Source organism: Arthrobacter sp. E70 (assembly GCF_058266945.1).
This window is the reverse complement of record NZ_JBYQFR010000002.1, coordinates 340,852-396,742: the sequence shown is the minus strand read 5'-3', so window position 1 is coordinate 396,742 and position 55,891 is coordinate 340,852. Positions and strand designations below refer to the sequence as shown.

Here is a 55,891-nt window from a genome sequence, read left to right as displayed (position 1 = left end):
CCGCCGTCGGCCAGCGACCTTGAGGTGCTGGCCCGGATCCGGGACCTGCTTGCCGGCTCCCGTTTTGCCCTGCTGACCGGGGCCGGCCTCAGCACGGATTCCGGCATCCCGGATTACCGCGGCCCGGACTCGCCGCCCCGCTCGCCCATGACGTACCAGGAGTTTGTGCGGGAGGCCGGCAACCGGCAGCGCTATTGGGCGCGGAACCACATCGGCTGGTCCCACCTGCGCCACGCGGACCCCAACCAGGGCCACTATTCGGCCGCCGAGCTGGAACGGCGCGGGTATCTGACCGGCCTGATTACCCAGAACGTGGACCGGCTGCACCAGGATGCGGGCAGCTCCAACGTCGTGGATCTGCATGGCAGGTACGACCAGGTGGTGTGCCTGGACTGCGGGCGGACCTATTCGCGCCGCCTGGTGGCCGGCATGCTTGAGGAACTGAACCCCGGGTTCCTGGAGCGGGCAGCAGCAAGCGGCCTGGTGGAAATGGCACCGGATGCCGACGCGACGGTGGAGGACCAGGCCCTCATCGGCAGTTTCGTGGTTGCGGTGTGCCCCGCGTGCGGGGGGACGCTCAAACCCGATTTCGTCTACTTCGGCGAGAACGTTCCCAAGGACAGGGTGGAACGGTCCTACGCCATGGTGGATGAAGCGGCGGCCCTGGTGGTGGCAGGCTCATCGCTGACGGTGATGAGCGGGCTGAGGTTCGTCCGGCATGCCGCCAAGGAAGCCAAGCCCGTCGTCATCATCAACAGGGGAGCCACGCGCGGCGATGACAAAGCCACCATCAAGCTTGAAGCCGGGGTCAGCCAGGCCCTCGCTTACCTGGCGGGCGAACTTCCGCCCCGCTAGCCGATGACGGCGTTCGTCCGGATTCGCGTTTAGGGGCCGGCGTCGGGTAGAGTCTATGTTCGTTGGTTGCGGCGGGAATCGCCGGAAACCGCAGGTTTTGGGTCTTTAGCTCAGCTGGTAGAGCGCCACGTTTACACCGTGGATGTCATCGGTTCGATCCCGGTAGGACCCACAGGAAACACCCCGTTGTCCCGCTGCCCGCGGGTGCAGCGGGGTTTTTGCTTTGCAGCTTTCCCCCAGGCCCCGGAGTCATTGTCGGACCCCTGTCCTACATTGCAGGCATGGAACATGTCATAGTGCGCACGGACAACAAGGGGATGCCGACGGCGGTACTGGCCCAGGGCAGGGAGTGGACAGTAGGCGCCGAGCCGGTCAGGTGGTTTGAGCGGGTCAACTGGTGGGAGACCAACCGCAGGATGCCCAAAGGCAACAGCAGGGTGGACGTCGAAGTCCTTCAGCTGCAGGTGAGGCTGGGAAGCAACAGCAGGTCCGCCCTCACCACGATGTATCTGCAGCGGGACGGCCTCGGCGGCGGCTGGCGGCTCCGCGAATCGACGGTTAAGGCGGCCTGAAACCAACACTTTTGGGCATTGGAAAACCCTCCACCGCGGCTATTGGGGGATGCCGCGGTGAAGGGCCTGCGATGAATATACCGTGAACTGCCGGAAACAAAAAGTCACGCGCCGTTTCATGTCGCGCGCCCCCCCATGGGGCTTGTGAGGCCGCAGGGAGACGCGCCCCCAACCACTGATGGACCCGCTGGCTCGCGGCCGGTCAGTGTCGCACGGGAATAAAGACCCGCGGCTGCTCTGTCCAGGTGTCGGACATCTGGGACATGGTCCGGCGCATGATGCGGTCCGAGGCCTCCCGCGCCGCAGCGGCATCGCCCCGCGCAATCGCCTCCGCCACGTCCACGTGCCACTGCAGCGCCGCCTGGTGCGGGTGGTCCGGCATCAGGCCGTGGACGGTCCGGCCCGTCAGGGTTTCAGCCACCTGCCCCATAAGGTTGGCAAACATTTCGTTGCCTGAGCCGGAGAGCAGCAGCGAATGGAACCGGATGTCCAGTTCCAGGAAGCGCCCGGTCTCGCCGTTATTGCCGGCCTCGCGCATGGCGCGGGCAACGTCCACAAGCTCGAGCCGCAATGGCGCCGGTGCATTCTGCGCCGCGAGCTCAGCAGCGGCGGGCTCGACGGCGGCGCGCAGCTCCGCGAGGGACCGCAGCTGGGCGCCGCGGGCATCGCTGGCCAGGCGCCACCTGATGACCTGCGGATCAAAGGGGTTCCATCGGCTCGGCGGCAAAACCCGGATGCCCACGCGTTTGGTGGTCTCCACCAGCCCCAGAGACTGCAGGACGCGCACCGCCTCCCGCACCACCGACCGGGATACCTTCAGCTCGTCCTCCAGCTGTTCGGCGAGCATGATGTGGCCAGCGGGAAGGTCGCCCGAAATGATGCGGGTGCCAAGGTTGTCAATGGCACGGTGGTGCAGGCTGCTGGTCATGCAGATAAGCCTAGTGCGGGCGGCGACGCGCGATGGCAGCGGCCCTGGGCTGCCGGCGACACAAACACGTCCATTACGTGGCCGTTACTTTCCACGCACCGACGGAATATATATGCTTTATTCCGACCCCCTGATATGCCTCGGCGTCTTCCGCCCGCGGAAGGCAGCGTCCGTCGCACACAATGAATTGGAGTTATTGATGTCTGCACACATCGGTGTCACCGGCCTAGCAGTGATGGGCGCCAACCTGGCCCGCAACCTGGCCCGCAACGGGTTCACGGTTGCCCTGCACAACCGGTCGGTGGAAAAGACCGACACCCTGCTGGAGAAATATGGCTCCGAGGGCGACTTCATCCGGACCGAAAGCCTCCAGGAACTGGTTGACTCCCTGGAGAAGCCGCGCCGCGTCCTCATCATGGTCAAGGCCGGCAAGCCGGTTGATTCCGTCATCGAGCAGCTCGAGCCGCTCCTGGAGCCGGGTGACATCATCATCGACGCCGGCAACTCCCACTACGAGGACACCCGCCGCCGGGAAGCCGCGCTGGCCAAGAAAGACCTGCACTTCGTGGGCGTTGGCGTCTCCGGTGGCGAGGAGGGTGCGCTTAACGGCCCGTCCATCATGCCCGGCGGCTCCAAGGAGTCCTACAAGGCCCTCGGCCCGCTGCTGGAAAAGATCTCCGCCAAGGTCGACGGCGAACCCTGCTGTGCGTGGATCGGCACCGACGGCGCGGGACACTTCGTCAAGATGGTCCACAACGGCATCGAATACGCGGACATGCAGGTCATCGGCGAGGCCTTCGACCTGCTCCGTTCCGGTGCCGGCATCGAGCCGGCTGAACAGGCCAGGATCTTCACCGAGTGGAACAAGGGCGACCTCTCGTCCTTCCTGATCGAAATCTCCGCCGAGGTCCTGGGCCACGTCGACGCCAAGACCGGCAAGCCGTTCGTCGACATCGTGGTGGACGCCGCCGGCCAGAAGGGCACCGGCCGCTGGACCGTCATCTCCGCCCTTGAGCTGGGGTCCCCGGTCTCCGGCATCGCCGAATCGGTCTTTGCCCGTGCGCTGTCCTCGCAGGCTGCGCAGCGCAAGCTTGGCCAGGAACTGCTCGAAGGCGGGGAATCCGCCGTCGAAATCCCCGAAACCTTCGTGGAGGACGTACGCCAGGCGCTGTACGCGTCAAAGCTCGTCTCCTACGCCCAGGGCCTGGACATGCTGACCTCCGCAGCCAAGGAGTACGGCTGGGACCTGAAGCTGGACGAAATCGCCTCGCTGTGGCGCGCGGGCTGCATCATCCGCGCCGAACTGCTCAAGGACATCACCAAGGCTTACGCCGCGGACGAAAAGCCGGCCAACCTCCTGTTTGCCCCCGCCTTCACCAAGGCGATCGCCGAGGCCCTGCCGGCATGGCGCCGCGTGGTTGCCACGGCGGTGCAGCTCGGCATCCCGGTGCCGGTCTTCTCCTCTTCCCTGGCCTACTACGACGGCCTGCGCCGCAAGCGCGTGGCCGCCGCCCTGATCCAGGGCCAGCGCGACCTCTTCGGTGCCCACACCTATGGCCGCGTTGACGCCGAGGGCACGTTCCACACCCTCTGGGGCGAGGACAAGTCCGAAATCGCAGCGGTGGACACCCACTAGGACCCGCACCGCAAAAGGCGGGCAGTTCACGGAGAACCCGGAAACTGCCCGCCTTTTGCGTGGCCAGCGGCTGCAGCGGTGAAGCGGCCGCGGCGGCGTGTCAGATGCGGTATTCGATGTCGTATTCGGCGGGGTCGACGGCGGGTTTTGTCTCCCGCTGCGCATCCCGGTGGCGCCACTTGGCGGGAACGCCGGTAATGATCGATTCGGGCGGTGCGTCTTTGACCACCACCGCATTGGCACCCACTGCGCTGTCCCGGCCGATGGTGATGGGCCCCAGGATCTTGGCGCCGGCGCCGATGGTCACGCGGTCCTCGATGGTGGGGTGGCGCTTGATCCGGGCCAGCGACCGGCCGCCGAGCGTCACGCCGTGATAGATCATCACGTCCTCACCGATCTCAGCCGTTTCGCCGATGACCACGCCCATGCCGTGGTCGATGAAGAACCGCCTGCCGATGGTGGCGCCGGGGTGGATCTCGATGCCGGTCCAGGAGCGCCCCAGTTGCGACAGGAGCCGTGCCGGGAAGCGCAGGGCCGGGTGCTGCCACATCCGGTGCGTCAGCCGGTGGATCCAGATGGCGTGCAGCCCGGAGTAAGCGAAAAAGTTCTCAAAAGAACCTCGAGCCGCCGGGTCGTGGGACCGGGCGGCGTCGAGGTCTTCCTTCAGTCTTGCGAAAAAGCCCACAAAGTTCTTTCTACAGGAAACGGGCGGACGGCGGCCTGGAATCAGCCGCGGATGTCGTCATAGAGCACGGTGGAGATGTAACGCTCGCCGAAGTCGCAGACCACTGCAACGATCAGCTTGCCCGCGTTTTCCGGGCGCTTGGCCAGTTCCAGGGCGGCCCAGACGATGGCACCGGAGGAGATGCCGCCCAGGATGCCTTCCTTGACGCCGAGTTCACGGGCTACGCGGACAGACTCCTCGAGGGGCGCGTCGATGACCTCGTCGTAGACGTTGGTGTCCAGCAGTTCGGGAACGAAGTTGGCACCGAGGCCCTGGATCTTGTGGGGGCCCGGGGCGCCGCCGTTGAGGATGGGGGAGTCCTTGGGCTCCACGGCGACAATCTGGACGCCGGGCTTGCGCTCCTTCAGGACCTGTCCGACGCCCGTGATGGTACCGCCGGTGCCCACGCCCGCGACGAAGATGTCCACGGCGCCATCGGTGTCAGCCCAGACCTCCTCGGCGGTGGTCCTGCGGTGGATGTCCGGGTTGGCTTCATTGGCGAACTGCTTCGCCCAGACGGAGTTCTCCGTGTTGGCGACGATCTCCTGCGCCTTCTCCACGGCGCCGCGCATGCCCTCGGAGCCCGGAGTGAGCACGATTTCGGCACCGAAGGCGCGCAGCATGACCCGGCGCTCGGTGGACATGGTCTCCGGCATGGTGAGGATGACCTTGTAGCCGCGGGCAGCGCCCACCATGGCCAGCGCGATGCCGGTGTTGCCGGAGGTCCCTTCGACGATGGTTCCGCCGGGCTTCAGGGCCCCCGACTTTTCCGCGGCGTCGATGATGGCAACGCCGATGCGGTCCTTGACGCTGTTGGCCGGGTTGTAGAACTCAAGCTTGACGGCGACGGTGGCGTCCAGGCCCTCGCTGAGCCGGTTGAGCTTGACCAGCGGGGTCCCGCCTACCAGCTGCGTTACATCGTCATAGATCCGTGCCATGTACATACGCCTATCTCTGAAGGGTGAATACTGAGGTCAGCCTAACGAGGCCGCGTAACGGTGGCTAAGCGTTAAGCCATGCAGAGTAATATTTCCGGGCCTTGGCGAGCTTGGGGTTGATGATCACCTGGCAGTACCCCTGTTCCGGGTGCTTCGCGTAGTAGTTCTGGTGGAATTCCTCGGCCACGTGGAACCGGGGCAGCCGGCTGACTTCCGTGACGATCGGATGGGGCCACAGCGCCTGGTTCCGTTCGATGGCCTCTTCGAACAGGATCTTCTCCTCCGTGGTCTCGTAGAACATGGACGAGCGGTACTGCGTGCCGACGTCGTACCCCTGGCGGTTCAAGGTGGTGGGATCGTGCAGGGCGAAGAACATATCAAGGATGACCTCGGCCGGGATGACCTCCTCATCGAAGGTCACCGCCACCACCTCCGCATGCCCGGTGGTTCCGCTGCAGACCGAGTAGTAGTCAGGCTCGGGATCATGGCCGCCGGTGTAGCCGGACACCACTGAGCTGACGCCCCTGGTCTTTTGGTAGACGGCGTCAAGGCACCAGAAGCAGCCTCCGCCAAGAACAAAAGTTTTCATGACCTCTTCAATGGTTGACGGCGTCGGATGATTCCCGGGCGCCCGGGCCGGACCGGGCAACATAAGGCGACGCAAGGGCGATGGGGTAAAACTAAGACTATGGAACCTGTGGACACCGACGTTACCGGCCAGGCAGATCACGACGCCGGCGGCTCGTCCGGCGCGGCGCCCGCCGGCGTTGACGCGCCCACGCTGGGCGAGTTGCTCCTGGCTGTAGAGGAACTCTGGCCCGAGTCCCTGGCGGAGAACTGGGACGAGGTGGGCCTGGTGGCGGGCCATCCCGCTGCTCCGGTCACCAAGGTCATGTTCGCCGTGGACCCCACACTGGAGGTCATCGAGGAAGCCGTTGAGTGGGGAGCGGAGCTGCTCATCACCCACCACCCGCTCCTGCTGAAGGGCGTCACCTCCGTTGCCGCCACGACGGCGAAGGGCCGGGCGGTGCACCGGCTTATCGAGTCGGGAACAGCCCTGCTGACCGTGCACACCAACGGAGACTCCGCCGTCGGGGGCGTTTCCGATGTCCTGGCCGACGCCCTGGGCCTCCAGGACGTCGCACCGCTTACGGTGGCCGCCAATGGGCTGCCGGAAGAAGGCATCGGGCGCGTCGGGGACCTGGCGGACGCCATGAGCCTGGGGGACTTCGCGGCGCGCGTTTACGGGATTCTTCCGTCCGTTGCCGGCGGAGTGCGCGTGTCCGGAGACAAGGACGGACTGGTGCGGCGCATCGCGGTGTGCGGCGGCGCCGGGGACTCGTTGTTCACTGAAGTGCGGGCCAGCAACGCCGATGTCTATGTGACGGCGGACCTTCGGCACCACCCGGCCTCGGAGGCGCGCGAAGCCGCGCTCAACGGCCGCCCCTACCTGGTGGATGTTTCGCATTTCGCCAGCGAATGGCTGTGGCTGCCCGCCGCGGCAGCAGCTTTGGGCAACGTCCTGGCCGACCAGGGCCATGACGTGGAGATCCGTGTCAGCACCACCAACACTGATCCGTGGGACTTCATCCTGACCCCGGGCTAACCCCGCGGAACGCAAGGCGGGGGAGCCGGCCAGGCGTTAGAGTCTAGGGAGCGCCGGTTCGGTGCCCGGCCGCGGCCGGAAGGGATCTAGCGGAGGTAACAGTGGCCAAGGCAGCACCGGCGGAACAGTTGAAGTTGCTCGAACTGCAGGGGCTCGACGCCAGGCTGAAGGGCCTCGCCAACCGCCGCCGCACGCTGGAAAACGATCCCCGCATCAAGGACCTCGAAGCCGCCCTCTCCGTTGCCAACGGCGAACTGGGCGCGGCCAAGGTGGCCGTCCACGACGCCGAGGCCGAGCTGAAAAGGGCCGAGGCCGACGTCGAACAGGTTGTCTCCCGCATCGAGCGCGACGAGGCCCGGCTCAACAGCGGCACCGGGCTTTCCAAGGACCTGGTGGCCCTGCAAAAGGACATCGCTTCACTGAACAAGCGGCGCTCTGACCTCGAAGACGCGGAACTGGAAGTCATGGAGCGGCTGGAATCGCTGCGGGAACGCCAGGCCGCCCAGCAGCAGATCGTCGATGCCATCCAGGGCTCCTTTGGCACCATCCGCGCCGAGCTTGACGCGGCCCTCGCCGAGGTGGAAACCGAAGCGGCAGGACTGCGCTCCCAGCGCGCCGACTTCGCCGCCGGTTTGGACGCCCCCATGCTGGCGGTCTACGAAAAGACCCTCGCAAAGCGCGGAGTGGGCGCGGCGCGGCTCTTTCACGGCACCTCGGAAGCCTCGGGCATGAAGCTCAGCCCGGGAGACCTCGCCGAAATCAAGGCTGCGGCCGCGGACGAGATCGTCTTTTGCCCGGACTCCGGCGCCATCCTGGTCCGCTCCGACGAGTGGTCCTGAACTGCCTTCAGGTCAGCCCGGCAGGATGATGTTCAGGGCGTGCGGCTTTCGCGCGGTGCCGGGCACCAGCTCTGCGTCCCATTTCTCCCGGGCAGCCTTCAGCGCGTCCGACGGCGTTGCGGGCGCCTTGCCGCGGCGTGCCAGCAGGTGCCGTGCGAGTTCGCCGCGGGTGTGCTTGGCGAAATGGCTCACCACCTTGCGGACGCTGCCTGTCTCGGTAAAGACGTTCACGGAGACCGTTTGTTCCGGCGGCGGAGCCCACGCGGCGGCGTAGGTGCTGGACCGGCAGTCCACCAGCAGGTGTCCGGAGACCGCCTCTGTCAGCGCGTCGGTGAGTTGGGGCTTCCAGAACGTGGCAAGCCGGCCGACGTCGGGCAGCGAGGTTCCCATGGAGAGCCGGTATGCCGGCACGCTGTCCCCGAAACGGATGGCGCCCCACAGTGCCGAAACCACCAGCACGGACTCGTCGGCCTTGCGCCGCTGGGCCTGCGTCAGGGACTGGTAGCCAAGGGCGTCATAGAGGACGCCCGAGTAGATGCGGTGTGCCGGGGCGGCCGGTTCAGCGTGCAGGCGGGTGTTGCGTTCGACGTCGTCCTTCAGCGAAGCCCCCACCCCCAGCAGTGCGAGGGCATCCTCGTGGGCGCTCACCGTGCCCAGGGCGTCCAGGACTTTTGCCCGGTAGGCGTTCAGCTGGGGAAAACTCAGTGACGGCCAGTCGACGGCGGATCCCCGGGCTGCGGGTGTCTTGCCTTCGGAGGGGGGAAGCAGAATCAGCACCGTCCGATCCTACCGGCGGAGGGAATGCTGCGGCGCCGGTAGACTGGATGGCGGATGGGACAGCCAGACGGCCGCGCGCCACGCAGGTGGCTCGAGGAACGTCCGGGCTCCACAGGGCAGGGTGGTGGGTAACGCCCACTCGGGGTAACCCGCAGGCCAGTGCCACAGAAAACAGACCGCCCGCCCTCCACGTCTTTGGACAGGGGAGTGCGGGTAAGGGTGAAACGGTGGTGTAAGAGACCACCAGCTTCCCGGGTGACCGGGAAGGCTAGGTAAACCCCACCCGGAGCAAGGCCAGACAGGACACGTTTGAGGGCTGCCCGCCCGAGTGTCCGGGTAGGCCGCTGGAGGGTGCCGGCAACGGTACTCGTAGATGGATGGCCGTCGCTCCCGTTCCGGTAACGGGACGGGAGAACAGAACCCGGCGTACCGGCTGTCCCATCCGTACACGGGGTTCAAGCCGGTATTCCGGTTTGACCTGGGACGGTGGGATGGGGATGCTGGACCGTGGCCCTAAACACCCGACCCCTGACCGTGCGTGCAGAAGCCCCGCCCCAGCTCCCGGCGCCGCGCCTGCAGGCCGCCGCCTTGATCGGCTTCCTGGCCCTTTCCGCGGCAGCATGGGCGCTTGCTTCCATCCCCATTATCCTGAACTCCGGCGGCTGGTTCGCTGCTGCCGTCAACGCACCCTGGATGCCGCCGGGCTGGATGTTCAGGTCCACGTGGATGGCCCTGTATGCCGGTGTTGCCGTCGCTGCCTGGCTGGTCTGGCGGAGGGGAGCCCTGATGGGCGGCACCTTGGCCGGCTACGCAGCCCAGCTCCTGCTCAACGCAGCCTGGCCGGTGACGTTCTTCGGCCTCTTCCCGGTCTTCGGTACGGCCGCTTTATGGGCGGCGTTCGCCGTGATCTGCGCCCTGGCCGTTTCCCTGGCATTGATGACCCTGCGCTTCGGCCCCGCCAGTGTGCCCGCCGGACTCCTGGTACTGCCCTATCTCTCCTGGGTGGTCTTCTCCGCCAGCCTGAACCTCTATGCGGCACTCCACAACTGAGAGCCCGCATTCGCTGGCCGTGTGAGTGATTTCACGCGCTACGGTCGTGTTCGGGGAAGCCGGCCAAATTAGAATAGTGAAAGGACGCAGGAGTTCTTCCGCCGGGAATTGCGTTCGCAACCGGCGGTTTTTCTTTGCAGCGATCCAGGTGCCTGGGGGCCGACCCCTGCAGGCGCCGGTGCCCCTGGACATCATCAGGTGGCCTACATCTGTGTACGAGGACGTACACGGCTGAACCGAGGAAGGTATTTCTGTGAGCCAGACGTCTGATTCTTGCCTTGACACGTGGATGGGCCGGGAGGCCCTCGCCGAGGCCATGATCCCGGTGATCGGCAGGCTGTACCGCGAAAACAACGTGGTGACCAGCATCCACGGCCGGAGCCTGATCAACAAGTCCACCATGAACATCCTCAAGGCGCACCGTTTTGCGCGCCGGATGAGCAAGGACGAGCTGCTCCTGGAGGAAACAGCACCCCTGCTGAACACGCTGGCCGGCCTTGAACTGGGTGCGGCCGCCATCGACATCGCACGGTTGAACCAGAAGTTCAAGGAAGAAGGCAACGGCGCCTCCCTTGAAGAGTTCCTCCGCAGCGAGCTCGCCGAGATCGTCGGCAAGCGGGGCGGCGACGAGCGCACCAGCACCGACGTCGTGCTCTACGGCTTTGGCCGGATCGGCCGCCTGCTGGCCCGCCTCCTCATTGAAAAGGCCGGTGGTGGGCACGGCCTGCGCCTGCGCGCCATCGTGGTGCGCCGCGGATCCGACAACGACCTCTCCAAACGCGCCAGCCTCCTGCGCCGCGACTCCGTCCACGGTTCCTTCGAGGGCACCATCCGGATCGACGAGGCGGCCAACACCATCACGGCCAACGGTGTCCGGATCCAGGTCATCTACTCCAATGATCCCGCCACGATCGACTACACCGCCTACGGCATCAACAATGCGCTGGTGGTGGACAACACCGGCCGCTGGCGCGACGCCGAAGGCCTGTCCCAGCACTTGCAGAGCAAGGGTGTTGCACGTGTGCTGCTGACGGCACCGGGCAAGGGCGAGCTGAAGAACATCGTCCACGGCATCAACCACCGGGACATCGAGGACACCGACACGATCGTCTCCGCTGCCTCCTGCACCACCAACGCCATCACCCCGGTCCTGAAGGCCATCAACGACAAGTTCGGCGTGGTCCACGGCCACGTGGAAACCGTCCACTCCTTCACCAACGACCAGAACCTGATCGACAACTTCCACAAGGGTGACCGCCGCGGCCGCTCCGCCGCCCTGAACATGGTGATCACCGAGACCGGGGCCGCCAAGGCGGTGGCCAAGGCCCTTCCCGAGCTCCTGGGCAAGCTGACCGGCAGCTCCATCCGTGTCCCCACCCCGGACGTTTCCCTGGCCATCCTGAACCTCAGCCTGGAAAACGGCACCACCAAGGACGAAGTCAACAACTACCTGCGGGAAATGTCGCTGCACTCCGACCTGCGCAAGCAGATCGACTACATCGACTCTCCCGAAGTGGTTTCCACCGACTTCGTGGGCTCCCGCCGCGCCGGCATCGTCGACGGCCTCGCCACCGTCTCCACGGACAAGAACCTTGTCCTTTACGTCTGGTACGACAACGAGTTCGGCTACAGCTGCCAGGTGGTCCGCGTCATGGAGGAAATGGCCGGTGTGAACCCGCCGTCGTTCCCGGCGAAGGAAACAGCGTCGGCGCTCGCGGCCATCGCCGTCTAGCACGTTCCTGCGAATTCCCGGCTGGTTCTCTGGAATCAGCCGGGAAAGGGGACCACACTGTTCCCATGGACAACGAATCTACGCTTCAGCACGAGACCACCCTGGAACACGCACTCGACGTGGCCAAGGCCAACCACAAGGAAGCCGTCCGGCTGCTTGAACGTGCCCGGGCCGCGCAGAAGACCGGCGATGTCACCGAGGACCGGGTCCGCCAGCTTGAGGGGCTCCTGGCCATCGCCGAGGAAGACCTGCGAAGGGTCATGCGCGAGCAATAGCAGGGCGCGGTGTGATCCATCACTCGTCCTCAACAGTGTGGATATCGGCGGCCTGGCACGCCACCTGTCCTAGGCTCGTGGGGTGCCTGACTCCCGCCCCCGGCCCCTGGCCGCATGACTATCAGCTGGTCCGCCTACCGCCGTGCGCGCCGGCGTTCACGCCAGGCCTGGGTAATCCTCGCAACGTGCGCGGCAGCAGTCTTCGCCGCCGTCTTCTGGTTTTTCACCGCTGGCCAGTTCGCCGCCGCCGGACCCGTGCCGGATGCGCCCACCGAGGCGCCGGTCCTCGACCCTGCCTGGATGAAGCCGGTGGTGCAACCGCACGCGGTCCCGGCCGGCCCGGCACTCTCCGCGTTGGACGGGTTGGCCGTGAAGGGCCGGGCCGCGAACACCGGCTACGACCGTGAGGCATTCGGCCAGGCCTGGCTGGATGTTGACCGCAACGGCTGCGACACCCGCAACGACATCCTCCGCCGGGACCTCGCGGACGTGGTGTTCGCAGAAGGCTCACGCTGCAGGGTGACAGCGGGGCGTTTCCGGGAGCCCTATACCGGCCAGTCAGTGGACTTCCAGCGCGGCTCAGAGAGCAGCCGCGCGGTGCAGATCGACCATGTGGTGGCCCTTGGCGATGCCTGGCAAAAGGGCGCGCAGGGGCTCGCCGCCAAGGACCGGCAGAGCCTGGCCAACGATCCGCTGAACCTCATCGCCGTGGACGGTCCGGCGAACCAGCAAAAAAGCTCGGGCGATGCTGCAACCTGGCTGCCGAAGAACACCGCGATCCGCTGCCACTATGTAGCCCGCCAGATTTCGGTGAAGTACGCCTACGGCCTGTGGGTCACGGAAGCGGAAAAGGACGCCATGAAGCGGGTCCTCTCGTCCTGCCCGGAACAGCCAACCATCAGTACGCGCTGAAGCCAGGCTTCAGGCATTCGCTGAAGCCTGGCCGCGGATGGTCAGTGGCCGAACGGGTCAGGGTCAACGCCCGGCAGCCAGGTCAGCCCCGGCACACCCCAGCCGTTCTTCTTCGCCTGCTTCTTCGCTTTGCGGGCATAGCGGTCAATCAGCCTGTTGACGTACAGCTTGCCGTCCAGATGGTCGTACTCGTGCTGGATGACCCTTGCGAACCAGCCGGTGGCCTCGAACTTCACAGGCCGGCCAAAGCCGTCAAACCCCTCCACGCGTGCCCACTCGGCGCGCTTGAGCGGGAACTGCTCCCCGGGGAAGGACAGGCAGCCCTCCTCCTCTTCGTCCGGGTCGGGGGCAGCGCCGGAGACCTTGGACAGGGTCAGGACGGGATTAACCAGCACGCCCGTGGGGGGAGCTCCGTCGTGGTTGGCATATTTGTAGACAAAGATGCGTTTGCCCACTCCGACCTGGGGAGCCGCGAGACCCACACCGTTGGCGGCGTCGTTGGTTTCAAACATGTCGGCAATCAGGGTGCGGAGTTCGTCGTCGAATACCTCCACCTCGGCGGCCCGCTTGTGCAGGACGGGTTCACCCCAGATGGTGATCGGCAGAACGGTCATCTCGTAGCCCTCCGGCGGTATCCAGTGCAATAAGTGATACATGACAAAGGAGGCCGCACCGGATATCCGGTGCGGCCTCCTTCTTGGCGGCTGCATGTGCCACCCTGTGAGGGTGAGCGACGGGGGTTGAACCCGCGACCTCCTGGACCACAACCAGGCGCTCTGCCAACTGAGCTACGCCCACCATGAGCTTCGAGGAAGGCCGTTCAACCGGCTCCCTGGAAACGCAACTCAAATAGCTTACCTGCTCGAAAGGGATGCTTTGTCCACTTTTGGCCATTTCCGTGAAAATTCACGCAAACGTGGCGCAGATTACGCTTCCGCCTGCCCGGCATCCCCGCCGGTGATGCGCCTGGCGATCTTCTGGGCAGCAGCACTGTCGGGTCCGGGCGCGGGCACGAACACCGCTTCACGGTAGTAGCGGAGTTCATCGATGGAGTCCTTGATATCACCGAGGGCGCGGTGGCCGCCCTTTTTGGCGGGGGACTGGAAGTAGGCGCGCGCGAACCAGCGGCGGGAGAGTTCCTTGATGGTGCTGACATCGATCACCCGGTAGTGGAGGTGCTCGACGACGGCGGGCATGTCGCGGGAGAGGAACACGCGGTCCGTGCCAACGGAGTTGCCACCCAGGGGGGCCTTCCGGGGGTCCGGGACCCAGGCGGAGATGTACTCCATCACGGCGGCTTCGGCCTCGGCCATGGTCTTCCCGTGTGGAAGTTCGGCAAGCAGCCCGGACTTGGTGTGCATGTCACGGACGAAGTCGGACATCTGGGCCACTGCCGCATCGTCCGGCTTGATCACTACGTCGACGCCGTCACCCAGGATGTTCAGTTCCGAGTCCGTGACCAAGGCTGCGACCTCGATGAGGGCGTCGTTCTTGATGTCCAGGCCCGTCATTTCGCAGTCGATCCAGACAATTCGTTCGTTAGTTATAGGCACCGGACCAGCCTACCTTTACAGCCTCCGGCCACCGGCCGATGCTAGGATTTCGGGTACGCGGCGGGTCGCCCTCCGCCCTGGAGCGTGCCCCGGACAACGGGACGTGACGCGGTAACGCAAGAAGATTGGACAATCCTGAAATGACGGCGCCTGTGCCCGCAGCGGGGGAGATGGCGGCGGACGGTATCCCCGGTACAAGGGGTGCCGAAGTGGCCAATCCCCGCTCGTCCTTGCTCGCCGGCTTCATCGGCTCCCTTTTCATGCTGATCGGTTCCATCGGCGTTGGCTGGCTGGCCCCCGTTTCGGAACTGCGCCGCATGCCCCTGTTCATATGGATGCGCGCCGAAGCGCCCGGCGTTGCCTTGTCGATCGTTTTGCTGGCAGTGGGGGGCATGCTGCTGGTGCGCGCCTGGCTGCGGCTGGGCCAGAAGGTCCGGGTGTGGGGCCTGCAGGCCCGGCGGGCAACCCTCGCCGCGGTGGTGGCCTGGGGGCTGCCCATGATGTTCTGCGTGCCTCTGTTCAGCCGCGACGTCTACGCCTACATCGGCCAGGGCCGTTTGATGGTGGAGGGCTTCAACCCTTACGAAAACGGCATCTCCGCCCTCTCGAATTACTTCCAGCTGGGCGCGGACAAGATGTGGACCGAAGCTCCAGTCCCGTACGGACAGCTGTTCCTGTGGATCGAGCAGTTCGTGGTGTGGCTGACCAATGTCCAACCCGAGGCCAGCATCATGCTGTTCCGGCTGGTGGCGTTGGTGGGCGTGGTGCTGTGCGTGATCTACGTGCCCCGCCTCGCGGAACTGCACGGTGTCAATCCGCACCGGGCGCTCTGGCTGACGGTGGCCAACCCGCTTTTCCTGACCAACTTCATTGCCAGCGTGCACAACGACTCCCTCATGATCGGACTCGCGCTGGCTGGCCTCTACTACTCCGCGACGCACCGCCCCATCCGTGGCATCCTGCTGGTGACGCTCTCCATTGCGGTCAAGCCCATCACGATCCTCTTCCTGCCGTTCATCGGGCTCTTATGGGCCGGAAGGGATGCAGGCTGGGTGCGCAAGGGAGTGTTCTGGGCCCTGACTGCCGCCCTGAGCCTCGGTGTCCTGACGGCAATGAGCCTGGTCAACGGATTCGGCTTCGGCTGGATCAACGGGCTTTCGGCTCCGGGCAGCATCTCCATCTGGTACGCCCCCGTAGGCTTGATCGGCATGGTGGTGGGCTCGCTGGCCAACGCCTTCGGACTGGACGGATCGGTGCCGGCAGGCTGGGTGTTCGACGCCGGCAAGCTGCTGGCCGTGGGCGTCGTCGCCTGGCAAATGTTCAGGGGGGAACACGACCGGCTGATGCGCCGCCTGGCCCTCGGCCTGGCCGCCGTGGTCCTGCTGGCCCCTATCATCCAGGCCTGGTATGTGGTGTGGCTGATCCCGCTCTTCGCCGTCACCGGCATCCGCAACGACTGGCAGGTCAAAGCGCTGTACTTCGTGGTGTCCTTCTTCATGATCTACGCCATCTCGGACCAGCTGGACGTCTTCCCGTACCTGCAGACCCAGGACCTGGGCTTCGCGCTTGCCCTGGCCCGGATTGCCGCCGCTGTGACCGCCCTGTTATTCGCCCTGTACCTGATCTTCTGGGACCCCCGCACCCGCCGGCTTTTCCGCAAGACGCACGAGCCCGTCGTCGAACGTCCCGTTATCTAGGCGCTCCCCTCATCCCGGCGCCGGTGACGGAGGGCAGCCGCCGGAGCGCTTCCCTTCGCGACAGCGGGCTGATGGTGGCCGCATGCCGGGCAACGAAATCCGCAACCCACTCCGGTGCCGTCTTGGCATACTCCCGCAGGGCCCAGCCGATCGCTTTCCGGATGAAGAACTCCCGGTCCGGAAGGTTCGGTTCGATGACGGCCGCCAGCAGCGACGGGTCCGTTGCCTTCCCTGCCCGAAGCTGCGACGTGATGGACGCCCTTCGGACCCACTGATCCGGATCCCGGCTCCACTGCCGGAGGACCCGGGATAATTCCGCCGGGTGTGCCTGCAACAGGCTGCAGATCCGGCCGGATACGCCGTCCACGAAGTCCCACCATGCGCCGGTCCGGATGATCTCCTCGTACACCGGCAGCATGTCCAGGTCCTGGGCCACCAGCCGGTGTGCGGTCAGGTCGATGGCCGCGTACCGCTCCTCGCGGAAAGTCGCCGTGCGCCACAGTTCCAGCACCGTGGCGCGCAGCTGTGCGGCGGAGGCCGGCGGAAACGTCCGCACAGCCGAACCGGCGAGGCGCCGCACCTCGGGAACCCGGACGCCCAGTGACGGCATGCCGGACTTCATGTACAGCTGCGCACCGGCTGCGCGTGCCGGGTCGGAGAGTCCGTGCAGCCCGCCCCGGACAACGGCGATCAAAGCCTCGTCGGCACCTGCTTCCATGACGCAACTCTAGCCAGCGTCCGGGGAAGGTGGGGTACGCTGTTGAGCGCTAACACATCTTGATCGAAGGACGCCATGACCGGAACCGATGTCTGCATATCCCGCGGCGCCTACTCCGCCGTCGTTACTCCGCGCGGTGCCGCCCTGCGCCAACTGTGCCATGGGGACAGGGACCTGGTGGTCACCTTCGGGCCGGAGGGCGGCGTCCCCGATTACCGCGGCGTCATCTGTGCGCCCTGGCCGAACAGGCTGGCGGACGGCACCTACACCTACGCGGGCCAGTCCTACGCCGCTCGAGTCAATGAACCGGAGCGGGGCGCGGCCCTCCACGGCCTCGCCATCCACCACGCGTGGGAGGTGGTGCAGGCATCGGCGGACACGGTGGTCCTCGCGTGCCGGATCCCCTCCGGGGCGGACTACCCGGGCGAGCTCACGCTCAAGGTGACGTATTCACTGTCCGACGACGGGCTGCGCGGCACCGTGGAGGCGGTCAACACGGGTTCGCTGGCCGCGCCCTACGGCGTGTGTCCCCATCCGTACCTGGTCGCCGGTCCCTCGCCGCTGGACGACTGGACTTTGGAGCTGCCCGCCGATGCATACCTTGAGGTCACGCCGGACCGGCTGCTCCCGGTGGGAATGCGGAAGGTGGACGGTGACGCTTTCGACTTCCGTTCGCCGCGCCGCCTGGGGCAGATAAAGATCGACCACGCTTTCACCGGCGTGGCGCGGGGCAGTGACGGACTCGCCCGCGTACGCGTGTGGGACCCCACGGGAACCGGGGTGGAACTTGAATGGGACGCCCAATGGCCCTGGGTCCAGGTGCACACCGGAGACAAGCCCGTGGGACCTGACCGGCTGGGGTTGGCCGTTGAGCCCATGACCTGCCCGCCGGACGCCTTCAATTCCGGCCAGGACCTGGTGCACCTCCAGCCCGGACAGTCCCACTCGGCGGCGTGGACCATTCGGGCGCTATGACCTAAGGGGTTGCACCCACCCTGCCCGTTCCAGCCACGCCGCGCACAGCGCCGGCCATTGTCCGGGCCCGGGCTCGCCGCCCGCGAGGCCCAGGCCATGGCGCCCCTCCGGGAAGACATGCAATTCAGCTGCCACCCCGGCCTCGCACAAGGCTCCCGCATAGGAGAGGCTGTGGCTTACAGGGACCGCCTCGTCATCGGCCGTGTGCCAGATGAACGTCGGCGGGGTGCGGGGCGTGACCTGCCGTTCGGCCGAGAGGGCGGCAAGGACGTCCGACGGCGGCGCGTCGCCAAGCAGGTTGTCCACCGAGCCCCGGTGGACGTTTCCGGTGAAGGACACCACCGGGTAGCAGAGCACGGAAAGGTCCGGGACGGCCGCGGCGACGTCCAGGGCACGGCTCCCCGTGGCAACCCCGGTTGACAGTGTGGCTGCCAGGTGGCCGCCGGCGGAGAACCCCAGGACGCCTACCCGGTCCTGGTCCACGGCGAGGCCGTGCCGGCCGCTGCGGATGTGCAGCATGGCCTCCTTGGCGTCCTCGAGGGGTGCCGGATGCCGCTCCGGGGCAACACGGTAGCGCAGCACAAACGCATGGATGCCCAGCAAGGCCAGCCATTCCGCTACCGGCTCAGCCTCGTGGTCTGCCTGGCGCGCGTACCCGCCGCCAGGCAGGACAAGGATGGCCGGACGGGGACCTGGGGCTGCTGAACGTGCCGGAACGGCGGACAGCCCGCGCGGTTCCATCAACCAGCCACCTCCGTGCTGCGGCGCAGGGCCACCTCGCCGCGGATCGGACCCTGGAATTCCACCTCCTGGCCATGGTCCTCGTCCTGGTCCGCGCTGGGGATCCCCGGCCGCCCCGTGGCACGGGTGGCCAGCCGGCCAATCTCTTCCAGCGGCAACCGTACAGTCGAAAGGGCAGGCCGGAAGTCGCGGAGCGTTTCGATGTCGTCGAAGCCGGCAATGGCCGCATCGCGGGGGATGCGCAGTCCTTCGGCCCGCAGTGCTGCCGTGGCGCCAATCGCCATGACGTCATTGACGGCAAAGATGCACAGCTTCCTGTTACTTTCCCCGCCTTCGGACTGCCCGGCTTTGATCCGGGCCGCCAGCTGCAGGCCCGCCTCATAGCCGCCCGTCCGGTTGAACAAGTTGCGCATCACCTCGGCCGGCTGCCGTCCTGCCCGCGCCAGGCCTTCCTGGAAGCCGCGGATCCGGTCATCCGAGGTGAAGAGTCCCTCGGGGCCGCCGATGATGACGAACTCCCCGTCCCAGTCCTTCGCCAACTCGGCCGCCAGTTGTCCGGCGAGCTCCTGGTTGGGAACCTGCACCACGTGGTACCCCTCCGGCGCGGTGGCGCCCACCACGGGGTGGCCCACGACGGCCACCCGGCCTCCGTTGCGGCAGTACCGGTCCAGTTCCGCGGCGAGTTCGGCATTGCCGTCCCGGTCCTCTGGGCGGCGCGAGCGGGACCCGGCGATCACTATTGAGTCGGCGCGGCGGGCGGCAAATGCTGCCACCGCCTCCTTCTCTTCGGCCGGACCTCCTCCGGTGGTGGCAAGCAGCACCATTTTGCGCTGTTCCCGTGCGGCCTCCTGTACCCCCCTGGCGATGGCGGAGAAATAGGGGTCGGCGATGTCGTGCACGATCAACCCGATCAACCCCGAGCTGGATTTAGCCAGGCCCTGCGCCTGCGCGTTGGGGATATAGCCCAGGGACTGCGCAGCCTGCCGGACCCGCTCCGCGATGTCCTCCCCGGGCTTGCGCGCCGAGCCGTTCAGCACGCGCGACGCCGTGGCGGGGGATACCCCGGCCAGGCGTGCCACCTCGGTAAGGGTACTTGCGGCCATGCCAGCTCCTGGTTGTCGATAGGGGATCGAACGTAAGCACATTATGGCAGCCGGCACTGCTTTTCGGAAAGCGCTTGCCAAGGGAACCCCGCCAGTGCATCATGGAAATAGCGGGAACGCGCTTTCCCAGCCAGACTTACTACACCTGCTCACTCACCGTGGAGGACACATGGGCTTCGAAACCAAGACAATCCGCATCGCCATGAACGGCATTACCGGCCGCATGGGGTACCGCCAGCACCTGCTGCGCTCCATCCTTCCCATCCGCGACGCCGGCGGTTTCACCCTGGAAGACGGCGCCCGGGTCCAGGTGGAACCCATCCTCGTGGGCCGCAACGAGGCAAAGATCCGAGAGCTTGCCGAGAAGCACAAGGTGGCCGAATGGAGCACGGACCTGGACGCGGTGATCAACGACCCCACCGTCGACGTCGTCTTCGATGCCTCCATGACCAGCCTGCGCGCCGCAACCCTCAAGAAGGCCATGCGGGCAGGCAAGCACATCTTCACCGAGAAGCCCACCGCCGAGACGCTTGAAGAAGCGATCGAGCTGGCACGGATCGGCAAGGAAGCCGGCGTGACCGCGGGCGTTGTCCACGACAAGCTGTACCTCCCGGGCCTGGTCAAGCTCCGCCGCCTGGTCGATGAAGGCTTCTTCGGCCGCATCCTTTCCATCCGGGGCGAGTTCGGGTACTGGGTCTTCGAAGGCGACATCCAGGCCGCCCAGCGCCCCTCCTGGAACTACCGCAAGGAGGACGGCGGAGGCATGACCACCGACATGTTCTGCCACTGGAACTACGTCCTCGAGGGCATCATCGGCAAGGTCAAGAGCGTCAACGCCAAGACCGCCACCCACATCCCCACCCGCTGGGACGAAGCCGGCAAGGAATACAAGGCCACCGCCGACGACGCCTCCTACGGCATCTTCGAACTCGAGACTCCTGCCGGCGACGAGGTCATCGGACAGATCAACTCCTCCTGGGCCGTCCGCGTCTACCGCGACGAGCTGGTCGAATTCCAGGTGGACGGCACCCACGGCTCCGCCGTCGCCGGCCTGAACAAGTGCGTCGCCCAGCAGCGGGCGCACACCCCCAAGCCCGTCTGGAACCCGGACCTGCCCGTCACCGAATCCTTCCGCGACCAGTGGCAGGAAGTCCCCGCGAACGCCGAACTGGACAACGGCTTCAAGCTGCAGTGGGAGGAATTCCTCCGCGACGTCGTCGCCGGCCGCGAACACCGCTTCGGCCTGCTGTCCGCTGCACGCGGCGTCCAGCTCGCAGAGCTCGGGCTGCAGTCCAACGACGAACGCCGCACCATCGACATCCCGGAGATCACCCTCTAATGACTTCACTCATCCTTCCCTCCTCCGACGGGGGTACCCGGGAATACCGGCTCCAGGGCGGCACCGCCTGGGCCCGTCCCACGGCACCGCTGACCGCACGCCGTGCCTATGCCGCCGCCCACGTCATTCCCGAAGTCCTGGCCGACAACACCCCAGGCGCTCCCGCCCAGCTGGACTGGGACGCCACCCTGGCCTACCGGCACGAGCTCTGGTCCTACGGCCTGGGCGTGGCCGATGCCATGGACACCGCCCAGCGCGGCATGGGCCTGGACTGGGCGGCCACCCAGCAGCTCATCAAGCGCACCGGTGCAGAAGCAGCGTCCGTCGTCTCCGCCAACAACCCTGCTACCGCCGGCAAATCGGTCCGCGACCTCGTCTCCTGCGGCGCCGGCACCGACCAGCTGGACATCGACGCCCTGCCACCCGGTGAAGCCGGCCTCCGTGCCGTCCTCGAGGCCTACCGGGAGCAGATCGCCGTCATCACCGAGGCCGGCCCCAAGGTCATCCTCATGGCATCGCGTGCCCTGGCCAAGGTTGCCACTGGTCCGGAGGACTACCTGCGGGTGTACTCCACCCTCCTGCAGGAGGCGGACCAGCCGGTCATCCTGCACTGGCTCGGCACCATGTTCGATCCCGCGCTCGCCGGCTACTGGGGCTCCGATGACGTCGCCGCCGCCACCGCAACATTCCTGGACCTCATCAAGGAGAACGCGGACAAGGTCGACGGCATCAAGGTCTCGCTCCTGGACGCAAGCCATGAAGTAGCACTTCGGGCAGCGCTGCCCGAAGGCGTGCGCCTGTACACCGGCGACGACTTCAACTATCCGGAACTCATCGACGGCGACGGCAGCCACCACTCCGACGCCCTGCTCGGCATCTTTGCCGCCATCTACCCGGCCGCCTCGGTGGCCCTGCAGAACTATGACGCCGGCAACAATGCCAGGGCGCGGGAAATCCTGGACTCCACCCGCGAACTGGGCAAGCACATCTTCAGCGCCCCCACGTTCTACTACAAGACCGGCATCGCCTTCATGTCCTGGCTCAACGGCAAGCAGCCCGGGTTCCAGATGGTGGGCGGCCTGCATTCAGGCCGCTCCGTCTGCCACCTCGCCCGGACCTTCGAACTGGCCGACCAGGCCGGCCTGCTGAAGGACCCCGCGCTGGCAGCATTCCGGATGTCCGATTACCTGCGGATCAACGGGGTGGGCGTGTGAGCGACTTCTCGCGCCTGTCCATCAACAGTGCCACCACCAAGAAGTGGACCCTCGCCCAGGTGGTTGAGGGCTGCGTCAACGCCGGCATTCCCGCCATCGGGCCGTGGCGGGACCGCGTCGAGGAAGCCGGCCTGGACAAGGCAGCACGGCTGATCAAGGACGCCGGGCTCCGGGTTTCGTCGCTGTGCCGCGGCGGGTTCCTCACGGCGGCGGACGCAGAGGGCCAGGCCGCGGCCCTTGCCGACAACCGGGCCGCGATCCTTGAAGCGGCAGCGCTGGATACCCGGGAACTGTTCCTGGTGGTCGGCGGCCTGGCCCCGGGGGAGAAGGACGTGGTGGCGGCACGCCGGCGCATCGCGGACCGCCTGGCCGACCTGGTGCCGTTCGCGGAAGAGAACGGCATCCGCCTGGTGCTGGAACCGCTGCACCCCATGTACGCCGCCGACCGTGCCCTGATCTCGACCCTGGGCCAGGCCCTGGATCTGGCGGCTCCCTTCGACGCCGCCTCGGTGGGAGTCGCCGTCGACACCTTCCATGTCTGGTGGGACCCGGAACTGAAGGTCCAGATCGAGCGTGCCGGCCGGGAAAACCGGATCGCCTCCTATCAGGTGTGCGACTTCAACATGCCCATCGCCGCCGACCCGCTGCTGTCCCGCGGGTACATGGGCGACGGCGTAGTGGACTTCGCCACGATCGGCACCTGGGTGCGCGACGCCGGGTACACCGGCGACATCGAGGTGGAAATTTTCAACCAGGAGATCTGGGACACGGACGGCATTGCCGTCCTGGCCACGGTCAAGGAGCGGTACGCCGGGCTTGTGCTGCCGTACTCCTGATTCAGGACCGCAGGCTCCTGCCGCGTTTCCAAAGTGACAGGCAGGAGCCTGCGCCCCACAAGCAGAAGACCCGGACCGCTGCGGTCCGGGTCTTCTGCTTGATGCTCTCCTAGGTGTACAGCGAGGCGAACCTGCGGTACCTCGCCAGCACGCCGCCGTCGTCCGCCCCGGGGGAAAGTTCGACGGCGTCCAGCGCCCAGTCCGGGAAGCGTCCGGTGAGGACCGCGGCAGCTTGGCGCGCCGCGCCGTCCGCGACGTATTCACCGGGCTGGGGAACGCAGACCTGGGTTCCAAGAAGCCGCGCCGCGGCGGCCTGCACTGCCGAGGACTGCGCTCCACCGCCGACGAGGAGGATGCGGCGCACCTCCACCCCCTGCTCCTGCAATGCCGCGAGGCCGTCCGCCAGCGAACAGACCACGCCTTCGACGGCGGCACGGGCCAGGTTCGACGGCGTGTAGTTGGCGCGCGTAATGCCATGCAGCGAGCCGGTGGCGTCCGGCAGGTTGGGGGTGCGCTCGCCGTCGAAGTAGGGGACCAGGGTCAGTCCGCCGGCGCCGTGCCCGGCAGACAGCGCAAGCTCATTGAAGGTGGGCAGGTCCACGTCCAGCAGGGCTGCCGTGGCGTCGAAAACCCTGGTGGCATTGAGGGTACACACCAGCGGCAGGTAGTGTCCGGCAGCATCCGCGAACCCGGCCACGAGTCCGGAGGGGTCCGCCGCCGGCCTGCCGGAGACGGCGAAGACGGTGCCGGATGTGCCCAGCGACATGACGACGTCGCCGAGCCCGGCCCCTGCGCCCAAGGCAGCCGCGGCATTGTCCCCGGCACCTGCGGCCAGCAGGGCGCCGTGCGGGGTGCTGCCGGCAGCCTCCAGCGGGCCAAGGACCCGCGGGAGGGCCGGTACATGGCCCAGGGACGCGGACAGGACGTCCGGCAGGTAGTGTCCTTGCGCCGTGGAGTAGTATCCGGTGCCTGATGCGTCGGATCGGTCGGTGGCGAGGGCGGCCAGTCCCTCGGCTCCGCTGCCCGGGCCGTACCCGGCAAGGCGCCAGGTCAGCCAGTCATGGGGAAGGCACACGGCAGCCACTCTTGCGGCATTCTCCGGTTCGTTCTCCGCAAGCCAGCGGAGCTTGGTCACCGTCAGGGAAGCGACCGGGACCGTTCCGGTGGCGTCGGCCCAGTACTGCGCGCCGGCGGCGGGATCGCCGCCGCCGGCCGTCGTGACAAGCTCGGCGGCCGCGCCGGCGCTGCGGGTGTCGTTCCAGAGCAGCGCCGGCCGGATGACGTTTCCATCGCTGTCCAGGCACACCATGCCGTGCTGCTGCCCGCCAACGGAAACAGCGCTGACGTCGTCGAGGCCGCCGGCTTCGGCGATGGCCTTCTGCAGCGCGGTCCACCAGTGGTCCGGGTGGATCTCGCTGCCTTCCGGATGGGCCGACCTGCCATGGCGGACCAGTGCTCCGGTGTCCGCGTCACGGACCACCACTTTGCAGGACTGGGTGGAGCTGTCGATGCCTGCGACCAGGACCATGGCTTAGCGGGCGCCCAGGAGGTGCTCGATGGCGAGCTGGTTGAGCCGGACGAACGCGAAGGACCGCTCGGCGGCCTTGTCGGCGTCGAAATCCTCAAAGGCTGCGGCGTCTGCGAGCAGGTCCGCGGTGCTTTCACCGGCGGCGAGGGTGGGCTCGCCGAGTTCGAAGACGCCGGAGGTCTTGAGGGCTTCCTGTACCTGCGGGTCTGCGCGGAAGGCGAGGGCGCGTTCCTTGAGCAGCAGGTACATGGCCATGTTGGACTTGGCGGATTCCCAGACACCGTCGTAGCCGTCGGTGCGGGAGGGCTTGTAGTCGAAGTGGCGCGGGCCGTCGTACTTGGGGCCGCCGCCGGGGAAGCCGTTCTCGAGCAGGTCCACGGTGAAGAAGGCGCTGGTGAGGTCGCCGTGGCCGAAGACGAGGTCCTGGTCGTACTTGATGCCGCGCTGGCCGTTGAGGTCGATGTGGAAGAGCTTGCCGGCCCACAGGGCCTGGGCGATGCCGTGGGTGAAGTTCAGGCCCGCCATCTGCTCGTGGCCCGTTTCGGGGTTGAGGCCCACGATGTCGCCGTGTTCAAGCTGGGCGATGAACGCCAGGCCGTGGCCGACCGTGGGCAGGAAGATGTCGCCGCGGGGTTCGTTCGGCTTGGGTTCCAGGGCGATGCGGAGGTTGTAGCCCTTCTCCTTGATGTAGCCCGCGGCCGTGTCCACGCCTTCCTTCATCCGGTCCAGCGCGGCTGCCAGGTCCTTGGATCCGTCGTATTCGCTGCCTTCGCGGCCGCCCCACATGACGAATGTTTCGGCGCCGAGCTCGGCAGCGAGGTCGATGTTGCGCAGGACTTTCGACAGGGCGAAGCGGCGGATGGAACGGTCGTTGGAGGTGAAGCCGCCGTCCTTGAAGACCGGGTGGCTGAACAGGTTGGTGGTGACCATCGGGACCTTCAGTCCGGTCTCCGACAGGGCGGCGCGGAAGTTCTTGAGGATCAGGTCCCGCTCAGAGGCGCTCGCGTCGAAGGGCACAAGGTCGTTGTCGTGGAAGGTGATGCCGTAGGCGCCGAGCTCACTGAGCTTGTGCACTGCCTCCACGGGGTCGAGGGGGGCGCGGGTAGCGACGCCGAAGGGGTCGGCACCGGTCCAGCCGACGGTCCAGAGGCCGAAAGTGAACTTGTCGGCGGGGGTGGGGGAGAGAGTCATGATGCGTCCTTGCGATCGGTCGCTCCGCGGGATTGCGAAGCTTTAGTTCATTGCCTGAACTATATGAGGGGACGTAGGGTGGGGTCAATAGTCCAGCCTGCGGCAACCTGAAAAATTGACGCAGCGTCGAACCGAGGAGCTCGTGATGGTGATGCCGGCACCTGCAGTGGCGGGGCCCGGAGGCGCAGCCCCGGGAAGCGTGGGCGATGTCCGGCGCAGCAACCTGGCCCTGGTCCTGGGTGCGGTTGCCGAATTTCCCCCGGGCATCTGTCCCAGCCGGGCCCAGATAGCGGGCGCCACCGGGCTGACCAAAGCCTCTGTCTCGAGCCTGGTGCTTGATCTCCTGGATGCCGGAATCATCCGCGAGGTAGGCCTGAACCCGCAGGGGCGGGGCCGGCCCGGCGTCGGGCTGGAGCTGAACCCTGGCCGCGCGGTCTTGGGGATGGAGGTCAACGTCGACTACATCTCGGCAGCGGCGGTGGACCTGGCCGGAAAGGTCGTCATCCGCGAGGTGAGGGAGCGCGATAACCGCAACAGCGCGGTCGGTCCCGTGTTGGCGGCGCTCGCAGTCCTCGCCGCCCGGGTGCGGAGCGCGGCGGGGGAGCAGGGTGTGGAGGTGCTCGGCGGCGGGCTGGCGGTGCCGGGGCTCGTTGAGCCTGCCACAGGACGGGTGCTCACGGCTCCCAACCTGGGCTGGGTGGACGCAGACCTCGATCTTGATGCCCTGCTGCCCGAAACGCCCCTGGGCGTGGCGCTCTTCAACGAGGCCAATGCTGCAGCACTGGCTGAACTGCGCCACCGGCCGGACGGCGCGTCCGACTTCCTGTTCGTGTCCGGTGAAGTTGGTGTCGGTGGCGGGATCGTCATCGGGTCCGAGCTGTTCGCTGGCCCGGAAGGCCATGCCGGAGAAGTGGGGCACATCGTGGTGGACCCTGACGGCGACCGCTGTTCGTGCGGAGGCACAGGCTGCCTGGAAACCGTTGCGGGCCAGGACGCCATCTTCTCCGCCGCCGGACTGGCTTCGGCGGGGGCTTCACGTTCTGCCAACATGTCCGCCCTCCTGCAGGCGCTGGAGGCCCGGGAAGCCAAGGCGCTGTCCGCCGTCAGGCGTGCGGGCCGCGCCCTTGGCATAGCGCTTGCCTCCACGGCGCGGGTGGTCAATATCCACTCCGTGGTCCTGGGCGGACACTTTGCGGTCCTTGAACCCTGGCTGCGCCAGCCGCTGCTGGAAAGTTTGCAGAAATACGCGCCCGGCAAGTACACCCCGGAGCAGGTCACCGTGGCGGCCGTGGGTGAGTCGGGCGCCCTGCTGGGTGCTGCGGGCAGCGTCATCCGCTCACTTGTTGAGGCGCCGCACCGGCTCCACTCGTAGCCCCGGATGCACGACGCCCCGGTCCGGAGACCGGGGCGTCGTTATCAAGGTGCCCCAGGAGGGAATCGAACCCCCGACCGGCGGATTAGAAGGCCGCTGCTCTATCCCCTGAGCTACTGAGGCATTGGGTTCCGGCCTTGAGGCCGGCGCCTCAAAAAGTCTACATTGCCCGGGATGCCGGCGGTGTCACCAGGCAGCCACTTCCCCTCCACACAGGTGCAGGCAACACCTTTGTCCACATACGCCCATCCGCGCCTCCTGTTCGTGGCCGTCGAGCGCCATGCTGGTCGTGCCTGCTAAGGGCGCCACCATTGAGACAGGACGAAGAGATGAGCGAAACGATCACCATCCGTGGCTTTGTGGCCACCGAGATAACGAGTTCCACCACACCGGGGGGAGTGGCAACGGCCTCCTTCCGCCTCGGCTCCACTTCCCGCCGCTTCGACCGCGAATCCAAAACCTGGTCGGACGGGCACACCAACTGGTTCACGGTCCAGGGTTACCGCCAGCTCGCGGGAACCATGGGCTGCAGCATCAGGAAAGGCCAGCCGGTCATTGTGGTCGGCAAGCTGAAGATCCGCACCTGGGAGAAGGACGGACGGGTGTACCACTCCACCATCATCGACGCCGACGCCGTGGGGCATGACCTCACTTTTGGTTCGGCCAACTTCATTCGGACGGCATCGAAGCCCGTTCTTTCTCTCGTTGAACAACCGTCTGCGCCTGCCGACATCCAGCCTGGCGCTGAGGAGTTCCCGGACGAGCCGGAGGACAGGGATGACGAACATCCCGATGACGAGGGCCATAGTGCCGTGGTTATCGAGGACAACGACGGCGGCCTCGCCTCCCTTGACCTCGAAACGGGCGAGCTCGCCGAGGTCTAGGAATCGCCTGACATCCAGGAAACGGGGAAGCGCAGGAAGCGTGGAAGCCAGGAAGCGTGGAAGTCCGGAAAACACCGTCCACGAAACAGCAGCATCGGCGTTCCCCCTCCAGCACGGGCGGGCGGAGCTGCGGCACCCCCCCGGCCGTCCTCCGCCCGTCCGCCAATCCCGGCCGCACCGTAGCGCAGCCCTCCGCGGGGCCCGGCCGGCCGCCAAACGGGCCAGGGGTCCCACGGGCCGTGGCAGAATGACCTCATGCGGCACACCCTTCCCCACTGGCAGAACAACCGGGCCGGTGCAGCGCTGGCATGCGCCGTCCTGGCAACCCTCTTGTCAGGGTGTGTTCCCGGTCCTTCAGCGGGCCAACCGGCCATGGAGGGCAGCGGCGGACAGGCATCCGCGCCGGCGCCGGCCACGCAATCAGAGCCGGCCCAGGCTTCGCGGTCAGCGGCGCCTGGCGAAGGGCGCACCAGCGGCGGGGGCACCGGTGAGCCAGGTGCGGATACGTCTGCGGGTCCTTCAGCGGCAGATGCCGCGGCCACGGAAGCGATGAAGCGGACAGTCACCGACGCCCTCACCAGGCTGGCGGCCGGAAGCCCCAAGCCCGCCACCGCCCAAGTCAACGAGGCGCTTGCCGGAGCAGGCATCAGCCCCGGTGTGCTCCAGGTTTCGCAGAGCCGTACACCCACGGGCCTGGAGGCGGACGCCATCGAAGCGGCCGTCCGCCAGGGCAAGGACTGCGTCATCGGCCAGGTGCGCGAAGGCGCAGTGACCGTCACAGTCCTTCCCGTCCTGGCAGGCGGCAAGTGCTTCGTGGGCTCCTGACCGCGCTGACTTTCCCGCTGCAAATGTGAGATCTGCCCGCCAACCCACTAGATTTGAGACCATGGCGGAATTTATCTACACAATGACCAAGGCCCGTAAGGCCGTTGGCGAAAAACTCATTCTTGATGACGTAAGCATGTCCTTCTTTCCGGGCGCCAAGATTGGTGTTGTGGGCCCGAACGGTGCCGGTAAGTCCACCATCCTCAAGATCATGGCCGGGCTGGATACGCCCTCCAACGGTGAGGCCAGGCTCAGCCCCGGCTACAGCGTGGGCATCCTGCTCCAGGAGCCGCCCCTCAACGAGGAAAAGACCGTCCTGGGCAACGTCCAGGAGGGTGTCGGTGAGATCTACGGCAAGATCCAGCGCTTCAACGAGATCTCCGAGGAAATGGCCAGCCCCGATGCTGACTATGACACCCTCCTCGAGGAAATGGGCAAGCTGCAGGAAGCCATCGACGCCGCGGACGCCTGGGACCTTGATTCCCAGCTGGAGCAGGCCATGGATGCCCTCCGCTGCCCGCCGGCCGACGCCGATGTGACGAACCTTTCCGGTGGTGAACGCCGCCGCGTGGCGCTGTGCAAGCTTCTCCTGCAGAAGCCGGACCTGCTGCTCCTTGATGAGCCCACCAACCACCTGGACGCCGAGAGCGTTCTGTGGCTCGAACAGCACCTCTCCAGCTACCCCGGCGCCGTCCTCGCCGTCACCCACGACCGCTACTTCCTGGACCACGTGGCCGAGTGGATCGCCGAAGTGGACCGCGGCCACCTGTACCCGTACGAAGGCAACTACTCCACCTACCTGGAGAAGAAGCGCGCCCGCCTTGAGATCCAGGGCAAGAAGGACGCCAAGCAGGCCAAGCGCCTCGCCGAGGAACTCGAATGGGTCCGTTCCAACGCCAAGGGCCGCCAGACCAAGTCCAAGGCCCGTCTGGCCCGCTACGAGGAGATGGCAGCCGAAGCGGACCGCACCCGCAAACTGGACTTCGAGGAGATCCAGATCCCGCCGGGACCCCGCCTGGGTGGCCTGGTCCTGGAGGCCAGGAACCTCCAGAAGGGCTTCGACGACCGCGTCCTCATCGACGGGCTCTCGTTCAGCCTGCCGCGCAACGGCATCGTCGGTGTCATCGGTCCCAACGGCGTGGGCAAGTCCACGCTCTTCAAGACGATCGTGGGCCTGGAGCCGCTGGACGGTGGCGAGCTGAAGATCGGCGACTCCGTCAAGATCTCCTACGCGGACCAGAGCCGCGGCGGCATCGACCCCAACAAGACCCTGTGGGAGGTCGTCTCCGACGGGCTCGACTTCATCCAGGTGGGGAACGTCGAAATGCCGTCCCGTGCGTACGTGGCAGCGTTCGGTTTCAAGGGCCCGGACCAGCAGAAGAAGGCCGGCGTGCTCTCCGGTGGTGAGCGCAACCGCCTGAACCTCGCCCTGACGCTCAAGCAGGGCGGAAACCTCCTGCTCCTTGACGAGCCCACCAACGACCTCGACGTCGAAACCCTCAGCAGCCTGGAGAATGCGCTGCTCGAGTTCCCCGGCTGCGCCGTGGTGGTCTCGCACGACCGCTGGTTCCTGGACCGGGTGGCCACCCACATCCTGGCCTACGAAGGTGATGAGGAAAACCCCTCCAAGTGGTACTGGTTCGAGGGCAACTTCGAATCCTACGAGGAGAACAAGGTGGACCGCCTGGGCCCCGACGCCGCCAAGCCGCACCGGGTCACCCACCGCCGCCTGACCCGCGACTAACGGTCGGGCCGCACCGGCTGGCCAGCGGCGGCAGCAGGCAACAACAGGCCGGCACCCCTCGGGTGCCGGCCTGTGCCATGCCCTGAATGGAATTGGAAAAGCGCTAGCTGGAGGGCACGGCGCCGGGAACGCGGATCATGCCCTCCTGCGCCACGGAGGCAACATGCTGCCCGTCCCGGTTGAAGATCCTGCCCGTGGCCAGCCCGCGGGCGCCCTGCGCGCTGGGCGACTCCTGGACGTACAGCAGCCACTCGTCCACGCGGGCCGGCCGGTGCCACCACATGGCATGGTCCAGGCTCGCCACATTCATCCCCGGGGTGATCCAGCTCAGGCCGTGCCGGCGGAGAATGGATTCCAGCAGCGTGTAATCGCTCGCGTACGCCAGTGCAGCGCGATGCAGGTTGGCGTCGTCGGGCATGGGGCCGAAGGTCTTCATCCACACCGCGTTGCGCGCCTCCCTTGGCCCGCTGGCCGAGACGTACAACGCCGGGTCAACGTGCCGGATGTCGAAGGGGCGCTCGTAAGCCCAGTGCCGCGCCACGGGATGGTCGAACTTTCCCAAAAGGTCCGCCGTGCTGGGCAGAGACTCGGGATCCGGCATCCCTGCGGGCATGGCGGAGGAGTGGTCGATCCCTTCGTCCACTCCCTGGAAGGAAGCAATCATGGACAGGATGGGCACCCCGTCCTGGTACGCATGGACGCGCCGGGCAGAAAAGGACCGGCCGTCGCGGAGGCGCTGCACGCCGAACGTGATGGGCTGGTTCGCGTCGCCCGGCCTCAGGAAGTAGCCGTGCATGGAGTGGACAAACCGGTCCGGGTCCACTGTCCTCGTGGCGGCGACCAGTGACTGTGCCAGCACCTGCCCGCCGAAGACGCGGTGGTGGGGCTGCCGTTGGGAAGGGCCGAGGAAGATGTCCTCGTCGGTCCGGGCGCCCTCGAGTTGGCCAAGGTCAAGCAGTTCGATCAGCGAGGAGGTGGGGTCTCCGGCGGGGGGCGCCAGGAGTCCGGCGTCGGCTTCAGTCATGGTCCGACTCTAGACGGCGCCCCTGCACCACTCAACCGCGGCGCAGCCGGTAGTGTTCTTGGTGTGTCTGATCTTCTCACTTCGTCCTTCCGTTTCGCCGATCCCCGGGATCTGGCAGACCTGAAGACCTTCGCCACCCGCGCCAAAGCCATTGAGGACGGCGCCATCCGGCTGCAGGCTGCCGGTTCCGTCCTGGCCGCCTACGTGTGCGTGCTGCGGCCCCGGCTGCTGGGTGAAGCGACCCCCACCATCCTTGGCCTGCGCACCATGGCCCTGGCCGAACCCTCCGGAACTGACGTCACGGTGCAGCTGGCAGCGGTCCTGGACCGGCTGGCACGCGCCGGGGCGGACGACGTCGAACTGCCCGTTCCGCCCACCACCGTCACCGAATCCTGGACCGGGGTGGGCGCCCCCCGGGGCGGATGGGAACTGGTGGGATCCCTCAACGACTCCGCCCTGCGGACGGCGGCTGAAGCGGGCATTGCGGAAGTGGCGGGAATCGTTCCGGAAAAGCCGGGTGCCCTGATCGTCAATAATGCCCGTGCCGCCGTCTGGGGCCGGGCACTGGATGACACCGGCCTGCCCCTGGGGGCGGCCTTCGCTGCCCTTGCCCTGGGCTTCCTGGCCGACGGCGACCAGAAGCTTTACCGTGCCGGACGCTGGTTCCGGCTCACCGGTCCGCGCGGGCACGTCCTCGCCCGGAGCGGCAGCGGGCTGCTCTAGCAAGCGGGGAACACCCAAAAGCGGGCCAGCCCCGGCAGCCGGGCCGGGCGCGTCAGCCTCCGGACGGGCTGTTGATCATGGACAGCGCCGCCCGTTCCATGTAGTCCCAGAGCGTACCCTCGTACAGGGCGGGCAGCTCCAGGGCGTCCACGGCGGCGCGCATGTGGAACAGCCACCGGTCCTTCGCCTCCGGAGTCACCTTGAACGGCATGTGGCGCATGCGCAGGCGGGGGTGGCCGCGCTCTTCACCATAGGTGGTGGGCCCGCCCCAGTACTGCTCCAGGAACATCAGGAACCGCCGTTTGGCCGGCCCCAGGTCCTCTTCCGGGTACATGGGCCGCAACAGCGGATCGGTGGCCACGCCGTCATAGAAGACATCGATGAGCTTGACGAAGGTGTCATGGCCACCCACGGCGTCGTAGAAGCTGTCCGTGTACGCCGGCTTGCTGAAGGGATCGTTCTGCATCAGCTGCGGGCGCTGCCCCGGGCGCGGTTCGATGGGAATGGTCACGGTTATTCCCCGGCTTTCTGGTCGGTCTTGGAGGTATCGGTGTGGGTGGAGGCCTGGTCGGTGGTGCCGTCAGCCGATTCGTGCAGCGGCACGTACCGTCCCTGCGACCGGTTGCCCACGCGCAGGATCTCGCCGTTGCGCAGATACCAGATGGCGCCGTCATCCGAGCGGACGCGGGTGATGCGCAGCCCCATGGATTCCACCACGCCCACCACTTCGCTGGTCTCGATAACGTCGCCGATCCCGTACTGGTCCTCAATGGTGATGAAGATCCCGGCCAGGAAATCGCGGATCAGCTGCTGGGCACCGAAGCCGATCGCGACACCCAGAATACCGACGCTGGTCAGCAGTGGGGCGATATTGATGTCAAGGTTCTGCAGCACGTACATGCCCGTGATGATGACCACCAGGACGCCCACCACGCTGTTCAGCAGCGAGCCGATGGTCTCGGCGCGCTGCACCCGGCGTTCATGGTCCAAGGCCCGGAGCGCCGGTGCCACCCATTTAAACCTGGGCTTCTTGAAGAAGTTGCTTCCTGTCGCAACACGCTTGGTAATGCGGGAAATGATGAACGTGGCCACCAGCCAGACAGCCACGCCAATGCCCAGGCTGATCACGATGCCCGGAATGCTGACGCCGTCCGGCTGGGTCGTGGCGGGGGGAAGGATCGACAACATGCTGACCATCGAGGGGTAAAGCTCCTTGGGGGTTTGGGTTGCGCTTCTCCTTTAACCCTAGCGCCGCTGGCCGGGCTCCGTGGCGCTGCCGGGGGCGGCCACGGTCACGGGCGCGTGCTCCACCGGGAAGTTCACGCTGCGGGCGATGAAACACACCCGGTTCGCTTCATGGTGCAGGGATCCGGCCAGTTCCAGCTGTGCGGCGTCCGCCACCGTCACCGTGGGGTGCAGGGTGACGCGCTCGAACTGGCCGCTGCCGTTCCGGTTGAGGCGCATCAGCCCCGACGCCTCGCCCCGGTAGTCGGTGACCACCACGCCGTGCTTCACGGCCACGTGCAGATAGGACAGCATGTGGCACTGGGCCAGGGCCGCCAAGAGGAGCTGTTCGGGGTTGTACCGCCCTCGGTCCCCGTGGAAGGTGGGGTCCGCTGAACCCTTGAGGACCGGAAGGCCCGGGATGAGGACGTCGTGGTCCCGCGAGTAGCTGCGGTAGGATGACGTCCCCTCGCCCTTGTTGCCGGTCCACTGCACTGTCAGGGAGTACCGGTGTTCGTCCAGGCCCACTAGGCGTCGCCCTCCGGCAGGACGTCGGCCGCGCGGGCGCGCAGGGCCCGGGCAACGCCGTCGCGGTTTTCCAGCATCATGCGGCGCAGGGCGGCGCTCTCGGGCGGCAGCGCAGCCAGGAAGCCGTCAGTGCGGTCGATGGTGGCCTGCGTTGTCAGCAACGCAGGGTAGAGACCGACGACGATCTGCTGGGCAAGTGCGTGGGTTCGCGTTGCCACGATGCCCGGCACGGCCGCAAAGTACCTTTCGGAGTACGGCTCCAGCACTGTCCGGTCCAGGACCCGCATGAATCCGGTCACGGCAGACCCCTGCAGGGCATTGGACAGCTCGCCCTTGACCACGATCGACTCCCAGGCAGCCTCCTTCGCCTCCGGTGTGGGGATCGCGGCCTTCGCCAGGGCCGCCGCGTTCTGCCCGGTGGACGTGTTGTCCCGCTCCAGTTCGGCGTCGATCCCGTCCTGCCCCATCCGGCCGCCGGCTACCAGCGAAGCCACCAGCTCCCAGCGCAGGTCCTGGTCCACGGCCAGCCCCTCCAGGACCACCGAGCCGTCCAGCAGCCCGCCCACGTTGTCCAGCTGGGGTCCGGTGCAGGCCAGCAGGGCAACGGACTTGATGAACTGCAGCTGGGCGTCGGAGCCGCTCGGGACCTCAGAAGCCAGCTGCCACAGGCGGTCTACTGCCGCTGCCGTGGTGGCTTCCCGGTGTTCCTCCGCCACATAGAAGTTCAGGGTGGTGGCCAGCTGGCGGAGCTGGACCAGGATGACCGAGGAGTCGGTTTCCGCAGCGACGTTGGCCAGGACCAGTTCCACGTACTTGCGCGCCGGAGTCTGCCCGTCCCTGGCGGCGTCCCAGGCGGAATTCCAGACCAGCGTCCGGGGGAGGCTGTTCCCGAAGTCCTTCAGGTGCGCCGTCGCCGTCGCGAGCGACTTCTGATCGAGCCGGACCTTGGCGTAGGCCAGGTCGTCATCGTTGAGCAGGATGAGGTCCGGCTGGGCATGGCCGGCAAGCGACGGCACCTCGGTGCGTTCGCCGTCGACATCCAGCTCCTCGCGGTGCACCCGCTCGAGCTTGCCCGCGCCGTCAAGGTTGTAGAACCCCACGGCCAGGCGGTGCGGACGGATGGTGGGCCATTCCGGTACGGCTGACTGCAGGATGGCGAAGGACCGCAGCCTGCCGTCGGCGTCCACCTCCAGCTCCGGCGTGAGGGTGTTCACGCCGGCGGTTTCCAGCCACTGCCGGCCCCAGGCGTCCAGGTCGCGGCCGCTGGCCTTTTCCAGCTCCACCAGGAGGTCGCCCAGCTCCGTGTTCTGCCAGGAGTGCTTGGCAAAGTACTCCCGGACACCCGCCATGAACTGCTCGGGGCCCACCCAGGCCACCAACTGGCGCAGGACCGAGGCCCCCTTGGCGTAGGTGATGCCGTCGAAGTTGACCTCGACATCCTGCAGGTCGTTGATCTCGGCAAAGATGGGGTGCGTGGTGGGGAGTTGGTCCTGCCGGTAGGCCCAGGACTTTTCCACAGAGGCGAAGGTGGTCCAGGCGCTGGTGAAGGACGTCGCTTCCACGGCGGCAAGATGGGACATGTACTCGGCGAAGGATTCATTAAGCCAGAGGTCGTTCCACCAGCGCATGGTCACCAGGTCCCCAAACCACATATGCGCCAGCTCGTGCAGCACCGTGATGGCGCGCCGCTCGATTTGTGCGCCGGTCACCTTGCTCCGGAACACATACCCTTCCAGGATGGTCACCGCCCCTGCGTTTTCCATCGCTCCGGCATTGAACTCGGGCACGAACAGCTGGTCGTACTTCTCGAACGGGTAGGGGCAGCCGAACTGTTCCTCGAAGAAACCGAAGCCCCGGCGGGTGAGTTCGAAGATGTTCTCCGCGTCCAGGTACTGCATCAGCGACTTCCGCGCAAAGATGCCCAGCGGGATGGTGCGGCCGTCCGAGCTGGTGACCTCGCTGCGCAGGGACTGGTACGGCCCGGCAATCAGCGCGGTGACGTAGGAGGACAGCCGCGGAGTCGGGGAAAACGTCCATACGGACCGGGCGGTGCCGTCTTCCGCCGGCGCCTCCACCGGAACAGGCGTGGGGGAGTTGGAGATGACATCCCAGTGCGAAGGGGCCGTGACCGTGAACGCGAAGGTGGCCTTCAGGTCGGGCTGCTCGAAGACGGCGAACATCCGGCGGGAATCGGGAACCTCGAACTGCGTGTAGAGGTACACCTCGTTGTCCACGGGGTCGACGAAGCGGTGCAGGCCCTCGCCGGTGTTCATGTAGGGCATGTCGGCGACGACCGTGAGTTCGTTGTCCTCCGCCAGGCCGGGCAGCTGGATCCGCACGCCGTCGGACACGGACTCCGGATCGAGGGCGGCGCCGTTCAGGGTGACGCTGTGCACCTTCCGGGTCACGGCGTCGATGAAGCTTGAGCTGCCGGGCGTGGCAGTGAACTTCACGGTGGTGGTACTGCCAAAGACCTCCCCGCCCCGGGTCAGGTCCAGGCTGACCTCGTAGGACTCGACGGTGATCAGTTCGGCGCGGCCGCGGGCTTCGGCGCGCGTCAGGTTCAGACCTGGCAAGGAGGGCCTCCAGAAAAGATTCGGCTGCCGGCGGGGATCCCGTACCCGGCACTGTGATGCATTCTTCCATTCCCTGACCGCTTGGCAAGTTATGCCGGTCACAGCCCGCTGCCGGTCCACTGCCGCCCGCCGCACCGCGCAGGGGTAGCGTTAAAGCATGGGAAAGTTCCTGGATTCGGTGGACGGCAAGGCCCTGCGTTTCGCCATCGGCTTCCCGGTGGTCCTCGCCGCGGCTTTCGTCTTCTGTGCGTCACTGCTGCGCAAGGACCTGCCGGAGCCGCTCGCCGTTCGGTGGACGGACGACGGCGGTGCCTCCTTTGCGCCTTTCGGCGCCTACGTGGGCGTCGGCGCCGCCGCGGTCATCGTTGCGGGCTGGCTGGTGCTGCTGCAGGCAGTGCCGCTCAGCAGGCCGGTGCTCATGCGCAGGATCATGATGGGTGCCGGGCTCTTCCTGAGCCTTTTCATCACGTCCGCCCTCGCGGCCGGGCTCGTGGGCCAGGCCGGGCTGGCGGATGCCCGCGAATCACGGGTGGACATGACCGTCCTGGCGCTCGGCAGCGGCGCGGCCGTCTCCCTTGGGGTCACCATGGCCATGGTCTACAAGGCAGACCGGCAGTGGTCGCCCGACGACGACCGGGCCCTCCAGGACGCCATCACCAGGGAACTGGACCCGGACCTTGCCCGGGACAGCATCCGGCTCTGGGTGCATGCCCGCAGCTCCGTCTTCGTCATGATCGCCATCGTCCTGTTCCCGGCGGCGCTCATCGCGGTCGCCGTGCCGTGGCTTGGCATCCTGCTCGTGGTCCTCGTGGTCGTGGGCGCCGCGTTCCTCTGCGCCCGGGTCAGGGCGGACCGGCGGGGGCTGAAGGTGCTCCTCGCCGGCGTTGTGCCCGTCATGGATGTCCCCGCCGGCGCAATTTCGGACGCCAGCGCGGCGGATGTCAAAGCCGCGGACTATGGCGGGTGGGGCTACCGGCACCACCGCGGTACTGCCGCCATGCTCGTCAGCAGCGGCCCCGCCGTCGTCGTGAGCAAGACCGACGGCCAGCGGCTCGCCGTCAGCGGCGGCAGCCAGGCCTCCGCCGCGCGGTTGGCCGACGTGCTCACGCGGGTGGCCGCCCGGGCCCGCCGCGGCGGAGGGCCCGCGGCTGCCGAATGAACACCGGAGGCCCGGCAACCGGCAATCCTTAGTATCCTTATCCGTGTCGTTCCGGCCTCCACCCGGCCGGCCCCGCCTCCCCATCACCGAACGGACTTTGCTCGTGACTTCTTCCCCTGCCTTCCCGCGGGTCCACATCGCAACCGACCACGCAGGCATGGAGCTCAGCGCCCACCTCGTGTCCCACCTGACCGGCAAGGGGTATGAGGTGGTGGACCACGGACCCAAGGTCTACGACGCCCAGGACGACTACCCGTCCTTCTGCATCAACGCCGCCCTTGCCGTGGTGGCCGACCGGGAGGCAGGCATCCACGCGCTCGGCATCGTGCTGGGCGGCTCCGGCAACGGTGAACAGATTGCCGCGAACAAAGTGAGGGGCATCCGCGCGGCCCTTGCGTGGAACCTCTCCACGGCCACCCTGGCCCGCGAGCACAACGATGCCAACGTGGTGGCCCTGGGCGGCCGCCAGCACACCGTTGAAGAAGCTACCGCCTTGGTCGAGGCGTTCCTGGCCGAGCCGTTCAGCAACGATGAACGCCACGTCCGCCGGATCGAAAAGATTGCGGTGTTCGAGGCAACCGGCGAGGTCATCGAGTAGTGCCCGAGGGCCATTCCGTCCGCAGGCTGGCCCGGCAGTTCGGCGACGTCTTCGCCGGCCAGGCGCTGGCCGTTACCAGCCCGCAGGGCAGGTTCAGCGGGGGAGCGGCGCTGCTGCACGGCCATACCCTCCTCGCCGCCGAAGCGCACGGCAAGCACTTGTTCCTGCACTTCGACAACGCGCTGGTGCTGCACGTCCACCTCGGCCTGTACGGTGCCTGGAGTTTTGGCGGGGACAGCACGTTCAGCGGGGCCTCCAGCATTGGCGCCCCGCGGCGGGTGGGGGAGCAGGAGGCCTTCGGAACGGCGGACGACGACGGCGGCGCACCTTACGCCGGACCGCCGGCGCCCGTCGGGGCCGTGCGGGTCAGGCTCGCCGGCAGCCACGGCTGGGCAGACCTCCGCGGCGCCACCACCTGCGAAACCATCACTGCGGCAGAGGCCGATGCCGTGCTGGCGCGCCTGGGGCCGGACCCGCTGCGCAACCTGCGCGGTGACGCAGGCCGGTTCGCGGCCAACCTCGCGGGCAGGAAGACGCCGCTGGCCGCACTGCTGATGGACCAAAAGGTGATTGCCGGCGTCGGAAACGTCTACCGCGCGGAAGTCCTGTTCCGCCGTCGGCTGGATCCCTGGCTGCCCGGTGCCGCGGTACCTGACGCCGTGGCGCGCAGGCTCTGGCGCGACATCGCCGCCGTCATGACCGACGGAGTCACCGACGGCCGCATCATCACCACGCCGCCCAAGTACTGGGCCTTCGATGGCACAACGGCTGCCAGGGCGGCCGCTGCGGGGCTGCCCGTCCCACCCAAGAGCGCAAGCTTCCCGGACCGCGACGACGTCCACTTCGTCTACAAGCGGCACGGGCTGCCCTGCCGCGTCTGCCGCACCGTCCTGCTGATCGCGGACCTCGCCGGCCGCAACCTCTACTGGTGCCCCAGCTGCCAGGCTCCTGCCTAGCAGGGTTAAGCACAGAAGGCCCCCTCAATCGAGGGGGCCTTCTGTGTAACTGGCTCTGGTGTAACTGGAGGGGACGACGGGAATCGAACCCGCGTAATCAGTTTGGAAGACTGAGGCTTTACCATTAAGCTACGTCCCCGAAGGAAGAACCGCTTTTTCGCGGAAACTTCGGGCTGGCTGTCCAAGCCGGATATAACTAAACCTAATCCATGGCCTACGTGTCAAATGTGCAATCGCGACGCGTATCACCGTAGACTTGCCTGTGCACTAACGGGGTGTAGCTCAGCTTGGCTAGAGCGCCTGCTTTGGGAGCAGGAAGTCGCAGGTTCAAATCCTGTCACCCCGACTCTGCGGCCCGGACCGTACGGTTCCGGACATATTGCGTTTGCAGAACCCCATCCCACAACCCAGGAGTACTTAGACCGTGAAGAGCGCTGTCGAGAACCTCACCCCCACGCGGGTCAAGCTCAATGTTGAGGTCCCCTTTGAGGAATTGAAGCCCAGCATCGACTCGGCCTACAAGACTGTTGCTTCGCAGATCCAGGTTCCCGGGTTCCGCAAGGGCAAGGTTCCCGCCAAGCTCATCGACCAGCGCGTCGGCCGCGGCTACGTCCTGGAGACCGCCATCAACGACGGCCTCAACGGCTGGTACCAGGCTGCCGTCGTCGAATCCGGCATCCGCCCGCTGAGCCGTCCCGAGGTGGAGATCACCGAGGTGCCGGACCCCTCCGCCACCGACGGCGGCCTGAAGTTCGCCGCCGAGGTGGACGTCCGCCCCGAGATCGAACTTCCGGACTACGCCGGCATCGAGGTCCAGGTGGCCGCCGCTGAGTCCTCCGAGGCCGACGTCGACAAGGCCCTGGACGAACTGCGTGGCCGCTTCGGCACCCTGAAGTCCGTTGACCGCCCGGCCGCCGACGGCGACTTCCTCACCATCGACATCACCGCCACGATCAACGGCGAAGAAGTGGACTCGGCCGCCGGCCTGTCCTACCAGGTGGGCGCAGGCACCATGCTCGAAGGCATGGACGAAGCCGTCACCGGCCTCAGTGCCGACGAGGACGCCATCTTCGACACCACCCTCGTGGGCGGCGAGCACGCCGGCGAAGCCGCGCAGGTCAAGGTGGTCGTGAAGGCCGTCAAGGAACGCGAACTGCCCGAAGCGAACGATGACTTCGCCCAGCTGGCCTCCGAGTTCGACACGATCGCCGAACTGCGCGAAGACCTGGCCAAGCAGGCTGCCAGCTCCAAGATCGTCGAGCAGGGCGTTGAAGCCCGGGACAAGGTCCTGGACAAGCTCGTCGAGCTGGTTGAGGTGCCCGTTCCGGACTCCGTCGTCGAAGAGCAGCTCGAAGCCCACTTCCAGGAGGGCAACGGCCACGGCGACGGCGAGCACGACACCGAAGAGCACCGCGAAGAGGTCCGGGCCAACACGGCCCGCGCCTTCCAGAACGAAATCATCCTCGACGCCATCGCGGAGAAGGAAGAAGTCAACGTCAGCCAGAACGAGCTGATCGACTACATCGTCAGCACCGCCAGCCAGTACGGCATGGACCCGAACCAGTTCGCCCAGATCATCGATCAGAGCGGCCAGGTCCCCATGATGGTTTCCGAGGTCCGCCGCCGCAAGGCCCTGGCAGTCGTGCTGGGCCAGGCCACCGTGACCGACTCCGAGGGCAACGCCGTTGACCTAAGCGACTTCGTCCGCCCCGCCGGCGAAGAAGCTCCGGCTGCCGAGGCGCCCGAAGCTGCCGAGGCCGAGGACGCTGCAGCCGCCAAGGCCTAGTCCTTACCACCCCATGGCAACGGCCCCCGGATCCCTGCGATCCGGGGGCCGTTGGTCTTTCCCGGGGGCTTTGCGGCGCTGGTCGGCGGATCGTGCGCCGTCAGCGAACAGCCGCTTGGGCGCGAACAAAATGTCGGTGAAACCGGTTAGTGTCCAAGTAGTGATTTTCAGTGATGTCACCGTCACCAGCGAGAGGTAAGTAAACATGTCACAGCACCAAGAGGCCCCCCGGATGGCGACCGTCGATCCTGCAGCCCAGGACAACTACATTTACAACCGCCTCCTCAAGGAGCGGATCATCTGGCTCGGCTCGGAGGTGCGTGACGACAACGCCAACGCGATCTGCTCGCAGCTGCTCCTGCTGTCCGCCGAGAACCCGGAAAAGGACATCTACCTCTACATCAACTCCCCGGGCGGTTCGGTCACGGCCGGCATGGCGATCTACGACACCATGCAGTTCATCCCCAATGATGTGGTGACCGTCGCAACCGGCCTTGCTGCCTCCATGGGGCAGTTCCTGCTGTCCTCCGGCACCAAGGGCAAGCGCTACGCCACCCCGAACGCCCGCGTCCTGATGCACCAGCCTTCCGGCGGAATCGGCGGCACCGCCTCCGACATCAAGATCCAGGCGGAGCTCATCCTGCACATGAAGAAGGTCATGGCGGAACTGACGGCGGAGCAGACCGGACAGACCGTGGAGACCATCCTCAAGGACAACGACCGCGACAAGTGGTTTACGGCTACCGAAGCCCTTGAATACGGCTTCTTCGACAAGATTGCCGCCCACGCCGGCTCCGTGTCAGGCGGCGGCGGAACCTCCAACGGGTCCTCCGGCGAATCAGCCTCCCAGAACTAACCGGCAACCAGAACCCTTTCGATCAGGAGCAAAGACAATGAACTACAACTTCGGGTGGTCCGCCGGCAATCTTCCGTCCAGCCGCTACGTCCTGCCTCAGTTCGAGGAGCGCACCCCCTACGGCTTCAAGCGCCAGGACCCGTACACCAAGCTCTTCGAGGACCGCATCATCTTCCTCGGCGTGCAGGTGGACGACGCCTCCGCGGATGACATCATGGCCCAGCTGCTGGTGCTCGAGTCCACCGACCCGGACCGCGATATCACGCTGTACATCAACTCTCCGGGCGGCTCGTTCACCGCGATGACCGCAATCTACGACACCATGCAGTACATCCGGCCCGAAATCCAGACAGTCTGCCTGGGCCAGGCAGCCAGCGCCGCTGCGGTGCTGCTGGCCGCTGGTACTCCAGGCAAACGCCTGGCGCTTCCCAACGCCCGTGTCCTGATCCACCAGCCGGCGCTCTCGGGCGGCCAGGGCGGCCAGGCGTCCGACCTGGAGATCCAGGCCGCCGAGGTCATGCGGATGCGTTCCTGGCTTGAGGACACGCTGGCCCAGCACTCCGGGCGGACGTCGGAGCAGGTCAACAACGACATCGAGCGTGACAAGATCCTCACGGCGGATGAGGCCCAGGCCTATGGCCTCATCGACCAGGTCCTGGATTCACGCAAGATCAAGCCCCAGGCAATCACGAGGTAGCAGTACGGAAAGCCGGTGCGGCCCAGTTCATTTGGCCGCACCGGCCTTTTCTTTCCACCCTTGGGAGCCAATGTGACCTAGAGTGGAAGATGTCACAAGCCGGTCCCGCTGGCCGGCAATGATTTCAGCAACGGTGCAAGGCTGCATGGCAGCAGGATACTAAGGGGTTCACATATGGCTCGGATTGGCGAGAGCACGGATCTGCTGAAGTGCTCTTTCTGCGGAAAGAGCCAGAAGCAGGTGCGCAAGCTCATTGCCGGGCCGGGAGTCTACATCTGCGATGAATGCATCGAGCTGTGCAACGAAATCATCGAAGAGGAACTCGCGGAAGTAGCTGACCTCGGAAGCTTCGAGCTTCCCAAGCCCCGCGAAATCTTCGATTTCCTGCAGGAATACGTCATCGGCCAGGAGCCCGCGAAGCGGTCCCTCGCCGTCGCCGTTTACAACCATTACAAGCGCATCCAGGCCGGCCATGCACCGAAGTCCGGCAGCCTGGGCGACGGCGGCCACCACGACGACGTCGAGATCGCCAAATCGAACATCCTCCTGATCGGCCCGACCGGTTGCGGCAAGACCTACCTGGCCCAGACCCTCGCCCGGCGCCTGAACGTCCCCTTCGCCGTGGCTGATGCCACTGCCCTGACCGAGGCCGGCTATGTGGGTGAGGATGTGGAGAACATCCTGCTCAAGCTCATCCAGGCCGCGGACTACGACGTCAAGAAGGCCGAGCAGGGCATCATCTACATTGACGAGATCGACAAGATCTCGCGCAAGAGCGAGAACCCTTCCATTACCAGGGACGTCTCCGGCGAAGGCGTCCAGCAGGCCCTCCTGAAGATCCTGGAAGGCACGGTCGCTTCAGTCCCGCCACAGGGCGGCAGGAAACACCCGCACCAGGAATTCATCCAGATCGACACCACGAACGTCCTTTTCATCGTGGCAGGCGCCTTCGCCGGGCTTGAGGAGATTATCGGCTCCCGTTCGGGCCGCAAGGGCATCGGCTTCGGTGCCCCGCTGAATGAAGCCAGCAAGAAGGTGGACTCCTACGGTGAGGTCATGCCGGAGGACCTGCTCAAGTTCGGCCTGATCCCCGAGTTCATCGGCCGGCTCCCCGTGATCACCACTGTGTCGAACCTCGACCGCGACGCCCTGATCCAGATCCTCTCCACGCCCAAGAACGCGCTGGTCAAGCAGTACCAGAAGATGTTCCACATCGACGGCGTCGAGTTGGTGTTCGATCCGGCCGCGCTCGAGGCCATTGCCGACCAAGCACTCGAACGGGGCACCGGTGCCCGCGGACTCCGTGCCATCCTGGAGGAAGTGCTGCTTCCCGTTATGTTCGACCTGCCAAGCCGCGAGGACGTCGCCAGCGTGGTCATCACCGAGGACGTTGTGCTCCGAGGTGCCGAGCCCACCATCATCCCGCACGAGACCAAGCGCCGTAAGTCCGCCTGACCAGAAAGACTCCATGACTGTACCCGCCAAGAACAAAGCCGACTTCTGGTTCGACCCCCTGTGCCCGTTCGCCTGGATCACCTCCCGCTGGATCGGAGAGGTCGAAGCCGTGCGCGACATCGAGACGGAGTGGCACGTCATGAGCCTGGCCGTCCTCAACGAGGGGCGCGACCTGGACCCCGACTACCGGAAGTCCATGGATGACGCCTGGGGCATGGTCCGCGTGATGATCGCTGCCCAGCAGGAGCACGGCGACCACACCGTCAAGGCCCTGTATGACGCCATGGGATCCCTGATCCATGACGGGGGCGAAAAGGACCGCTCCCTGGTGATCACCAAGGCGCTTGCCGAATGCGGCCTGCCGGCATCACTCGCCGAGGCGGCCACCACGGACGCGTACGACGACAAGCTCCGCGCCAGCCACGAGGAAGGCATCTCCCTGGTGGGCCAGGACGTGGGAACCCCCGTGGTGGCCTTCAATGGAACGGCGTTCTTTGGCCCCGTCCTTACCCGCATCCCCCGCGGTGAGGAAGCCGGAACGCTGTGGGACGCCACCACCGCCCTGGCCGCCTACCCGCACTTCTTCGAGCTCAAGCGCAGCCGGACCGAGCGGCCTGAATTCAGCTGACCTGCCGCCGGAAAAGCGGCCGAAAAACAGCCGGAAACACACGCAAGGGCCCCGGGCAAACTACCGATGTGTAGTTTCCCCGGGGCCCTTGCATGTCCCCGGGAGCGGGGCCACAATAGTCATTACCCACTTCGAAAGAAGCGGGACGCAGGAACCAAAGATTCAGTGATATGTAGTTTGACGCAGCCATCGGCAAAGTTGAATGCAAGCTACCAGTGACGGGGTAGTAAGACCTGAAGATCAGCGGATCCTGCCAGACCATCAGAGCACGTCACCGGATGGCCGAAAAGTCGAAGCCCCACCAACGGCAAAACGCTGATGGGGCTTCCCCTTTGCCCTGATGCCGCTCCGGCACCAGGGCTTCTGTCGTCTTAGGCCTTGGCCGGCTCGTCACTCGGGGCCAGGGCCACACCGGTCACAGCCAGGTCGCCGTCGCCAACCACGAGGGTGATGTCCCTGGCGTTGGAGGCTGCCTTCAGGTCGGCCAGGCCGGCCTGCAGTTGGGCGGTAAGCCCCTCCGGTGCCGTGATGGTGGCGGACAGCACCTCGGTGCGCTGCTTGACCTTGGCCTCGGACTTGGCCTTGCGGACGCCGCTGAGCGCCACGCCCACGGTTGCCAGCATGGTGTTGTCCCCGCCCGGAATGGCCAGCGCCGCAGGCCATTCGGCGCGGTGCACGGAGCCGGTGCGCCACCAGCTCCACACTTCTTCGGTGGCGAAGGGCAGGAACGGCGCGAAGAGCCGCAGCAGGGTGTCCAGCGTGGTGGCCAGCGCAGCCAGCACCGACGCCTGCTCCGCCTCACCGGCGGCGCCGTACGCGCGGTCCTTGATGAGTTCGACATAGTCGTCCGTGAACTGCCAGAAGAACGATTCCGTGAGCTGCAGGGCGCGGGCGTAGTCGTAGTTGTCGAACGCCTTGGTGGACTGTGCCACGACGTCGGCCAGCTGGGCCAGGAGCGCACGGTCCAAGGGGTTGGTCAGGACGCTCAGGTCGCCCGACAGCACGGAGTTTTCGGTGGCACCGAGGTTCAGCACGAACTTGGACGCGTTCAGCAGCTTGATGGCCAGGCGCCGGCCGATCTTCATCTGGGCGATCTCGTAGGCGGTGTCGGCACCGAGTCGTGCTGAGGCGGCCCAGTAGCGGACTGCATCCGAACCGAATTCGTTCAGCACATCCGTCGGGACCACCACGTTGCCCTTGGACTTGGACATCTTCTTGCGGTCCGGGTCCAGGATCCAGCCCGAGATGGCAGCGTGCTTCCAGGGAGCGCAGTCCTGTAGGGCATCGGCACGTACCGCGGACGAGAACAGCCAAGTGCGGATGATGTCATGGCCTTGCGGGCGGAGGTCGAACGGGAAGACCTTGCCGAACAGGTCCTCGTCCCGGCTCCAGCCGCCCACGATCTGGGGGGTGAGTGAGGACGTTGCCCAGGTATCCAGCACGTCGGCGTCACCCGTGAAGCCGTTGGGCTGGTCCCGCTGGGCTTCGTCGAAGCCGGGGGCGGCATCCGCGGCAGGGTCCACGGGCAGCAGCTCGTCGGAGGGCAGTATGGGGTTGTCGTAGTCGGGGTTTCCCTGCGCATCGAGCCGGTACCAGACGGGGATGGGCACCCCGAAGAAGCGCTGGCGGGAAACCAGCCAGTCACCGTTCAGGCCGGCGATCCAGTTCTCGTAGCGGGAACGCATGAAGGACGGGTGGAAGTCGATTTCCTGGCCCCGCCGGATCAGGCGTTCGCGGCGGTCCTCGTCCCGGCCGCCGTTGCGGATGTACCACTGGCGGGAGGTGACCACTTCCAGCGGCTTGTCGCCCTTTTCGAAGAAGTTGACCGGGTGGGTGATCTTCTTCGGTTCGCCGTCCAGCAGGTCCGCTTCCGTGAGCAGCTCCACCACGGCCTCCTTGGCGGAGAAGGCAGTCTTGCCGGCAATCGCCGCGTAGGACTGCTTGCCGGCTTCGCTGGTGATCCAGTCCGGGGTTTCGGCGATGATGCGGCCGTCACGGCCCATGATGGCCCGGGTGGGCAGCTGCAGTTCGCGCCACCAGGTGACGTCGGTCAGGTCACCGAAGGTGCAGACCATCGCGATGCCCGAGCCCTTGTCAGCCTTGGCCAGCGGATGGGCCTTGACCTCCAGCTCGACGTCGAACAGCGGGGACCGGACGGTCTTGCCGAACAGCGGCTGGTACCGCTCGTCGTCGGGGTTTGCCACCAGCGCGGCACAGGCAGCCAGCAACTCCGGACGCGTGGTCTCGATGAACACCTTGGTGCCGTCTTCGGCGAAGAACGGGTACCGGTAGTACGCGCCCGGCACGTCGCGGTCCTCGAGTTCAGCCTGCGCCACGGCGGTGCGGAAGGTAACGTCCCACAGCGTGGGTGCCTCGGCCATGTACGCGTCGCCGGCAGCGAGGTTGGCGAGGAAGGCACGCTGGGACACCGCCCGGGAGGTGTCGTCAATGGTGCGGTAGGTCAGGTCCCAGTCAACGGACAGGCCCAAGGTCTGGAACAGGTTCTCGAAGACCTTTTCGTCCTCGACAGCGAGTTCCTCGCACAGCTCGATGAAGTTTTGCCGGGAAACGACGTCGAAGTCCCGCTGGTTCTTGGCTGGCTGTGCCGGCGGCCGGTAGTCGGCGTTGTAGGGGATGGCGGGATCGCAGCGGACACCGTAGTAGTTCTGGACGCGGCGCTCGGTCGGCAGCCCGTTGTCATCCCAGCCCATGGGGTAGAAGACGTTCTTGCCGGTCATGCGCATGTAGCGTGCCTGGACGTCCGTCTGGGTGAAGGAGAACATGTGCCCCACATGCAGGGATCCCGACGCGGTGGGCGGGGGAGTGTCGATCGAGTAGACCTGCTCCCGGGTGGTGTCGGGGTTGAACTTGTAGGTTCCCTCGGCCAGCCAGCGCTGGGTGAGCGCCGTCTCGAGGCCTTCGAGGGCCGGCTTGTCCGGAACGTTGATGGGGGCGGTGGTGGGCGTGTCTGTACCCTGCGTGTCTTCAGCCATTGGGTAATTCTTTCATGTCCGCTTCCATCCCGCCGAACCAGCGCCTGGCAGGGCCGGAGGCGGGTAGCATGCGCCCATGGGAGAGTTGTGGGGAACCTTTGCCGTCAAGCGCATCTACGAGCCGCCGGAGGACGACGACGGCTGCCGGGTGCTGGTGGACCGGCTCTGGCCGCGGGGCCTCGCCAAGGCCGGCGCCGCCGTCGACCTGTGGCTGAAGGAAGTGGCGCCCTCAACCGTGCTGCGCAAGGAGTTCAACCACCGACCCGAACGCTTCGCCGATTTCAGTGAACGCTACACCGATGAACTGGACTCCAATCCCGCCGTGGAGACCCTGCGGGAACTCGCCGCCCGCCACCGGCGTGTCACCCTGCTCTACGCGGCCCGGGACACCGAGGCCAACCACGCGCGTGTCCTGCTCGATTACCTGCGGGGGCGGCCCGCCGGCTGATCCCGCTAGGGTGGTGCCATGACTGAGGACTTGCAGAAAAAGGCAGCACTGGTGACCGGCGCGAGCAGCGGAATCGGGGAGGCAACGGTCCGGGCGCTGCGCGCCGACGGATGGACGGTCTTCGCCGTGGCACGCCGGGCTGAACGCCTCGCTGCGCTCGAAAGCGGGACGGGCGCCGTCGCCATTCCTGCCGACATTGCCGAGGACGACGACGTGTCCCGGCTCCTTGCCCAGGTCACCGCGGCGGGTGGCGTGGACACGCTCATCAACATCGCAGGCGGCGCCCGCGGCGCCGATAAGGTGGGCGACGCCAGCACCGAAGACTGGGAGTGGATGTACCGCGTCAACGTCCTGGGCACCATGAAGCTGACCCGCGCCTTCCTGCCCATGCTCCGGGCCAACGGCAAGGGTACGGTGCTCAACCTCACCTCCACTGCAGGCCTGGACGCCTATGAAGGCGGCGGTGGGTACAACGCCGCCAAGTTCGCCCAGCACGCCATGACCAACGCGCTTCGGCTCGAAGAGGCGGAGAACAACGTCCGTGTCATCGAGGTGGCGCCGGGCCTGGTGCAGACCGAGGAGTTCGCCCTCAACCGGCTGGGGAACGCGCAGGCGGCGGAGAAGGTCTACCAGGGCGTGGCGGAGCCGCTGACGGCGGAGGACGTGGCAGACGTGGTGCGCTACGCCGTCACAGCGCCCCACCACGTCAACCTGGACCAGATCGTGATCCGTCCGGTGGCTCAGGCCGCCAACTACAAGCTGATCAGGAAGGGCTAGGGGACGTGGATCTGCAAGGCGGCGACCACGGCTGCGTGGTCGGTGCCTTCGATCCGGTGCACTGAGTACCCGGAGCTGCTGATGTCCGGGCTGGTCACCAGATGGTCGAGGGCTATGCCCGGCAGCCGGTAGTCCCGCATCGGCCACGTGGGCACCAGCCTGCTGCCCTGCGAGGCGGCCACGTCCACGAGGGCGCGGCGGCCGCCGGTACCTGCCAGGAGCGCCCGGAACTCCCGGTGGTCATACGTCGCGTTGAAGTCCCCGGCCAGCAACAGCGGCCCGGAGCCATTGTGTGCCCTGGCCACCGCGGCGAGGTCGCTGCGCCATTGGTCCACGGCGTCGTCCGCAGGCGCCAGGGCGTGTACGGCGACGACACGCAGTGCCGCGCCACTGCCGCCGCCGAGGTCGAGGCGGGCTACCGGCATGCTGAAGCGGGTGTCCGGGATGACACCTGACGCCGTGAGGCTGCGCGCGGAGTAGATGGCACTGCCGCCGGCACCGTCCCTGGCATGGGAAATCCGGTGGGGCAGCAGCGCATCCAGCCCCGCCGCCGTGAGCCTGCCCTGCAGTTCCGGCGTGAACTCCTCCACCGCCAGCAGGTCCACATGCCGGCCACGGACCAGGGCCACGATCTCGCCGGCATCCGCGCGGCCCACCTCGGCATTGATGGTCATGGCAACCAAGCCGATGGGCGTACCGGCTGCTTCAGCGGCCGGTTCCCTGACGTCCAGGGGGTAAAGCCAGAACGCCTGGCATCCCAGCAGGGCCGCCGCCACAACCTGCTGCCAACGGCTCCGCCCCAGGAAGGCCAGGAGCAATGCCGCGGCGGCGGGCGCGGCCAGCCACGGCGTAAAGGCCACCAGCTGCACGGCAAGCACGGGCCACTCCACGGGCAGGGCGCGGAAGGCCGACACCACGGCCACCGGAAGGGTGACGGGAACGAACAGCCACCTGCAGATCCGGGCAGCGCGCCGCCCGATCCCTGGTACCGCGGAAGCCGCCATGAAGCGAGTCTAGGCAAGGGGCCGCCTGAATGGCACTGGCGCCGCCGCAATAGTAGACTCGGGAGTGGCTATGACCCGGCTATCACCGGTGAGCTTCCGGAAGAACGCGCCACCCCCCACAGGGCAGGGGGCGTCAGTAGAACCGGACGGGTAAGCCCGTCACAGCAGTAATGAGAGGCCGGGGCAGCGCCCGTTCCCAGCGGAACACGCAGCGCCGGTAAGTGAGGTGGTACCGCGGTGAGCGTGCAGTCCAGGGACGGCACGGACGCCGTCCTCGCATCCTGAACGGAATCTTCGGCCCCTGCCGGAGGCTCACCACGCTCAACCCAGGATGTCGAAAATGACGTTTTACCCCAAGGCCTCAGCCTCCACCAGTGGCAGTGCAGGCGTTTCCGCCTCCGTGAAGTTCCCGGAGATCGAAGAGCGCATCCTGAAGTACTGGGACCAGGACGGCACCTTCCAGGCCAGCATCGACCAGCGCAGTGCCGACGTCCCCGGCGGGGAGCCGGGCAGCAACGAGTTCGTGTTCTATGACGGCCCGCCCTTCGCCAACGGCCTGCCGCACTACGGCCACCTGCTCACCGGCTACGCCAAGGACCTGGTGGGCCGCTACCAGACCCAGCGTGGCAAGCGCGTCGAGCGCCGCTTCGGCTGGGACACCCACGGCCTGCCCGCTGAGCTCGAAGCCATGAAACAGCTGGGCATGACGGACAAGACCCAGATCGAGGCCATGGGCATCGACAAGTTCAACGACGCCTGCCGGGCCTCCGTGATGAAGTACGCCGACGAGTGGCGCAGCTACGTTACCCGCCAGGCCCGCTGGGTGGACTTCGACAACGACTACAAGACGCTCAACGTCGAGTACATGGAGTCGGTCCTCTGGGCGTTCAAGCAGCTCCACGACAAGGGCCTGACCTACAACGGCTACCGCGTCCTGCCGTACTGCTGGAAGGACGAGACGCCACTGTCCAACCATGAACTGCGCATGGACGACGACGTCTACAAGAACCGCCAGGACCAGACCGTCACGGTCACGTTCCCCATCCTGGCGGGGGACTCGGAACTGTCACAGCAGCTGGCAGGGGTGCAGGCGCTTGCCTGGACCACCACCCCCTGGACGCTGCCCACCAACGCCGCGCTCGCCATCGGGCCTTCCATCACCTACGCCGTACTGCCCGCCGGCCCCAACGGCATCAAGGCGGCCTCTGCCGACGCCCCCGTGACGGGCAGCTTCCTGCTCGCCGCCGACCTGGTGGCGGGCTACGCCAAGGACCTCGGGTACGACAGCTTCGAGGAAGCCGAAGCCGCCGTGGTATCCACCCACACCGGCGCTGAACTGGAGGGCCTGGAGTACCGGCGGCTCTGGGACGACTTCGCCGACAACGAGAAGTACGGCATGGAGAACGCCTGGCGCTTCGTGGTTGCCGACTACGTCACCACCACCGACGGTACCGGCATCGTCCACCAGGCACCCGCCTACGGCGAAGACGACCAGAAGGTGTGCGAGGAGGCCGGCATCCCCGTGGTGCTGTCCGTGGACGAGGGCGCCAAGTTCCTGCCCCTGTTCAAGCACGGCGACCTGCACGACATCGCCGGCCTGCAGGTGTTTGAAGCCAACAAGCCCATCACGCAGGTGCTCCGCGCCCAGGGCCGCCTGGTCCGCCAGGCCAGCTACGAGCACAGCTACCCGCACTGCTGGCGCTGCCGCAACCCGCTGATCTACCGCGCCGTCTCCTCCTGGTACGTGGAGGTCACCAAGTTCAAGGACCGCATGTCCGAGCTGAACCAGGAGATCAACTGGATCCCGGGGAACGTCAAGGACGGCCAGTTCGGCAAGTGGCTCGAGAACGCCCGCGACTGGTCCATCAGCCGCAACCGCTTCTGGGGCAGCCCCATCCCGGTGTGGCAGTCCACCGACCCCGAGTACCCCCGCACCGACGTCTACGGCTCCCTCGCCGAGATCGAGGCTGACTTCGGCCGGCTGCCCCTGAACAAGGACGGCCAGGTGGACCTGCACAGGCCGTTCATCGACGAGCTCACCCGGCCCAACCCCGACGACCCCCGTACCCCCGAAGAGGGCCAGTCCGTCATGCGCCGGGTGGAGGACGTCCTGGACGTCTGGTTCGACTCCGGCTCCATGCCCTATGGCCAGGTGCACTACCCGTTCGAGAACGAGGCGTGGTTCAACACCCACAACCCCGCCGACTTCATCGTGGAGTACATCGGCCAGACCCGCGGCTGGTTCTACATGCTCCACATCCTGTCCACCGCGCTGTTCGACCGGCCCGCGTTCCGCAACGTGATCAGCCACGGCATCGTCCTGGGCTCCGACGGGCAGAAGATGTCCAAGAGCCTGCGCAACTACCCGGACGTCTCCGAGGTCCTGGACCGCGACGGGTCCGACGCGATGCGCTGGTTCCTGATGTCCAGCCCCATCCTGCGCGGCGGCAACCTGATCGTCACCGAACAGGGCATCCGCGACGGCGTCCGCCAAGTGATCCTGCCGCTCTGGAACGTGTACAGCTTCTTCACGCTGTACACGAACGCCGCCAACGCAGGTTCGGGCTATGAGGCGAAACTGCGCTACGACGGCTACAAGGACACCTTGGACCAGTACCTGCTCGCCAACACCGGAGAGCTGGTCCGTGACATGACCGAGCAGCTGGATACGTATGACATCTCCGGCGCCTGCGACTCCCTTCGCAGCTACCTGGACATGCTCACCAACTGGTACGTCCGCCGCAGCCGCCAGCGCTTCTTCGATGAGGACCAGGACGCTTTCGACGCTCTGTTCACCGCGCTTGAGGCGGTCACCCGCGCCGCAGCCTCGCTGTTGCCTTTGGTGACCGAGGAGATCTGGCGCGGCCTGACCGGTGGCCGCTCCGTCCACCTTGCCGACTGGCCGGACGTGGACCTCTTCCCGGCGAACCCGTCCCTGGTCGAGGCCATGGACCGGGTGCAGCAGATTTGCTCCACCGGCTCCTCGCTCCGGAAGGCAGCCAACCTGCGTGTCCGCCTGCCCCTGCAGGAACTCACCGTGGTGGCACCTGGTGCCGGTGCGCTGGAAGGCTTCGCCGCCGTCGTCGCCGATGAACTCAACCTCCGCAGCGTGCGCCTGCTGGACGCCGAAAGCGCCTCACCCGAGGAGTTCGGCATCCAGCAGAAGTTGGTGGTCAACGCCCGCGCCGCCGGGCCCCGGCTGGGCAAGAACGTGCAGGTTGCCATCAAGGGGTCCAAGTCCGGTGACTGGAGCGTGGACGACGCCGGCGTGGTCACCGCAGGTGGGCTGCAGCTGGAGCCCCAGGAGTACACCCTGGAGACCGTCGTGGCGGATTCCGACGGCGGGGAAGGGGCATCGAAGGCCGTGGCAGTTCTGCCAGGCGGCGGCTTCGTCGTGCTCAACACCGAGGTTACGCCGGAGCTTGAGGCCGAAGGCCTGGCGCGGGACATGGTCCGTGCCATCCAGCAGGCCCGCAAGGATGCCGGGCTCAACGTGAGCGACCGGATCCGCACCACCGTGACCGCACCCCGGAACGTGGTGGACGCGCTGCTGGCCAACGCTGAACTGGTCAAGGGCGAGACGCTGACTGTCGACCTCGCCGCTGAGCCTGCCGATGTGTCCGAGCCCGCCGTCGTGGTCGAAAAAGTGGAGGCCTAGGACATGACCGACGAATTTTCCGTGGAAAGCGTCTACGCCGAGCTCCTGGGCCGGGCGCCGGAGAACAAGATGGAGCCGCGCCTGGCCCCACTGTTCCGTGCGATGGACGTGCTCGGCGAGCCGAACAAGGCGTATCCGATCATCCACGTGACCGGAACCAACGGCAAGACGTCCACGGCGCGCATGATCGAATCGGTGCTGCGCGCCCAAGGCCTGAGCACCGGACGCTACACCAGCCCGCACCTGTCCAAGGTCACCGAGCGGATCAGCATTGACGGCCACCCGGTCTCCGACGAGACCTTCGTCCGGATCTGGGACGAGATCCGGCCGTACCTGCAGATCGTGGACGCCGAACTGGAGGCGGAGGGCCAGCAGCGGCTGACCTATTTCGAGTGCCTCACTATCCTGGGCTTCGCCATCTTCGCGGACCAGCCGGTCAACGTGGCCATCATTGAGGTGGGTCTGGGCGGCATCACGGACGCCACCAACGTCGGGGACGGACAGGTATCGGTCATCACGCCGATTTCGCTGGACCACACCGACCTGCTCGGTGACACCACCGCTGACATCGCCTACGAGAAGGCAGGCATCATCAAGCCCGGTGGCTACCTCATCAGCGCCGCCCAGCCGTTGGACGCGGCGCAGGTGCTGCTGGAGAAGGCCAAGGAGGTGGGGGTTCCCTTCCGCTTTGAAGGTGTGGAGTTCGGCGTCGAATCACGCACGGTGGCCGTGGGTGGCCAGATGGTCACCATCCAGGGGATCGCCGGGCGCTACCCGGATCTGCTGGTGCCGCTGCACGGTGCCCACCAGGCGCAGAACGCCGCTGTGGCGGTGGCTGCGCTGGAAGCCTTCTTCGGCGGTGACAAGGAACTGCCGTTCGACGTCCTGCAGGAGGGCTTCGCGGCGGTGACGTCCCCGGGGCGGCTGGAGGTGGTCCGCACCGCGCCCACCATCATCGTCGATGCCGCGCACAACCCCGGCGGCATCCAGGCTTCCGCCGCCGCCCTCCAGGAGGCGTTCACCTTCACCAAGCTCGTACCCGTGGTGGGCGTCCTCAAGGAAAAGGATGCCGAGGAAATCCTCCGCCAGCTCAAGGAATCCTTGGACGGGGTAGCCGAAGAGTACTGCTTCACACAGTCCAACTCGCCCCGGGCTGTCCCGGCCGGAGAGCTGGCTGAACTCGCGATCGACCTGGGATTCGGCGAGGACAACGTCCACATCGCCGAAAAGCTTGACGATGCACTGGAATGGGCCGTGGAGCGGGCCGAGGCGAACGAGGACCTTTCCGGCGGCGTGCTGGTCACGGGCTCCATCACGCTTGTTGCCGAAGCGCGCATCCTCCTCGGAAAGACGGAGGCGTAGCCCGTGGCACGACTGACCAAAGCCCAGCGCGAATGGCGCCCGGGCATGCCAAAGAAGCGCCGCTCCACCAAGGTCATGTTCGCCTCCACGGTGCTCCTGCTGGAAGCGTTCGTGATGTTCTTCGCAACCCTGGTGGTCTTCGGCCTGCGCCGCGGGGAGTTCCCGCCTGCCCTCATCCTCGGTGTGGGCATAGCCCTCAGCGTCGTGATGGTCCTGGCGTGCGCCGTCCTGAGCAAACCCTGGGGCCTGGCATTGGGCTGGATCCTGCAGGTTGTCCTGGTCCTCACCGGCATCTTCGAACCGGCCATGTTCCTGGTGGGTGCGTTGTTCGCGGTGGCCTGGTGGTACGGAATCCGTACCGGCATCCGGCTGGACCGCGAAGCAGCCCAGCGCGATCGTGAACAGGCCGAATGGGAAGCAGCACACCCGGACCAGGCGGCCGGGCCCCAGCCGAAGTCTCCCTAAGCCAGTCCCCGTAGACTTATCCCAAACCCCACCAACGCATTGGAGCAGTTGTGACCACAGAGCGCACCCTCGTCCTGATCAAGCCCGACGGCGTCGCCCGCAACCTGACCGGCGCCATCCTGGCCCGGATCGAAGCCAAGGGCTACAGCCTTGCCGAACTGAAGAAGGTTGATGCCACCCGCGAGCTTTTGGAGCAGCACTACGAAGAGCACGTCGGCAAGCCGTTCTACGAGCCGCTGGTGGAGTTCATGCTCAGCGGACCGGTAGTGGCAGCCATCTTCGAAGGCCACCGCGTCATTGAGGGCTTCCGGTCCTTGGCCGGCACCACCGATCCCACGACCGCGGCTCCGGGCACCATCCGCGGTGACTTCGGCCGCGATTGGGGCCTGAAGGTGCAGCAGAACCTGGTG

52 protein-coding genes, 5 tRNA genes and 1 other RNA gene (2 of these 58 running past the window's edge) are annotated in these 55,891 nt (G+C 66.6%); 36 read left to right on the top strand and 22 right to left on the bottom strand.

All coding sequences use genetic code 11. The features are described from left to right. The 3 genes from AC3IMC_RS03875 to AC3IMC_RS03865 form a co-directional block, all read left to right on the top strand. On the top strand, window positions 1-855 hold the 3' portion of the coding sequence (locus tag AC3IMC_RS03875) for an NAD-dependent protein deacetylase (RefSeq protein ID WP_490917101.1). Its footprint begins 66 nt before the window's first position; the window shows 855 of its 921 coding nt (coding positions 67-921); the start codon falls outside the window, past its left edge; its stop codon occupies window positions 853-855. Window positions 856-954: 99 nt separating this feature from the next. Further along, window positions 955-1,027, top strand: a tRNA-Val gene (locus AC3IMC_RS03870). Between the two features lie 109 nt (window positions 1,028-1,136). Continuing rightward, a complete protein-coding gene (locus AC3IMC_RS03865) occupies window positions 1,137-1,427 on the top strand; it encodes a hypothetical protein (RefSeq protein WP_490917100.1) in 291 nt (96 codons plus the stop codon). A 202-nt stretch (window positions 1,428-1,629) separates the two neighbouring features. On the opposite strand, the gene AC3IMC_RS03860 is transcribed toward AC3IMC_RS03865, so the two are convergent. Then, window positions 1,630-2,355, bottom strand: coding sequence for a FadR/GntR family transcriptional regulator (locus AC3IMC_RS03860; RefSeq protein ID WP_490917099.1), 726 nt, complete (start codon window positions 2,353-2,355; stop codon window positions 1,630-1,632). A gap of 199 nt (window positions 2,356-2,554) precedes the next feature. Between AC3IMC_RS03860 and gnd the strand changes: the two genes are divergently transcribed. Next, entirely contained in the window at window positions 2,555-3,991 is a 1,437-nt protein-coding gene (gene gnd / locus AC3IMC_RS03855) for an NADP-dependent phosphogluconate dehydrogenase (RefSeq protein WP_490917098.1), read from the top strand. A gap of 100 nt (window positions 3,992-4,091) precedes the next feature. Here gnd and epsC read toward each other — a convergent pair whose 3' ends face one another. From epsC to msrA, 3 genes are all read right to left on the bottom strand, one after another. Beyond that, on the bottom strand, window positions 4,092-4,676 hold the full coding sequence (gene epsC, locus AC3IMC_RS03850; protein ID WP_490917097.1) for a serine O-acetyltransferase EpsC: 585 nt from the start codon (window positions 4,674-4,676) through the stop codon (window positions 4,092-4,094). A 41-nt stretch (window positions 4,677-4,717) separates the two neighbouring features. Further along, window positions 4,718-5,653 (bottom strand): cysteine synthase A, encoded by a 936-nt coding sequence (gene cysK, locus AC3IMC_RS03845; RefSeq protein WP_490917096.1) that lies wholly within the window; start codon window positions 5,651-5,653, stop codon window positions 4,718-4,720. Between the two features lie 64 nt (window positions 5,654-5,717). Then, complete coding sequence (gene msrA / locus AC3IMC_RS03840; protein WP_490917095.1) at window positions 5,718-6,242, bottom strand: peptide-methionine (S)-S-oxide reductase MsrA; 525 nt, start codon at window positions 6,240-6,242, stop codon at window positions 5,718-5,720. A gap of 99 nt (window positions 6,243-6,341) precedes the next feature. Between msrA and AC3IMC_RS03835 the strand changes: the two genes are divergently transcribed. After that, the gene (locus AC3IMC_RS03835; protein ID WP_490917094.1) at window positions 6,342-7,259 is read left to right on the top strand and encodes a Nif3-like dinuclear metal center hexameric protein; all 918 of its coding nucleotides are present in this window, start codon (window positions 6,342-6,344) and stop codon (window positions 7,257-7,259) included. Window positions 7,260-7,360: 101 nt separating this feature from the next. Continuing rightward, window positions 7,361-8,098 carry a zinc ribbon domain-containing protein gene (locus AC3IMC_RS03830; RefSeq protein WP_490917093.1) on the top strand — a complete coding sequence of 246 codons (738 nt, stop codon included), beginning with the start codon at window positions 7,361-7,363 and terminating at the stop codon, window positions 8,096-8,098. 12 nt (window positions 8,099-8,110) lie between these two features. Here AC3IMC_RS03830 and AC3IMC_RS03825 read toward each other — a convergent pair whose 3' ends face one another. Next, entirely contained in the window at window positions 8,111-8,875 is a 765-nt protein-coding gene (locus tag AC3IMC_RS03825; protein WP_490917092.1) for a YaaA family protein, read from the bottom strand. Window positions 8,876-8,930: 55 nt separating this feature from the next. Between AC3IMC_RS03825 and rnpB the strand changes: the two genes are divergently transcribed. The 5 genes from rnpB to AC3IMC_RS03800 all read left to right on the top strand — a co-directional run bounded on the left by rnpB (window position 8,931) and on the right by AC3IMC_RS03800 (window position 12,844). Next, an RNA gene (gene rnpB, locus AC3IMC_RS03820) (RNase P RNA component class A) lies at window positions 8,931-9,320 on the top strand. A 62-nt stretch (window positions 9,321-9,382) separates the two neighbouring features. Continuing rightward, complete coding sequence (locus AC3IMC_RS03815) at window positions 9,383-9,925, top strand: TspO/MBR family protein (protein ID WP_490917091.1); 543 nt, start codon at window positions 9,383-9,385, stop codon at window positions 9,923-9,925. A gap of 253 nt (window positions 9,926-10,178) precedes the next feature. Then, complete coding sequence (locus AC3IMC_RS03810) at window positions 10,179-11,657, top strand: glyceraldehyde-3-phosphate dehydrogenase (protein ID WP_490917090.1); 1,479 nt, start codon at window positions 10,179-10,181, stop codon at window positions 11,655-11,657. 65 nt (window positions 11,658-11,722) lie between these two features. After that, window positions 11,723-11,932, top strand: coding sequence for a hypothetical protein (locus AC3IMC_RS03805; protein WP_221385802.1), 210 nt, complete (start codon window positions 11,723-11,725; stop codon window positions 11,930-11,932). 114 nt (window positions 11,933-12,046) lie between these two features. After that, a complete protein-coding gene (locus AC3IMC_RS03800; protein WP_490917089.1) occupies window positions 12,047-12,844 on the top strand; it encodes an HNH endonuclease family protein in 798 nt (265 codons plus the stop codon). A gap of 41 nt (window positions 12,845-12,885) precedes the next feature. Here the strand turns inward: AC3IMC_RS03800 and def are convergent, their stop codons facing one another. The 3 genes from def to orn all read right to left on the bottom strand — a co-directional run bounded on the left by def (window position 12,886) and on the right by orn (window position 14,397). Then, window positions 12,886-13,458, bottom strand: a complete 573-nt coding sequence (gene def / locus AC3IMC_RS03795) for a peptide deformylase (protein ID WP_490917088.1) — start codon at window positions 13,456-13,458, stop codon at window positions 12,886-12,888. Window positions 13,459-13,569: 111 nt separating this feature from the next. Continuing rightward, window positions 13,570-13,642: transfer RNA gene (locus tag AC3IMC_RS03790), tRNA-His, on the bottom strand. Between the two features lie 128 nt (window positions 13,643-13,770). Continuing rightward, the gene (orn, locus tag AC3IMC_RS03785; RefSeq protein WP_490917087.1) at window positions 13,771-14,397 is read right to left on the bottom strand and encodes an oligoribonuclease; all 627 of its coding nucleotides are present in this window, start codon (window positions 14,395-14,397) and stop codon (window positions 13,771-13,773) included. A 140-nt stretch (window positions 14,398-14,537) separates the two neighbouring features. Between orn and mptB the strand changes: the two genes are divergently transcribed. Continuing rightward, window positions 14,538-16,094, top strand: coding sequence for a polyprenol phosphomannose-dependent alpha 1,6 mannosyltransferase MptB (gene mptB, locus AC3IMC_RS03780; RefSeq protein WP_490917086.1), 1,557 nt, complete (start codon window positions 14,538-14,540; stop codon window positions 16,092-16,094). Here mptB and AC3IMC_RS03775 read toward each other — a convergent pair. Then, a complete protein-coding gene (locus AC3IMC_RS03775) occupies window positions 16,087-16,812 on the bottom strand; it encodes a DNA alkylation repair protein (protein ID WP_490917085.1) in 726 nt (241 codons plus the stop codon). The two genes, mptB and AC3IMC_RS03775, sit on opposite strands and share 8 nt — an antisense overlap. Before the next feature lie 75 nt (window positions 16,813-16,887). Here AC3IMC_RS03775 and AC3IMC_RS03770 point away from each other — a divergent pair, with 75 nt between their 5' ends. Continuing rightward, window positions 16,888-17,787 (top strand): aldose 1-epimerase family protein, encoded by a 900-nt coding sequence (locus AC3IMC_RS03770; RefSeq protein WP_490917084.1) that lies wholly within the window; start codon window positions 16,888-16,890, stop codon window positions 17,785-17,787. Here AC3IMC_RS03770 and AC3IMC_RS03765 read toward each other — a convergent pair. Together AC3IMC_RS03765 and AC3IMC_RS03760 are read right to left on the bottom strand one after the other, a co-directional pair. Continuing rightward, window positions 17,782-18,528: an alpha/beta hydrolase gene (locus AC3IMC_RS03765; RefSeq protein ID WP_490917083.1), complete on the bottom strand. Its 747-nt coding sequence runs from the start codon at window positions 18,526-18,528 to the stop codon at window positions 17,782-17,784. The genes AC3IMC_RS03770 and AC3IMC_RS03765 overlap by 6 nt on opposite strands. Beyond that, window positions 18,528-19,631, bottom strand: a complete 1,104-nt coding sequence (locus AC3IMC_RS03760; RefSeq protein ID WP_490917082.1) for a LacI family DNA-binding transcriptional regulator — start codon at window positions 19,629-19,631, stop codon at window positions 18,528-18,530. Before AC3IMC_RS03760 ends, AC3IMC_RS03765 begins: the two co-directional genes overlap by 1 nt. 169 nt (window positions 19,632-19,800) lie before the next feature. On the opposite strand from AC3IMC_RS03760, the gene AC3IMC_RS03755 reads away from it, so the two are divergent. From AC3IMC_RS03755 to AC3IMC_RS03745, 3 genes are read left to right on the top strand one after another with little or no spacing between them, the layout of a single operon-like run. Then, a complete protein-coding gene (locus tag AC3IMC_RS03755; protein WP_490917081.1) occupies window positions 19,801-20,970 on the top strand; it encodes a Gfo/Idh/MocA family protein in 1,170 nt (389 codons plus the stop codon). Next, window positions 20,970-22,184 (top strand): dihydrodipicolinate synthase family protein, encoded by a 1,215-nt coding sequence (locus AC3IMC_RS03750; RefSeq protein ID WP_490917080.1) that lies wholly within the window; start codon window positions 20,970-20,972, stop codon window positions 22,182-22,184. Before AC3IMC_RS03755 ends, AC3IMC_RS03750 begins: the two co-directional genes overlap by 1 nt. Then, entirely contained in the window at window positions 22,181-23,020 is an 840-nt protein-coding gene (locus AC3IMC_RS03745) for a sugar phosphate isomerase/epimerase family protein (protein WP_490917079.1), read from the top strand. The genes AC3IMC_RS03750 and AC3IMC_RS03745 overlap by 4 nt, the downstream gene beginning before the upstream one ends. A 109-nt stretch (window positions 23,021-23,129) precedes the next feature. On the opposite strand, the gene xylB is transcribed toward AC3IMC_RS03745, so the two are convergent. Further along, window positions 23,130-24,548, bottom strand: a complete 1,419-nt coding sequence (gene xylB / locus AC3IMC_RS03740; protein WP_490917078.1) for a xylulokinase — start codon at window positions 24,546-24,548, stop codon at window positions 23,130-23,132. Window positions 24,549-24,551: 3 nt separating this feature from the next. Next, window positions 24,552-25,739 (bottom strand): xylose isomerase, encoded by a 1,188-nt coding sequence (gene xylA / locus AC3IMC_RS03735; protein WP_490917077.1) that lies wholly within the window; start codon window positions 25,737-25,739, stop codon window positions 24,552-24,554. Between the two features lie 145 nt (window positions 25,740-25,884). Between xylA and AC3IMC_RS03730 the strand changes: the two genes are divergently transcribed. Then, the gene (locus AC3IMC_RS03730; protein WP_490917118.1) at window positions 25,885-27,111 is read left to right on the top strand and encodes an ROK family protein; all 1,227 of its coding nucleotides are present in this window, start codon (window positions 25,885-25,887) and stop codon (window positions 27,109-27,111) included. A 50-nt stretch (window positions 27,112-27,161) separates the two neighbouring features. Here the strand turns inward: AC3IMC_RS03730 and AC3IMC_RS03725 are convergent. Beyond that, a tRNA-Arg gene (locus tag AC3IMC_RS03725) sits at window positions 27,162-27,234 on the bottom strand. Window positions 27,235-27,440: 206 nt separating this feature from the next. Here AC3IMC_RS03725 and AC3IMC_RS03720 point away from each other — a divergent pair. The 3 genes from AC3IMC_RS03720 to ettA all read left to right on the top strand — a co-directional run bounded on the left by AC3IMC_RS03720 (window position 27,441) and on the right by ettA (window position 30,564). Beyond that, complete coding sequence (locus tag AC3IMC_RS03720; RefSeq protein ID WP_490917076.1) at window positions 27,441-27,995, top strand: single-stranded DNA-binding protein; 555 nt, start codon at window positions 27,441-27,443, stop codon at window positions 27,993-27,995. Between the two features lie 255 nt (window positions 27,996-28,250). Continuing rightward, a complete protein-coding gene (locus AC3IMC_RS03715; RefSeq protein WP_490917075.1) occupies window positions 28,251-28,820 on the top strand; it encodes a DUF6993 domain-containing protein in 570 nt (189 codons plus the stop codon). A gap of 61 nt (window positions 28,821-28,881) precedes the next feature. Further along, window positions 28,882-30,564, top strand: a complete 1,683-nt coding sequence (ettA, locus tag AC3IMC_RS03710) for an energy-dependent translational throttle protein EttA (protein WP_490917074.1) — start codon at window positions 28,882-28,884, stop codon at window positions 30,562-30,564. 103 nt (window positions 30,565-30,667) lie between these two features. Here ettA and AC3IMC_RS03705 read toward each other — a convergent pair whose 3' ends face one another. Further along, complete coding sequence (locus tag AC3IMC_RS03705) at window positions 30,668-31,588, bottom strand: acyl-CoA thioesterase (RefSeq protein ID WP_490917073.1); 921 nt, start codon at window positions 31,586-31,588, stop codon at window positions 30,668-30,670. Between the two features lie 63 nt (window positions 31,589-31,651). On the opposite strand from AC3IMC_RS03705, the gene AC3IMC_RS03700 reads away from it, so the two are divergent. Continuing rightward, window positions 31,652-32,311 (top strand): DUF8185 domain-containing protein, encoded by a 660-nt coding sequence (locus AC3IMC_RS03700; RefSeq protein WP_490917072.1) that lies wholly within the window; start codon window positions 31,652-31,654, stop codon window positions 32,309-32,311. Between the two features lie 52 nt (window positions 32,312-32,363). On the opposite strand, the gene AC3IMC_RS03695 is transcribed toward AC3IMC_RS03700, so the two are convergent. From AC3IMC_RS03695 to pepN, 4 genes are read right to left on the bottom strand one after another with little or no spacing between them, the layout of a single operon-like run. After that, on the bottom strand, window positions 32,364-32,822 hold the full coding sequence (locus AC3IMC_RS03695) for a globin (protein WP_490917071.1): 459 nt from the start codon (window positions 32,820-32,822) through the stop codon (window positions 32,364-32,366). A gap of 2 nt (window positions 32,823-32,824) precedes the next feature. Continuing rightward, complete coding sequence (locus AC3IMC_RS03690) at window positions 32,825-33,508, bottom strand: mechanosensitive ion channel family protein (RefSeq protein WP_490917070.1); 684 nt, start codon at window positions 33,506-33,508, stop codon at window positions 32,825-32,827. 48 nt (window positions 33,509-33,556) lie between these two features. Beyond that, window positions 33,557-34,063 carry an OsmC family protein gene (locus AC3IMC_RS03685; protein ID WP_490917069.1) on the bottom strand — a complete coding sequence of 169 codons (507 nt, stop codon included), beginning with the start codon at window positions 34,061-34,063 and terminating at the stop codon, window positions 33,557-33,559. Next, a complete protein-coding gene (gene pepN / locus AC3IMC_RS03680) occupies window positions 34,063-36,639 on the bottom strand; it encodes an aminopeptidase N (protein ID WP_490917068.1) in 2,577 nt (858 codons plus the stop codon). Before pepN ends, AC3IMC_RS03685 begins: the two co-directional genes overlap by 1 nt. 157 nt (window positions 36,640-36,796) lie before the next feature. On the opposite strand from pepN, the gene AC3IMC_RS03675 reads away from it, so the two are divergent. From AC3IMC_RS03675 to AC3IMC_RS03665, 3 genes are all read left to right on the top strand, one after another. Further along, on the top strand, window positions 36,797-37,798 hold the full coding sequence (locus AC3IMC_RS03675; protein ID WP_490917067.1) for a hypothetical protein: 1,002 nt from the start codon (window positions 36,797-36,799) through the stop codon (window positions 37,796-37,798). 103 nt (window positions 37,799-37,901) lie between these two features. Beyond that, window positions 37,902-38,396, top strand: coding sequence for a ribose-5-phosphate isomerase (locus AC3IMC_RS03670; protein ID WP_454486096.1), 495 nt, complete (start codon window positions 37,902-37,904; stop codon window positions 38,394-38,396). Continuing rightward, the gene (locus AC3IMC_RS03665) at window positions 38,396-39,352 is read left to right on the top strand and encodes an Fpg/Nei family DNA glycosylase (RefSeq protein ID WP_490917066.1); all 957 of its coding nucleotides are present in this window, start codon (window positions 38,396-38,398) and stop codon (window positions 39,350-39,352) included. Before AC3IMC_RS03670 ends, AC3IMC_RS03665 begins: the two co-directional genes overlap by 1 nt. A 65-nt stretch (window positions 39,353-39,417) precedes the next feature. On the opposite strand, the gene AC3IMC_RS03660 is transcribed toward AC3IMC_RS03665, so the two are convergent. Continuing rightward, window positions 39,418-39,491, bottom strand: a tRNA-Gly gene (locus AC3IMC_RS03660). Between the two features lie 132 nt (window positions 39,492-39,623). Here AC3IMC_RS03660 and AC3IMC_RS03655 point away from each other — a divergent pair. The 6 genes from AC3IMC_RS03655 to AC3IMC_RS03630 all read left to right on the top strand — a co-directional run bounded on the left by AC3IMC_RS03655 (window position 39,624) and on the right by AC3IMC_RS03630 (window position 44,774). Beyond that, window positions 39,624-39,698, top strand: a tRNA-Pro gene (locus tag AC3IMC_RS03655). 78 nt (window positions 39,699-39,776) lie between these two features. Then, window positions 39,777-41,138: a trigger factor gene (gene tig / locus AC3IMC_RS03650; RefSeq protein ID WP_490917065.1), complete on the top strand. Its 1,362-nt coding sequence runs from the start codon at window positions 39,777-39,779 to the stop codon at window positions 41,136-41,138. Window positions 41,139-41,370: 232 nt separating this feature from the next. After that, entirely contained in the window at window positions 41,371-41,994 is a 624-nt protein-coding gene (locus AC3IMC_RS03645; RefSeq protein ID WP_018761581.1) for an ATP-dependent Clp protease proteolytic subunit, read from the top strand. Window positions 41,995-42,031: 37 nt separating this feature from the next. Further along, window positions 42,032-42,691, top strand: a complete 660-nt coding sequence (locus AC3IMC_RS03640) for an ATP-dependent Clp protease proteolytic subunit (protein ID WP_138606612.1) — start codon at window positions 42,032-42,034, stop codon at window positions 42,689-42,691. A gap of 174 nt (window positions 42,692-42,865) precedes the next feature. Beyond that, window positions 42,866-44,146: an ATP-dependent Clp protease ATP-binding subunit ClpX gene (gene clpX, locus AC3IMC_RS03635; RefSeq protein ID WP_490917064.1), complete on the top strand. Its 1,281-nt coding sequence runs from the start codon at window positions 42,866-42,868 to the stop codon at window positions 44,144-44,146. Between the two features lie 13 nt (window positions 44,147-44,159). Beyond that, the gene (locus AC3IMC_RS03630; protein ID WP_490917063.1) at window positions 44,160-44,774 is read left to right on the top strand and encodes a mycothiol-dependent nitroreductase Rv2466c family protein; all 615 of its coding nucleotides are present in this window, start codon (window positions 44,160-44,162) and stop codon (window positions 44,772-44,774) included. Window positions 44,775-45,145: 371 nt separating this feature from the next. On the opposite strand, the gene valS is transcribed toward AC3IMC_RS03630, so the two are convergent. Beyond that, window positions 45,146-47,767 (bottom strand): valine--tRNA ligase, encoded by a 2,622-nt coding sequence (gene valS / locus AC3IMC_RS03625; RefSeq protein WP_490917062.1) that lies wholly within the window; start codon window positions 47,765-47,767, stop codon window positions 45,146-45,148. A gap of 76 nt (window positions 47,768-47,843) precedes the next feature. Between valS and AC3IMC_RS03620 the strand changes: the two genes are divergently transcribed. Both AC3IMC_RS03620 and AC3IMC_RS03615 read left to right on the top strand, forming a co-directional pair. After that, the gene (locus AC3IMC_RS03620; protein ID WP_490917061.1) at window positions 47,844-48,215 is read left to right on the top strand and encodes a DUF488 domain-containing protein; all 372 of its coding nucleotides are present in this window, start codon (window positions 47,844-47,846) and stop codon (window positions 48,213-48,215) included. Window positions 48,216-48,233: 18 nt separating this feature from the next. Further along, window positions 48,234-48,992 carry an SDR family oxidoreductase gene (locus AC3IMC_RS03615; RefSeq protein ID WP_490917060.1) on the top strand — a complete coding sequence of 253 codons (759 nt, stop codon included), beginning with the start codon at window positions 48,234-48,236 and terminating at the stop codon, window positions 48,990-48,992. Here the strand turns inward: AC3IMC_RS03615 and AC3IMC_RS03610 are convergent. Continuing rightward, entirely contained in the window at window positions 48,989-49,996 is a 1,008-nt protein-coding gene (locus AC3IMC_RS03610; protein ID WP_490917059.1) for an endonuclease/exonuclease/phosphatase family protein, read from the bottom strand. The two genes, AC3IMC_RS03615 and AC3IMC_RS03610, sit on opposite strands and share 4 nt — an antisense overlap. A 340-nt stretch (window positions 49,997-50,336) precedes the next feature. On the opposite strand from AC3IMC_RS03610, the gene ileS reads away from it, so the two are divergent. The 4 genes in view from ileS to ndk are tightly spaced (at most 50 nt apart) and all read left to right on the top strand, a layout consistent with a single transcriptional unit that may run on beyond the window. Continuing rightward, window positions 50,337-53,654 (top strand): isoleucine--tRNA ligase, encoded by a 3,318-nt coding sequence (ileS, locus tag AC3IMC_RS03605; RefSeq protein ID WP_490917058.1) that lies wholly within the window; start codon window positions 50,337-50,339, stop codon window positions 53,652-53,654. A 3-nt stretch (window positions 53,655-53,657) separates the two neighbouring features. Beyond that, window positions 53,658-55,016: a bifunctional folylpolyglutamate synthase/dihydrofolate synthase gene (locus tag AC3IMC_RS03600; RefSeq protein ID WP_490917057.1), complete on the top strand. Its 1,359-nt coding sequence runs from the start codon at window positions 53,658-53,660 to the stop codon at window positions 55,014-55,016. A 3-nt stretch (window positions 55,017-55,019) separates the two neighbouring features. Then, window positions 55,020-55,481 carry a DUF4233 domain-containing protein gene (locus AC3IMC_RS03595; protein ID WP_490917056.1) on the top strand — a complete coding sequence of 154 codons (462 nt, stop codon included), beginning with the start codon at window positions 55,020-55,022 and terminating at the stop codon, window positions 55,479-55,481. A gap of 50 nt (window positions 55,482-55,531) precedes the next feature. Continuing rightward, window positions 55,532-55,891 carry the 5' portion of a nucleoside-diphosphate kinase gene (gene ndk / locus AC3IMC_RS03590; protein ID WP_221385837.1) on the top strand. Its footprint extends 57 nt past the window's final position, so 360 of the gene's 417 nt are visible here — the first part of the coding sequence; the start codon lies at window positions 55,532-55,534; its stop codon lies off the right edge, out of view.

Excerpts from the sequence above, each read along its gene's own strand:
- AC3IMC_RS03865 (WP_490917100.1), top strand. The coding sequence starts at position 1,137 with ATGGAACATGTCATAGTGCGCACGGACAACAAGGGGATGCCGACGGCG.
- AC3IMC_RS03860 (WP_490917099.1), bottom strand. The coding sequence starts at position 2,355 with ATGACCAGCAGCCTGCACCACCGTGCCATTGACAACCTTGGCACCCGC.
- gnd (WP_490917098.1), top strand. The coding sequence starts at position 2,555 with ATGTCTGCACACATCGGTGTCACCGGCCTAGCAGTGATGGGCGCCAAC.
- cysK (WP_490917096.1), bottom strand. The coding sequence starts at position 5,653 with ATGGCACGGATCTATGACGATGTAACGCAGCTGGTAGGCGGGACCCCG.
- msrA (WP_490917095.1), bottom strand. The coding sequence starts at position 6,242 with ATGAAAACTTTTGTTCTTGGCGGAGGCTGCTTCTGGTGCCTTGACGCC.
- AC3IMC_RS03835 (WP_490917094.1), top strand. The coding sequence starts at position 6,342 with ATGGAACCTGTGGACACCGACGTTACCGGCCAGGCAGATCACGACGCC.
- AC3IMC_RS03805 (WP_221385802.1), top strand. The coding sequence starts at position 11,723 with ATGGACAACGAATCTACGCTTCAGCACGAGACCACCCTGGAACACGCA.
- AC3IMC_RS03800 (WP_490917089.1), top strand. The coding sequence starts at position 12,047 with ATGACTATCAGCTGGTCCGCCTACCGCCGTGCGCGCCGGCGTTCACGC.
- def (WP_490917088.1), bottom strand. The coding sequence starts at position 13,458 with ATGACCGTTCTGCCGATCACCATCTGGGGTGAACCCGTCCTGCACAAG.
- mptB (WP_490917086.1), top strand. The coding sequence starts at position 14,538 with ATGACGGCGCCTGTGCCCGCAGCGGGGGAGATGGCGGCGGACGGTATC.
- AC3IMC_RS03775 (WP_490917085.1), bottom strand. The coding sequence starts at position 16,812 with ATGGAAGCAGGTGCCGACGAGGCTTTGATCGCCGTTGTCCGGGGCGGG.
- AC3IMC_RS03770 (WP_490917084.1), top strand. The coding sequence starts at position 16,888 with ATGACCGGAACCGATGTCTGCATATCCCGCGGCGCCTACTCCGCCGTC.
- AC3IMC_RS03765 (WP_490917083.1), bottom strand. The coding sequence starts at position 18,528 with ATGGAACCGCGCGGGCTGTCCGCCGTTCCGGCACGTTCAGCAGCCCCA.
- AC3IMC_RS03760 (WP_490917082.1), bottom strand. The coding sequence starts at position 19,631 with ATGGCCGCAAGTACCCTTACCGAGGTGGCACGCCTGGCCGGGGTATCC.
- AC3IMC_RS03755 (WP_490917081.1), top strand. The coding sequence starts at position 19,801 with ATGGGCTTCGAAACCAAGACAATCCGCATCGCCATGAACGGCATTACC.
- AC3IMC_RS03750 (WP_490917080.1), top strand. The coding sequence starts at position 20,970 with ATGACTTCACTCATCCTTCCCTCCTCCGACGGGGGTACCCGGGAATAC.
- xylB (WP_490917078.1), bottom strand. The coding sequence starts at position 24,548 with ATGGTCCTGGTCGCAGGCATCGACAGCTCCACCCAGTCCTGCAAAGTG.
- xylA (WP_490917077.1), bottom strand. The coding sequence starts at position 25,739 with ATGACTCTCTCCCCCACCCCCGCCGACAAGTTCACTTTCGGCCTCTGG.
- AC3IMC_RS03730 (WP_490917118.1), top strand. The coding sequence starts at position 25,885 with ATGGTGATGCCGGCACCTGCAGTGGCGGGGCCCGGAGGCGCAGCCCCG.
- AC3IMC_RS03720 (WP_490917076.1), top strand. The coding sequence starts at position 27,441 with ATGAGCGAAACGATCACCATCCGTGGCTTTGTGGCCACCGAGATAACG.
- AC3IMC_RS03715 (WP_490917075.1), top strand. The coding sequence starts at position 28,251 with ATGCGGCACACCCTTCCCCACTGGCAGAACAACCGGGCCGGTGCAGCG.
- ettA (WP_490917074.1), top strand. The coding sequence starts at position 28,882 with ATGGCGGAATTTATCTACACAATGACCAAGGCCCGTAAGGCCGTTGGC.
- AC3IMC_RS03705 (WP_490917073.1), bottom strand. The coding sequence starts at position 31,588 with ATGACTGAAGCCGACGCCGGACTCCTGGCGCCCCCCGCCGGAGACCCC.
- AC3IMC_RS03690 (WP_490917070.1), bottom strand. The coding sequence starts at position 33,508 with ATGGTCAGCATGTTGTCGATCCTTCCCCCCGCCACGACCCAGCCGGAC.
- AC3IMC_RS03675 (WP_490917067.1), top strand. The coding sequence starts at position 36,797 with ATGGGAAAGTTCCTGGATTCGGTGGACGGCAAGGCCCTGCGTTTCGCC.
- AC3IMC_RS03645 (WP_018761581.1), top strand. The coding sequence starts at position 41,371 with ATGGCGACCGTCGATCCTGCAGCCCAGGACAACTACATTTACAACCGC.
- AC3IMC_RS03640 (WP_138606612.1), top strand. The coding sequence starts at position 42,032 with ATGAACTACAACTTCGGGTGGTCCGCCGGCAATCTTCCGTCCAGCCGC.
- clpX (WP_490917064.1), top strand. The coding sequence starts at position 42,866 with ATGGCTCGGATTGGCGAGAGCACGGATCTGCTGAAGTGCTCTTTCTGC.
- AC3IMC_RS03630 (WP_490917063.1), top strand. The coding sequence starts at position 44,160 with ATGACTGTACCCGCCAAGAACAAAGCCGACTTCTGGTTCGACCCCCTG.
- valS (WP_490917062.1), bottom strand. The coding sequence starts at position 47,767 with ATGGCTGAAGACACGCAGGGTACAGACACGCCCACCACCGCCCCCATC.
- AC3IMC_RS03620 (WP_490917061.1), top strand. The coding sequence starts at position 47,844 with ATGGGAGAGTTGTGGGGAACCTTTGCCGTCAAGCGCATCTACGAGCCG.
- AC3IMC_RS03615 (WP_490917060.1), top strand. The coding sequence starts at position 48,234 with ATGACTGAGGACTTGCAGAAAAAGGCAGCACTGGTGACCGGCGCGAGC.
- AC3IMC_RS03610 (WP_490917059.1), bottom strand. The coding sequence starts at position 49,996 with ATGGCGGCTTCCGCGGTACCAGGGATCGGGCGGCGCGCTGCCCGGATC.
- ileS (WP_490917058.1), top strand. The coding sequence starts at position 50,337 with ATGACGTTTTACCCCAAGGCCTCAGCCTCCACCAGTGGCAGTGCAGGC.
- AC3IMC_RS03600 (WP_490917057.1), top strand. The coding sequence starts at position 53,658 with ATGACCGACGAATTTTCCGTGGAAAGCGTCTACGCCGAGCTCCTGGGC.